Below are 56,101 nucleotides of genomic sequence, written 5' to 3'. Positions count from 1 at the left end.
AGCCGAGATTGATGCGGCCTGCCTCGATATGGCGGATGATGTCATCGGTGGTGCCGCTTTCGATATGCATGCGGATATCGGGATACTTCCTGCCGATGCGCGACAGAAAGGATGGCAGCACGCCGATCGTTGCCGGGTAGACCGTACCGATCGCGATCCTGCGAGACGTCTTGCCGGCGATCGAGCGGACGATCTCCTTCGACAGCTCCAGCTCGCTGATCATCCTGACCGAGCGCTCGTAGAAGGAGGCCCCTGCCCGCGTCAGTTCCACCCGCCTGGTCGTGCGCAGCAACAGCTGCACGCCGAGCTCCTTCTCCAGGGCCAGGATCGCATCCGATAGGCCTGACTGTGTGATGTTCACCTTGGCTGCCGCACGACCGAAATGCAGCTCCTCGGCCACGGCGACGAAGTAGGATAGCTGGCGTAGTTCCATGACGAAGATCCCTACACTGCCACCGCACAATTCATTACAGCCAACGTGACGGCAGACAAAGTTCTGCTATTGTCGGAATCAGCCATGATCCGAGCTCCTGACAGCTTAGGTTGTGGTCAGGCCGCATTTGGTGGCTCAAACACCGATGCGGCCGACTTGAACAAAAATATTGCATATGAACCAAAAAGTTTCAATGAGAAATCGAAAATTATGAGTGAAATCACCGGGGCTCAAATTCGGGCGGCGAGGGCTTTGCTCCGATGGACGGCGGAGGATCTTGCTGAGGCAGCCTGCGTTGGCCTGTCAACGATACGGCGAGCAGAGGCGGACGACGGCCCGCCAACAATTACGGTCGCAAATTTAAAATTGATCCAGATGACCTTACAGGGCGCCGGAATTGAATTTATCACTCGAAATGGCGGTGGAGTAGGCGTACGGTTTAAAGAACCGAGTTGACGTGCAAAGTGCTGGACGCCTCGAGGTCCTGTGGCCTGCGGTTGGATATCTGCCTGAAATTGAACGGTTTAGAACTGAGTGGCTCACACTGCTAGGTTCGGGCAAACCGTTTATGCCATGGTGTCGGCCCCTAACAATTCACCTGCAACCTGACGGGAAACGATATCTTATGGTATCTGATCCGCCAAAAACCTCATCATCCTTGGCCTTCCGATCGAGATTTCGGGCTCCCTATTGCCAATCATCCTCGAAACAGGCCTCTCGCCGAATATCTCCGAAAAAGATGCCGGGGATATGATCGATGGACGCGATATTTGGCGGCCAAAAAATCGATACGCGCTCCAGCCAAGTATTCGGTCAACAGTGCAATGCGGCGGTCATGCGAAAGCGAAACGCGTGGCATATGATAAGAATGTCCTGCGATGTCGTTGAGCGCTAAACTGGCCGATGCCGCGATCGAGATCAACCCCTAGCGCGCACCATCGGTGGTGAGCTCGTTTTCGACGCGACCTTAATAACATATAGTGTATCCACTCAGCCGCCGAACGACAGCCGACTCTGGTTCATGGTCGGGCACTTTCGTGAACGATGCGAAACAGAGTTTCGTCAACATAAGGGTCATCGAGCAGCGAGGGCTGCTCAGATAAGCTCTGTAGCGCTTTTTGGATGTTGTGAACCAAGTCGGTTTCGTCCGCCCTAAGCAACAAATCTCGCTCTCTCGGCTTCAAGAGGGTGCCGGATCCAAACTTGTGGCGGGCGGATTGAGAGTGGAGTCGCTGGTCGCCAGAGGTAAGGAACCGGCGCGACATTCTGCAAAGGCGAGCCTTGTTCTCGCAAGTAGCCATTTTGGCTTACCTACTCCTCGCTGGCGCACGCCAAGGGCCCGCCCTCTCAGAAGACGGCGGGCCCCCTTTCAGGATGCTGCTGCCCATTCAGATTAGAAAAATCGCCCGAACGCGACTACTCGCTAAAAAGGGCTAGCCCGCGGCTATCCTAACTCGCAATGTGTCCGTTCCTTACAACTCATCAGCTCATCAGCGCCGTCGCAGTGGAAACCTGCCCCTAGCGGCGCATCGAGTGCAGCCGAGCAGATGTAGTAGACTATCGCCCAGCTATGCGGCGGCAAACTCGCCCTTTTAGAAAGAGCATTGAGCACGTCATCGAGCCATTTCAACTGGATGCGCTTAGGTTGTTTGCTTCGGGGCGTCATCCTGGCTGCAGAAAACGCGGGCAGTTCCGCTGCGCCGTTGCAGGGGCTACCTTCGAAGCCGTGGAAGGATGAGGAAAGTGAGTGCCCAAGTTTTTGGTCTATGCCAGAGGGTTTTGCCGGCGCGGCAAGCAATGTTACACGTTGCGCTGGTCGAGACTTCACATTAGAGGGTGTCGGAGACCCTCCACTGCTGAACCCACGTCAGCAATAAGTGGCGACACCTACGCTGATCGCTCTCTACCCCGAGGGCGAAAGGGGAGTGCGGTCATCTGCGCACACTTTTGACGGCACTCCCCACCATCTCCACCGCCTATGGCATGTCGTTGCTATGTTAGGGCGATAATCAAGTCCCTTGCCCGATTAACCGTCCAGCCGGTGAGGAAACCTAGAACGGCGCCAGCGGCTTTCACTACCGCATCGTCAAAATGAGCATGTCGAGATGGCGACAAGAGTTGAAGCAGCTCAAAGGCTCCGGCAGCAGCTATGATCAGTGTTCCGCAAGAAAAGGCATATCCCGGGTAAGCGACGACGAAAAGTGCTGCCATAAGAGCGAAAGCCAACGCCCGATCCCAGTTTACTGGTAATAAATCGGCGGGGCGCAAACCGATCGGACCGACCGTGACGAAGATGATAAAGGCGAGGCAGGCCCAAGCAGCCAGGCGCGCTATTGTTTGTGTCAGCATCCGATCATGATAAACAATTGCTGCAGGGCAGCAATATGGCTTAGGACACAGCGCCTCATAATTATTTGCTCTGCGAAATGGCAAATCGCAATGGTTTTGCGATGATATGCCCCCAGATTGAAGCGGTCCTCGCCTCGTACAGGCCGCTTAAGTTACTCACACGTGGCAGTATTTTCTCTTTTCGAGTTTGCAATCGTCCATGCGCTAATAAGGCCACGGATTTCGAGTGAGACGGCCCTCGCCGGATTATTGGAACAGGTGCCGTTTGGTAAGTCTAACCTTGTCACCGGCAAACCATCGTCCAGTTGCGAAGCGTTTCGAAGTAGGCGCTCAGAACGGCACACGACCAACCCCTAATCCCGTGCATCAATCGAATTGGTCGGTCTTTACCCGCTTCGGATCCTCTATATTGGTTCGCTCCTGCCCTCTCGGCTTCTTGTCTTCGGGTTTGGGCTCGACCATGCGCCATTCGCGTTCCAGGCGCTCAGCAACCTGCATCGGTATCAATTCCGCCATCACGTCCTCCTGAAACTATGGCCGGAAAATGCCATTCATTTTCGCGACTGCAACATTAACTTGCGTGGAAGGTTAGCAGGTAAGGTTACCTAGCCCATGCCCGATAGCAAGCGATGATGCTGCCGGCCTTTTTAAATCGCCCCCGCAAGAAGTCGACTCAGACCAAAGTCCGTGTCGCGTCCCCCGCGACGACGTTAGAACGCAACTGACTACAGACCTGTCTGCTGGGAGGCGCTTTTGTACGTTAAAGCAGGGCAAGGAGCCAATCCGTTTCCCGATCGTTCGAGAAAAGCACCATTTCCTCTGGCCTGGTGAAAGTTTGGAATGCTCTGCAATTCTGATCAAGCTGACGCATCTTATTCGCATCGGCCGCTGGTGTCGGTGATCATCCCGGCCTTCAATGCTTCGGTCTATATTGAACGGACCCTCCGATCCGCCGCGCGCCAGACCTACGAAACATTAGAGATCATCGTCGTCAATGATGGTTCTACAGATAGTACGGCAAAACTGGTCGAGCAAATGGCTCAGGGGGATCGACGGATCCGGCTCCTATCGACATCAAACCGTGGCGTTTCCGCCGCAAGAAACACCGGGATTGCTGCATCATCGGGGCAATTTGTGGCATTCCTTGACGCGGACGATCTTTGGCATCCGACGAAAATCGAGAAGCAGGTGAACGCACTCATTTGCCTGTCCCCGCAATGGGCCGCGGTCTATGCGCTGCATTACGTCATCAATTCTGACGATGAGATCATCGCTCCTGGGCGATCCAACACCGCAAGAGGGTATATTTTCGCACGTCATCTGACCTTCAAATATGTCGGCAATGGTAGCACGCTTCTTGTCCGCCGGGAGGTCGCGCTTGAGATCGGTGGGTTTGATGGCTCCTTTGCAGCAGCAGGAATTGGAGGGTGCGAAGATTTCGACTTCGAACTGAGGCTGGCCGCGCACTACTGTATAGAAGTCATCCCTGAACGCCTGATTGGATATAGGCGGTACCGCGGCAACATGTCTTCAAATCACGCTCAAATGGCTCGTGGTGCTTTGGAGGTAATCAGGCGTTCATTGGCCGCCAATCCGCAGCTTCCCCGATACGCAGCCAAGAGCGCGACCGGCGCGACGCAAAAGTACGCATTTCAGGAGTTCAAGCGAGCCGGAAATACATATCTGTCACTTATGACCCTATGGGCAATTTTTCGAAACGACCCTCGATTTTTGCTCGGACTTGCATTTCAAGTGGGTCGACGTCGCATACAATTGTGTCTTCCTCTCGGAGCAAGCGCGGCCCATGCTGCAGATGCCTCGATATTGAACCGACCCAAGTTCGATGAGCAAATCATCTCTTCACGCGTAGAGTGTCCCAAGCAGGACGAAAGGTCACGACGCCGGTTGACGCGGCTGACCGCGATCGATGCTGGGCTGGGTTCAATTCTGGAGCGCACCGGACGAATGGGCAAGATGTCAACTGCAGAGGTCCAGGTTCGCGTCGACGATCGCAATGGCTGACTGCTAATTCACGGGCTTCTTCTTTTCGACAACGGTCCGCCGGTGATGATCACGGCGTAGTCGCGGGCGCTTTCGGAAAACGGCCACGTCGACGGGCGGCTTGGGCACGGTGCGAGATCTCGTTGCAAGGAGCACGCAGATAGACCTGTGTCACTGCGAAAAAGACTTACAGCCGTCGCAACATGGTTGCGACCGTTCGTTGTCTCGTCAAGTCGGCACTAGGTTTATGAGCGTGACTTCTTCTCCAAAGAAGTCAGCAATTCACCGCCTCCCCCAACGCCTTTCTGGTTGCGGTGCGCCAGATTCGGAACTCGCTTCAGCCATCGTCATCATCACCGAAGATGTCGTGATGATTGGTGTCAAAGACCAGCGAGGGCGCGCATTGAGCCGCTCGGCGTTGCTATACCAGACCACACGCCGGTTCAGGCCCGTAACCTCTGAGCCTTAGCGAAAACCTTCCGTCGGATGCGCGCCAGTTCCGGTCCTATGACAGTTCCGGGCAACAGGATGAATATTGCCGTCAACACGCCTCCCTCCGTCGTACAGAAGAGGAGTTCTTGCCACACATGAACATCGGAGGGGATGGCTCGTTCAAGCGTCAGATGTGTGACAAGCGCGGCGATGGGAAAGATTATTGCACGCATATGCAACTTCAGGATGTCGATGAACCCGCACGCCAAAAGCTGTGCCGCGAAGAATAAAGTGAGACAATAGAATACCAATATGGCGATGGAGGCGCCCCAAGCGATCCCGATCACACCGTACCTTGAGCCCGCCCATGTACCGGTAACCATGGTTAAACCGTAAATCGTTTGGAGAGTTGCTGAGACGCGGGCTTTTCCAAATCCGACTATCACTCCTTCACAGAGTTTATAGGACAGTCTGGCAAATAGGACCGAAAAGAGAACACTTACAACGTTTACCGCCTGCAGCCAGTCCTTCCCGAGAAGGACTATCACGATGAAGTTTGAATGTAGGGCCACAAGGGTTCCGATGATCGCGAACGATGGCAATAGCGTGCCCATCGCGCTAAGAAACTCAATTCTTGCCCTATCCTGATCATGTCGGAGGCTGGCAAACACCGGCATAAACACCTTTTGCATCGGCGTTCCTGTCGCTGAGACTACGACATCGAGCAGCTTCCAAGACCGTGAGTAAAGGCCAAGTGCTGTCGCGCCCAATGTATATCCGGCAACGATATTAGACCCCGACAACGATGCCCAGCTGAGCAGTTGGGTCAGTCCAAAAAGCCCGCCACCATCACGAAACTCATCGAGCGAGGATCTATCGAATCTTAGACTTAATCCTACCCTGGCGTAATAGTTTGAGAGCGATGCCTCGATGGCGCCAGTTGCTAGCAGGCCCGTCACCAGTGCCCAGTAGTCAAAACCTGCGATCGCTAACGGCACGGATATCAGTAATTGTCCACCCACATTTGAAACGAGCGCTATCATTCCGATCCGCTTATACTGCCGCTCTCTTTGCAGGATCGCGTCGGATACCGCGAAGATTGCTTTGAATACTACGAGCGCCGAGGAAAATTGTATAACCTTTCCTAGTCCGGCGAAGCGGTAAAAGCCCTCTATTGTCGGAGCAAAAACGTTCAGCAGTCCGACTATCAGTAGAGCCAAAGCGATCGCAGCACCAAGTGTTGAACTGATGTGGCTCCTATCGACGTTCACCCTGCGAACAAGTCCTATACCGAACGCGCCGTCGAAGAGGGCATTGGCAAGTCCCAAAGTTATAGTTGTCGACGCGAGATATCCAAAGCCTTCTGGGCTCACAAAGCGCGCGAGGATAGCAATAGACAGTATTGAAACGACTATTGTCGCAAGCCGCGACGCAATCAAGACGATCAAGTTGCTAAATACTCTATCGCTCAATTTTTCTATTCCAAAAAAAGTATTCAAGAATACTTTTATATGGATTCTAGAAGGCACTCAACCGGAAATTTTTGATTTGCAACCAAAAATTTTTTTAGATATTAGTAAAACACATGGAGAGGCAGCATCAGGGGTGCGGCGTCGGTCGGTGATATGTGCCCTGAATGCCTAAATCTGTGTCATGATTGACAGAGCTGAAAGCTTACCGTGATGCTCACCGCCGGCCCAAAAATAAAGTTTGGGCAGGATTTCCGATATTTGCAGTAAACACCTCTTGCTACGGCAATACAAACTCGTCTCACCTGTGGGTCGCGATTGACTTCTAAACTGATGCTGATTTCGTCGCCTAGGTAGTCCGCCTTGCATTCGCTCTACTCCCTACAAATTATGTGTCTCGTGATGGTAATTGTATTCGAAATCGCAAAATCTCCAGTGTGGGGTGACGGCTGGAATTCTTGCATTCGATTGATCAACCTGATTCACACACGCTGTATTGAAGTGGCGCTGTGGCAGTACCTTAAGTTAGAAGGCGGCACTATCATGACCTTATCAATCTCTGATTGAGGGAAGAAACAGTGAGATCACAAGAAGCGGAGTGGGTGGGGAAAGTACTATCAAGTCAAAAAGCTGATGAAATCTCTCCGGTATTGGAATTGGGAACTACATCCAGAACTTTTAGAGAGATAACTAAGCCCCACATCGCCAAGTATATCCATCAGCGCTTGGAGCACCGCGGAGTTACTATCGTAACTTCCGACCTTTTCGGCGCCGACGGCGTGGACATTGCGGGGGATATTTTTGACAAAGACGTACAACGGCGCTTAGGCGCCGTAGGCGCCAAGACAGTTATGGTCTGCAATATTTTCGAGCATGTTGTGGACGTAGCCGGCTTCGCCCAAATTTGCGATAGTCTCCTTGCTCCGGGCGGCCTCATGATTGTTACGGTGCCTTTTGATTACCCTTATCATCTTGATCCAATTGACACGCTTTATCGCCCCACACCGGAGGAGGTGATAACGCTGTTCCCAGGTTATAATGTTTTGAACGCGGAGATTATCGCTTCCGATACACATGCTGACGACATCCGAAAGTCGAACCAAAACGTAGCGTTATCTGCCACAAGGGATCTAGTACGCTCGTTCCTGTTAAGAGGTGGCAAGCAACGATCGCTTGCAAGGCTCGATCGGCTCCGCTGGTTGTTCAGACGATATAGAGTGACCTGCATCGCAATGTCCAAGCCGTGATTCGCGACGATATTCAACGTTGTACAACGTGCACGGCTCCGGAAGATTTGGTGGCGCCGCGCCAAGTGGTTCCAACACTTGCCTTCCTGATGGGAGCATTATTCTGCGACAGCCGGCTGAAGCGGAAAGGGAATGTGCCTTTGACGCGGATGACCGCGCTTGGTGAGTAGTGATGAGTCGCCGGGAATCCGGATGGCAATAAGGGAGGCGCTATGCCCTGATTTCCGTGAGTGAGATGCGATAACACGCCCTACCGCGCGCACCACGAAGTTTTTCTGCAACAGATCCAGATCGCCCCAGACCGAATATTTGCGAGCGGTGCACTCCACTTCCTGCTCTGCCTTGTCTCGACGATGAACGGCTTAGCTTGGCGCTGAGCCTTTCGCGCGAATCGCAAGGCGAGCGATATCCGTTACGTTGAGGCAGGGGCCTGCGGCGACGCAGGCGTCGATCGGCCTAGCGGCGTTCTCCAGCGCCCTGAAAGGACTGTCGTGACAACTTCTGCTTAGTGGTCGCGTCCGGCCGAACCGTTTGCGACTGGGTCATGGTGCGTTGAGTTGCAGGAGCCATCGCCGTGGCCGTTCTGCACTTTTTCGGTCGGCATTGTCTGCAGGCAACAAAGCCGTGCTGTTCGCTTGCTATCATCACTGTGCGCTAGCAGTGAGCTCCATTCTGCTTGACTCACCGCCCTGACCACGCTCCGTGATCGCCATCCGTTTCCGGCCACAGCATCAGACTTTGGTCCCTGTTTTTCTCAACATCCGCTGTCCTATCTCACATTTGCCGAGTTTGAAGATGGGTGAAACATGTTCTGGTGGATCTTCTGCGCCTACTTGTCCCTACAGGGCTTCATTGCATCCGGGATATTGCTATTGTTGCTGAGAGAAAGACTGAAAGCATCCAGGACACCCGCACCGGATACAAGTCAGCTCAGGCCGCAAAATAGCATGCAGCCCCAGGATCAGCGGCACGCTTAGGAATGATCGCGCGCAAAGCTGCTCGTCTCCGATGCCTCGTTATCATGAGGAGACCGGCGACACTTCGATTGTCGAGCGGATATAGGCATCGTCACATGTGCTGACCAAAACAGGCGAGACGCCGAATGACGCGGGCAGCGACCATTCATAGCGTCAGCCATCCATATTCCAGGCGAATCCTTTGTCGAGGTCTTTAACACTCGCAAGGATGTCAACAATAATGAAATTGATCTCGACCCGGTGCTTGTCTACCAGATCCCTCGAAAAATATCGGCCCATATATTCTTCAATACTTCGGCGCGTTATCGGAATACCTGCAGCCGTTAAAGCCGAGGCAGCTCGCAGAACCAACAGATTCGCCTCGATGCCATACATGGTGTCTTCGAAATTTGTCGTTGCAACAACCATGCCGTCCCTCTTTTTTTGCTCATATCGTGCCAAACGCAAACTTGGACCGCTGCACCCGCACGGCAGATGAGGGTTCGTTCAGGGCTCTTAAGTGGCGTCCCCGTTCGCGCATCTTGACAGGATGCCAGTTATTTGGAGCTGTTCCTGAGCAAGCTCGTGAACCAGCGCAACCATTGCCCTGTTACGTCGCGCCCATCGAGGAGCGAAGGATTATCGGAGAGGACCTGGAGCGCGCGTTCGGCAAGCCGCTCCGTCCCCTGGTCTGCTGTCACATAACGTCGGGCCAATTCTTGAAATGCTTGAGCAGAACGATTTCGGAAGTGAAGCACGATATACCCGTTCATTTTCGGGTCGAGGGGTGCACCCACAAACACTTAGCCTTCAGCGCCTACGATCTCCGTATGCTGATGATGACGACATTTCTACGCGATAGGGCAGCTTTTAGGAAGGTCGCACGCATTTGAGTACGCTGGCGCACCGAGCCCTTGATTGCTCAATCAGGAGCGATGACCAGCTGCGATGAAGAACACGGCTTATCTCAGCGTAGGTACGCGCTCGGAAGAATCAGCTAGTCGTCTCGGAACCGAGCCATGAGATCCATCGGGGCTACGTCGGAGCAGAAACATTCTGAACAGATGCCGAAACCATCCTCGTCGAAGTCGCACATGCTCTTTCTTTGACGGCAGCAATCGCAGAGGACGGTTCCGCGGTTCGAGAGTCTCGCCGGGGGCAGGATCTCGGCAAGAGGACTTTCTTCCAGACGATCGATGGGTTCTGGCATGATGACGTCCCTTAGTTCCTATGGAGCATGAGATAGGAGCGACCGTCGACGCTTTCCAGATCGCGGGCGTGGGCGCCATTTTTTTGGGCGGCGAGGTCGACGGCTCAACTGAGGAAGGGCGGGTTATAAGTTTCGATCAGATGTAATTTATACTTGGTCAGGTATTCGCGATTTATGCCGAGACATTTCAACCTAGCGTTTTTGGATCAGCAGGAGCGACGAGCGTCTCTCCTGGTCAGAAGTCAGATCCCCAGCAATGGCTGTATGAGCCGCAACAATCTGCTCTTGAATCGGAGCGGGGCATCGGTGACGGCGAGACAAATGCAGTCTCTCCCAGGGTTGGCTCTCGGCTGATGCGTTAGATTGCCGTCAGCGATCTCTATGTCCCCTCTTCCAAAAGTCGAGATTTCGTCGCTAAAGCTCCCATCGAGGACAAGCGTGAGTTCCAGCCCGCCGTGCGAATGCTCCGGGACCGGCTGACCGGCGGGGATCTTAAGCAATCTAACTGACGTCGTTTTGTCCCCGATCGGAATTATCATTTGCGCGGCACCCCGGCCGAGTGAGCGCCACCTTAAGCCACCTGCAGCGTCGATATAGGTTCTGAGCGGTTCCGGGTAGGTAAGATCGGACGAGGAACGCTTTTTCATTCGAACGGCTTTTTCCATGTGTCCTGCCTCGATCTTGTCCTTGACACGACGCCAGCTTTCAGTGACATCGTCTCTTTCCGCATTTTCGCGTTCAAGAAAGTACCCCCCCACGCTTTCGAGCGTCCGCATTTCTGATCGGCATGCGGGGCATAAGGCGAGATGGGTAGCGACGGCAACACTCCATCCCTCGGCAAGGGTGCCCGCGCAGTATTGCATCAGCATGTCACCATCGAGATGATGTGCAATCATTTGGCTTGTTCCTGAAGCGCTAGGCGTAGTTTCTCGCATGCAAGTCGGATCCTCGATTTCACTGTTCCAATAGGGAGGTTTAGTCTGTCAGCTATCATCGAATGCGTGAGACCGTCGAAGAACGACATCCGCAAAACCTCCATGTGCTTACCGCTCAGGGCAATCATTGCGCGGTTCAATGCTGCCGCGTCCTGCTCTCGCTCGATCTTCGCGTCTGCCGTTTCAAGCTCATCCGGCACGAGAGCTGGATCGTTCTCGTCGAACGCCGGTCGCGTGCCTCTACGAACAGAGTCAATCATCTGGTTTCTTGCAATCGTGTAGATCCACGTCGACGCCTGCGCCTTGGCGGCATCGAAGAGCGCAGCCTTGTGCCAAACGCGCATCATAGTCTCCTGAGCCAATTCCTCGGCCAGAACGCGATCACCCTTCGTCATCCGCATCATGTAAGAACGCACTCGCGGATAGAAATGCCCGTATAGGATTTCGAATGCGCCAACATCACGCGAGTTCGCTATCGCCGACATCAAACCAATCATCTGGTCCGCGCCGAGAGCAAGCCTCTCATCCTCCAAAGCTCTGGCCTTTCGCTCCCTGCCCAGCTTTGGCCGCACGATTGCCTTGGCGCAGTAAGCTCGACGGGATCCAATCCGCAGATATGTGTTCATGCGAATGTTACGCAGCCCAGGAAAACCAGATCACAAAAAAGAGGGGCACTTTGTCATGGTCGCCGACACGTTTGGCTGCCGGCGGTGATTTAGTGCCCCTGATTTCCGCCACAGGGCTGATCTGCTCCGCCCATTCGGTCAAGCATGACGAGATCGCCTGTCACGGCACGCTGAATGCCTGGGCAAACAGGTCGGTCTGAAGGGCGCCGTTCCGCTGCGCAAAGCCAACTTGACGAAGAGGAAGCAACAGACAAGAAACTCACGCGCTCGTCGAGACGGCCGCCGACGCCAGCGGCAACGCTAAAAGCGCCTGATACCAAGGGGCTTTTCAGGCGATGGCAGACCTGTTGACGCACGACGGCCAATAGTGGTCGGTCATATAATCGGGCCGGTAGTGGCGACAACTGCGACAGAGAAATGGATTGCAATACCGATCTGAAGTTTGAAGAACCCCACGGATGAGGGGATAGCAATGCCCGTCACACGTTCGCGAGCCTCGAAGCCTTCGAGATCGGCTTGTTGCAAACGCCTTTGCCCTTCCACACGAAGCTTCGAAACTTGGTCGGCCCCGGCATAAAGTGCCGCCGCGCCATAAAGTCCGCCCTCAATCACCTTGAACAAACTTACGGCCTCTTTTTCTAACCCCAGCAACCCATAGGCTTTCGTTCAAGACCGCTGCGGAAGGCGATTTGAGATGCCGGACGTGGGACAAAGCGGCGACAGTGACGAAGACCCGCGCGGGCACCAGGTATGTCTATCAGGTCCAATATGTGCAGCAGCAGAGCACGCGCCTGGAACAAGCACGGCCGACGGCGATTTCTCTAGTCGAGCAAGCAAAAAAGGAAGACCGTTATGCGCAGGTTCATCGCAGCTATCTCGATCATTCTCACCGCCTCCGGGGCCGTTCCCGCGCTCGCCCAGACGTTCGGCGACATGGACTCCAGTGGCCGCTTCGGTGGCATGCCGCCAGGCACCGACCGCTACCGGCAGGATTATGATCAGGGTGGGATCTCAATCCCGATCGACCCAGTCGAAACAGGTAGCGTCACTGTCGTGCGCCCCCCAAAGGCAGAATGCCCGCAGCAGGGAACGCGAGAGTGGCGTGAACGGAAGGCCGATGGCACGTTGGAGGAGGAATGCCGATAACCAAGTTCCAGCATTCTCTGGTCAGCGGAGCGCACGGCTAGACTTCGATCAAACCGCGGGGGTACTTTCCCGCGGGGCCGGCCGGCTTAGGGTTGGTTTAAGAACACGAAGGCTCGTTCTTCTGCCGACTTGGAAGACGCGGCGTCGATCATCGTGGCCTTCTCTTGCATCTTCCTCCCTGACCGCGCAAACCTGGGATTCTCCGTGCGACCGATCACGTCGCGGGGGCGGAACAATCAAGAAGCTGTTCCATTACGCCCCCAATAAACTGTGGAGTTTTGAATGACCGTGGCGACGACATCCGAGCGCAAGCGCCCTGTGCGCGGCCAGCCCTATTCCCTCGAAGAATTTGAACAAAAATATGCTCTCGACCGAGAGAGCGCCAAGGCCATTTTTGAGCGTTTCGGCCCGTCGTCGATCGAACTCGACCTCTTGATGGCGGCGAAGAAACGCACGCCTTCCATCCATGCGATAACGGAAGACCTCCGCTTCTGAGTTGCGGCGTTGAAAAGCGCTGGATGCTGTTGCCGCATAGTGCAACATCATTTGGAGGGAGCTCGGCGCCAGGGCATCGCTTTTTTCGGTGCAGGAGCGAAGGCCACTTGTCATGGCCTTGATTGCGCTTGCCTACGCAGAACGGTGACGCTGCCAACCGGAACAGGGGCCGTGAGGGGCGAAAGGAGCTATCTTGCCAATGTCGACTTCGGCGAACGAGAACCGGCGGTGGCTGATGGTAGGTCTTATTCACAGCCTGCGGGGGTAGGTCCCGCCCCCCCAAAAGGGTAGGGATTAGGGTGATTCAACCTGACCGAAAGTCGGCTAACCTCCCCTCCGTGACACAGTAGGGGCGAGGCGCTATGCTGATCGAGATTTTCAGGCAAGGGGCAGATGCGCCCGAAATCTTCGACGTGCTGGTCAGTGAAGAAGGGCAGATGTCCTATGTAACGGACCGGCCGAGGAAAGCACATCTTCGCATCGTCGTGCACACGCCGCAAAAGCACATCAATACCAATGCGGCGAGCGGCCTCTTTCGCATCATTCATTCCTATGGAGAATGCACGGTGCGCTTCATCGGTTTTGAATAACCTTCGTCCGGCTGCCGACAAGATGGCGGCGCCGTGGCCGAGCGTACTAGTGGAGGAGCCGCCCGTTGGCGACCGATCAAGGCGCACCGCCATGGCCGATGGATCAGTTCGTCATTCCACCGAAGTGGAGGATCGATCTGCATCCTTTCGCTTGTTCCTTAAGATTCGATCCGTCTTGGCAGCCGTCTATTTCGAGGGCGAAGAACGGCGCTTAAGAAGGGCGGCCCTGATGAGCTCGTTCTTGGTTGGTTGTGGGGGCTCAGGGTCTGGCGTTTTCTCGACCGCAAGCCCGCCCTGTTTCATTTCGAGAAAGCGGCGTTGCGCTTCTAGGCGATCAGCCTCGGACACTGCTTCAACGACGGCGCCTTCCAGATCATGTCGCATCGCGTCGGGCTGGGCGCTCGCAAAATAGTAGCGCTTCAGCCGGACATAGACTGCGGTTGCCCGTCTCAGCTTCGTCACGCCGACCTCTGGCTTCAGTAGAGGCCGGATGTTCTCGAAGATACCCCGCGCAAAGGGTCGGATGGGATCACCAGCCTTCTGCGGCAAGACGTTGATCGGTCGAACGAGAAGCGCGTTGATCGCCCCCGCTTTATCGACATCACGCTGCGTGGCGGCAATCGGGCTACAGCTTTCGGTCCAGCGCCTTGTCATTGGTTCCCCCGTCATATCGGTCCTCGCTCGCTTGTCACAGGAATTTAACGAACCGATGAAAATTGGCACGCTCGTATTCTGGAGGCAGCTTTTTTTCTTCAATCGGAGCGCCACCGTACGCCAGCGGACAAATGCTGGCGCGCGACCCGAATCGTGGTCTCCTCTTGACAGAGGTCGAACCATCATCTTGGCCTCTCTCACACAACGGATCGCTTTTGGCCGATCAATAAATGAGGACCAATAAAATGATTGGGTTGGAACCCGGCGCCTATTACTGGGCTGTCGCCAGACAACCGGAGGCGCAACCAGTTGTCGTTCAGGTTTCGACCGTCTTTGGCGAGGATCGCGAATATTGGACGCTTGCATTGGTCGGATCAGACCAACACAAGATGCCCGAGGAATTTTCGATCCTTGCGCGCATAGAGGAATGTCAGACCACAATGTCCCGGTCCACTGCGAAAGCGGCCAGGCCTTGAAAGGATCGAACGCGGTAAGCCTCCTCGACAGCGGATCGGCCTCGCCCCAGCAATAGATCTCGGAGCGAAGATATGCTGCTGCTCTTCGAGCCTGGCTTCTGCAAGATCGATCCACCAGGCCTTCGGCTTCTGTCATTGCCACCGGCTCAACGGTAGCCGCGTGCCTTGAGCTGATCCTCCAAGCTCGCAGCCGAAACTTCGCGAAAAGCGTGCTCTTAGGCGGCTAGATCAGTTGACGAAATTGGCCTTATGATCAGCGTTTGTGACGGCTGGCGTGAGAGATAGTGACAGGCGGTGCTGCCACCTGGTCACGCCCAGCCAAAGTTCACGTGCACGTTCATCAGTTCGCGGTTTTCGAAGCGTGGTTGGCACCACCTGAGAAGCTTCAGGCTGAAACCTATGACGCACGAGATAGACCGTATTGCCTCAGCATTTGATCTGAAAATTGCGGTTTTGCGAAGAAATAGCCTTGCCCTGTTCTACATCCGAGTTGACGAAGCACATCCAGCTCGTTCTTCCCTTCAATTCCTTCGGCGATGATATCCAGACCCAAGCCATGCGCCATCGACATGATCGCCTTGACGATTTCCAGGACCCCAGCCTCCGCGGTCATTCTTCGGACAAAGGACTGATCGATCTTCAGCTTGTCGAGCGGCAGGTCGGCGAGATAGCGCATGGAGGAATAGCCGGTTCCGAAATCGTCAAGCGCGATCCGCACACCGGTCTGCCGGATGGCGGCCATCTTCGTCCTGGAGCGCCCGCCATCGCCAATAAAGGCTGACTCCGTCAGTTCCACACAGAGGCGCGATGCCGGTAGACCGCTCGACGTCAGTGCCGCCTCGATCTCCGCGGCCATGTCTGAACGCTCGAATTGGATCGATGAGGCGTTGACCGAAATAATTCCGGCCGACCATCTCGCCGCCTCTGCACAAGCTTCCATCAGAACCCAGCGGCCGATCTCGCAGATCAGACCAGAGGATTCGGCAATGGGAATGAATTCCGCAGGCGAGATCGCTCCAAGTTCTGGATGCTGCCACCGAAGCAGCGCTTCTGCGCCGACGAACTCTCCGCTTGCCAGGTCGACCTGCGACTGGAAGAGCAGGAAAAATTCTCGTTTCCTCAGCGCATCGCGCATCTCGATCTCCAGCCGACGTGAACGCAGCTGTCGCAAGGCGGTTGCCGGGTCAAATTCGGACCAACGACCGGCTGCTTGCTTTGTTGCGTGCAGCGCGGATTCTGCTGCATGCAATGCCGCCACCGGATCGTCGGCTATCGATCGGGCCAGCCCGAGCCTGACCGCAACCGTCAGGGACAGGGCGTCAAGTACGATCGCTTCTTCGAACAGGCCGAGAACGCATTCGACTTGCGCGGCCGGTGTCTCCGTTCCTGCAAGAAAAACGGCAAAGAGATCGCCATCGATCCGCGCCAGCGGAGCCTCCCGGAAAGTTGACGCAAGCCTGGAGGCAACGGCGTTCAGAAGGGCATCACCGACATTGCGCCCAAGGGTTGCGCAGATCGTCGAGAAGCGTTCGACGTCGATGACCGCAATAGTTCCGTCAGCACCTGTCAGGCGCGCCAGAAATTCGCGACGGTTCAGGAGCCCCGTCAGCTCGTCGCGCTCAGCAAGCCTCTTCAGATTATCTTCGTAGCGCTTCCTGGCGGTGATGTCGCGAATGATTGCGCATCCGGCAAAGGACGATGCTCGCTTCGTAGGAGACATGTCGATGGGAGAAACGGTTATCGAAGCCTCGAAAAACGCATCTCCATCGCCCGTGTGTCGGCGAAATTCGACGCCTGCGGATTGGACCTTGTCTGGCTCCTTGTCGCGCCGCAGAAGCAAATCTCCAAGCGCGGCGGCCGTGACAGGATCGAGGCTGTCGGGAAGAAACGCGTGTTTTTCTATACCGAGGCATGAATTCGCAGATTGGTTGATTTCCACAACCCTAAGCGCGCTGTCGAAAGCGATAACGCCGTCCGAACTGCCGGCAATGATGGACCGCATCAGCGATCGGGCATTCCTGCTTTCGCTGTTTGCCAGCAGGGCAAGCATCCGGCTGAGGTCGACCCGCTCGTTGAGGGCCAGCACCCAAGCCAGCCCGACAAGTACCCAGCACTCTGCCGTCCCCACGAGCAAGCCGGCATCGGTCTGGAGGCGGAATGCGACGACTTCTGTTGAAACGAGCACGATACCGGCGAGGCCTGTGATGACGATCATGGACACAAAGCGCGTCGCCAAGATAACGGCGATCAAAACCGCAGCGAGCAGAAGCTCCAAAGGCATTGCGTCAGGATGGGCCAGGATCCGGTTCTGCAGCAGCGTTTCGGCAGCGAGAACATGAATGAGCGGACCGGGAAGCGTCCCGTATACCGGTACGGAGAAAAAATCCTTGAGTTCGGCGGCAGAAGCGCCAACGATGACGGCTCGCCCTTTGAGCTGCGCTTCCGCGACCCTGCCATTGAGCACGTCCGAAAGAGAGTAGCTCGGAATGGTATCAGGTGCGATCGAATAATCGATCGGCAGGGTTCCGGACGTGTCCGAGCGACCCGCCAAAGCGACAGCGCCTGATGAAGTTGGACTGCCGTCCAGCTGCCCACCAAGGTCGAACCCACGGACCGAGCCGTCGGCATCAAGGTAAACGTTGGCGAGTACGGGCCACGCGGCCTGAAGGAAATCGGGGATCGGCTTGGAGAATGTCGTCTGTGCTGAGCCCGCTGCGAGCTGCTGGCGGAAAACCGGCAATAGGACCCCGCCCGCATTGGAGAGTGCCAATGCGAGGGCCCGATCCTCCTCCCCGACCGAGGGGCTCGAGAAGTCGATGTCCAAGAAGATGTCTTTGGCCTGAGCAGCGGCCAAGTTGTCGAGCAGCTTTGCGTAGGTGCTTCGCGGCCAAGGCCAGACGCCGACTGCGTCGAGGCTGCGCTTATCGATAGCAATGAAGACGATCTTTCCGCTCGCGTGACGCGGTGCCCAGCGAAAACGCTCGGCAATGAGATTGTCATTGATCTGTTTAAGCGGCGTGATGCTGGGAGCGGCCAGCGGCAGGGCCAGCATCATGAGCACGACGGCGGCCCGCAAGACAGACGTACCGGAGATAGGCAAGACGTTTAGCCACCGCAAGCACGCGATCGCTCTCACTTGTTCTTGCCCTGCCCATTTCCGTTGCCGTTGTTTCCCTTTCCACTGTTGCCGCCGCCCTGGCCATGTCCATTGTTGCCGCTGCCGTTGTTGCCGCTCGCTCCCTTGCCGCCGTTGGCTTGGCCGCCGCCATTGCCATTGCCGGAATTGCCGCCGCTGCCGCCGCTATTTCCGTTGCCGCTGCTGGAACTGCCGCTGCCGCCGCTATGTCCGTTGCCATTGCCGGAATTGCCGCTGCCACCGCGATGACCGCTGCCATTGCCGCCGCTATTGCTGTTGCCGCCTCCATTGCCGCTGCTGGAACTGCGGCCGTCATTTCCGCTGGCACGACTATCACCTTTGCCTTTGCCATTGCCGGCGGGTGCCTCGGACGTCGCATCCGCGCTGGACACGCTGTTTTTTGCTTCCTTTGCCGCCTTACCGGAGAGCTTTGCAGCTCCGACAGCCGGGACCAGGGCGACAGACGGTGCAACCGAAGTCACCGACGGAGCGGAAGCCTGACCTGCTACCGTCATACCGCGTGCTCTGTCGACTGTTGCACTCTGGCGAGGCCCGACGTTCGATCGCTGGCCGCTGGCAAAAGACGTGACCTGCACAAGCCCTCGATCCACGGATACCGAAGCCTTCGTCTTGCCAACGCTGACATGGAATATTGTGCCCTTCACCACTGCCGCAAGAAAGGGGGTTTGCACCATGGTATGAGGCTGGCTGCGCTTTTCAATCTCCAGATCCAGCGCGCCAACCTGCTGGACGACCTGTGTCTTCCTGGAGAAGAAGCCCGAGGTCGTGGTGATCGAAGCCATCGTGCCCGGTTGGAAACCTATGCTTTCAACGCCACGGACGAGCTGCGCGCGGCCCCGAGGCCCCGTCAGTATCCACGCCGCGTTGGGAACGGCGTCGCCAGCATGCAGATCAACCCAGGTCGCGCGGTCGAGCGTGTACCTGACTTGGCCCGAGGTTTTGGCGACACGCCAATCCTCGTCCGCCGCGATCGCTGCAACAGGCACAAAAAAAACGAGGATCAAGAAACGAAGGATTGCCAGCATATTGCTCCCCATGAATTTAGGGGAAATAGACCATGGCAGTATTGACGAAAGATTATGAAGTGTTCCGGGATTTCGCCGTTTGAATGTTCTGTACGGTAGCAGACAACATGCTCAAGAAATCTTTATTTAAGATCTAAGATTTGATCGCGACCGCCGTGACGCTGCAGCATCGCTCAAGGCTTTCGCGATAGCGCCTGGATCCGGCGATTTCGTCACGACGGATATGCGAAGGTCGGTTGGAACCAGTTCCGGATTACCAGTCAGGAAGACCACACCAACACCGTAGCGGCTGACTAGCTCCTGCGCAATTTGTGGACCTGACAAGCCGTCGGCGAGGCGGACGTCAACGACTGCGATATCCGCATCGCCCGCCATCTGAATGGCCTCGGCTGCATTTTTCGCAAGTCCAATCACGTCGAACCCGAGCTTAAGGGCAACGTCCTCGATCACAACGGCAATTTCCAGCTCATCCTCGACGATCAGCACGCGCATCCTTGACACCCCGCTTTGATCTTGAAAACGCAGAACGGACCCGAGAGTTCTGCGGAAGACTAATCTTATCGTCATGATTGCCGGTCAATCGACGAAATCGTGTGCGCCGTTCCATGGAACGGGGGGTCACGCTTGCTACAAACAGGCACAATGATCTTGACCATGCCAAGGACGGCGTTTGCCGGTTCGTTTCCTGCAAATACCGCTAAGGCATGTTGCCGGACACCTGATGCTTCTTGTTCGAACCAGGGAATCGAACCAGGCCAGTCGATCCCGTTGGTGTACTCGGGTTGGAGGTAGCGCGTTGACGCGCCTCGCCCAGCGTCCAATAAAGTCCCCGATCAGCATCGTGATCAGCGCCTCACCGTTGGCGCCAGCTCGGCTGCCCAATAGACAAAAGATGGGAGGGTGTTTGCGACACGCGGTGAGTTCTTGCAGAGCGGAGGGGAACCAGTTGAGGTGTCTGCCGTTTTGCAGGCAAGGAGCCGAAAATGCTGTTTTTCTTCAATATTCGATCAAAAAACATCGAGGATGTTGATCAAGATGGCATGGACCTGCCCTCGCTCGAGGCCGCGCGATCGGAAGCGCGTCGCTCGGCCAGAGAAATGGTAGCCGAAATGATACTGCAGGAAGAACATATTGACGGAATGCGCTTCGAGATCACGGACGAAGCCGGTAGGCTCGTCGCTACGATCCGGTTCCGGGACGTCATCCGGCTAACGTGATGGTTTCTAGCCCGACGCGCCTACGCCGCCTGGCGAGGCTAGCCACTCCGGCCGGCTGGGCCCATCGGCGTGTCGGAGCCGAAAGTCACGGGCTTCTCCATCGTTGCCCTCCGCTGACTTGCCGCGGGTTCAAGATGGGGCCGGGCGCAACGCCATAGACACGGATGAGCGGCCGATCCTCTTTCGCTTTGTCTTCATGAGACCACGGGTCTCGGGGGTTTCAGAAGTTCATTTGAGGCGCGTAAAAGCAACGTACGACATCTTCATTGAGAAAGAGGCAGAGGTGATAGAAGCCATCCACAGACATCATCGCCTTCGCTTGGGGAACGGAAAATAGGTGCAGGCGGGTCGCCATTCGATGGTCTCCTGGTTTGAGTGCGATCTCATAGTTGGCACCGTTGATCTTGACATCCTCCGACGGGATCGGCTGGCAATCCCCGCTCTCGCCGTCGCCATTGCAGCAGTAGGGGGCGTATTGGAAGCCGGACGGTGCTTGATGGGCATATGTCGCACAGGAAAGGCCGGTCAGAATGCCTACAATGAAAACTCGTCGCATTAATCACCTCCAGTGGGCTCACTCACGCAATCATGCCCCCCGGATAGACCGCCCCCCAAACAGCACCATGCCCGCAAGGTTCCCCTCACAGCGATCGATTTTCCAACAAGGCTTGAAGCGGCCCCCCCGGCAACAGCATCTCCGATCAACACTCGCCCCTTGATGTCTGCCAGTGCGCAATGCCAACGCGCCTCTAGAGCCGTTCCGGCTATCGGTCGAAGGCACCTCCCCTGGCCGTCACGGGTGCCCCTAAGTTCGGCGCCCCCGCACATCGCTGCCACCATCCTCCGTAAGCGTCCGGATTGACCGGCCTGGCCGACTGGAGAAGCACGGTAGCTTTATGATCTTTGTGGACGATAATTCTATCGGGAAGCGCTTCGGTGTGATCCACTCGGAGGAGAGCGGATCGTTTTTGCAACCGGCAATCGGGGCCTAGCAGTGACGAAAGGGGCCCCAAGAGCCCCAATCAATACGTGCAGAATTACGGAACTTCCTCGCCTTTGCGACCGTTTATTTCGGGAGCAGCTGCGCCGGCTGGCGGTCGGCAAGCGTTGTAGGCGCCACCATCAACTTGGACCGAGTGCGAGATGGAACAGCCACAGATCCTTTCCGGCAAACGTGTTCTGATTGTCGAGGACGATTATTATATCGCCTCCGATCTCGCTTCGCGTCTTGGCACGATGGGCATCGATGTGATCGGGCCGGTCGCCGACGTAAGGAGCGCCTTGAGGGAAATCCAGGACGCCGAGCTTCTTGCCGGGGCAATACTCGATATCAATCTTGGCGGAGAGATGGTTTTTCCGGTAGCGGACGAGCTGGAGAGGCTCGCGCTGCCGTTTATTTTCGCAACCGGCTACGACCCTCAAGTCGTTCCGGCCAGGCACGGAGACAAGATTCTTCTTCGAAAACCGCTTGAAGATGATGCCCTGGCATCCGCATTGCTGAATGCAACTTATCGAGAGTCGGTCAGTCAAAAGGAGGCGCGCGAAAATCGCCTTCTTAGCGCCTTGTCCGCTGACCAACTGAACACGCTGGCACCGCTGATGCAAAAGGTGTTTGTCCCGCGCGGATCACTGATGGAGCTCCAGAACCAGGCGGTTTCACGTGTCTATTTTCCTTTGGATTGCATCGCTTCGGTCATTGTTATTGCGCCGGACGGAACGCGGATCGAGAGCGGCCTTATCGGTCATGAAGGCATGACCGGTTACGGACTTGCCGTGGGTGATCCCCAGACGCCCTACGAATTGCTCATGCAGATTGAGGGCTATGCGGTGGTGATGGCGGCGGAGGATTTTCGTCAGGCCGCGGCACAGATGCCAGACCTCCGCCTTCTGGCCTCACGCTTCGCGCGAGCCTTGGCTGTCCAGGTCAGTTATACTGCTCTTGCGAACGGCAAGTTTGAACTTCGCCAGCGTCTGGCGCGCTGGCTGCTCATGGTGCACGATCGCGTTCGCGGCTTCAGTTTCAACCTGACCCACGAGTACCTCGCAACGATGCTCGGCGTCAGAAGATCGTCTGTGACGGACGCCCTTCACATCCTGGAGGGTGACGGCATGATAAGATCAACTCGAAATCAGATCGTCATCCGCGATCGCAACAAGCTCGCCGTTCTTGCGGGTCCAGCCTATGGTGTCCCGGAAGCTGAATATTGGCGACTGATGGCACGGCCTCTTCATGGAGAGACGGCGGAGACGTCTTCCATTCCTTCCATCTCGGCGAAGTTATTGGGTGGGGTTCATACAAACTGACTGGGGTCCGCAACCATCATCGCTTTACCAGCGACGATGTCTCGGTCGCGCAGACCTGTTGAAAGCTGGAGCGAATCCGGCCGCAGACGCTTGTCGGCGCCCACAGCTGGCGACCCTGTCGCACCCGATTCGTCAATTGGCTGCGTGGACTGCCCGGTGCCAGTGCGGCAATTGCACAGGTCCGCGCGGAAAAACAGCGTGCCAGGGATGAGCGTGCTGACGCGCGAGCCGGAACATCGCGCTTCAGCACACTGTCGCACCCTATCGAGCGGCATCCTTGTTTTTCAGAGCATTGATCTCCTCGCCAACGCGGTCCTTTGCGGCATCGTGAACGTCGGCCGTCAGCGATACAGCTTTGTCGACCATATCCGAAGCAACCTCTTTGCCTCGGTCTACGGCTTGATCAATCTGGGTCGCAGCTTTCGCCTTGATTGCGTCTGCCGCCTCGCCGAGAACCTCGTCCTCCTGCTGTGAGTGTGGCAGCGCCGCCCCGATTGCGGCGCCGACCGCAAATGCCAGAGCGCCACCGACGAGAGGCTGATCGCGGAAGTGGGAGAGGATGGCATCGTTCAATCGGCCCGATTGCTCTCGCAGCGCCGTTCCCGTGGATGTTGCGGTACTCGATATCGATCCCGCGGCGTCGCCAATTGACTGCGCGGCGCCGCCAACGGCGTCCTTGACGGTGCTCCACGTATCGGACGCCCAGCCGAGAGAGGCATCGAGTATCGAGCCGGCTTCATCGCGAATGGCTGACACGCGTTCGCCAGCGGCATCTGAGAAGCCGCGATAAGCCTTTCCGGTCGAATCGAGAAAATCGCCGGCGCGCCGGCCCGTTTCATCCGTCAATGCCTTGAACCGCTCTCCGGCCTCGTCGGTAAAATGGCTGTAGCGTACCCCGCCAATCTCCTCCGGCGGCCCCACCCGCCTGATCGTTCCGCGGGCGGGATAGAGAGGCAGGTCGACGGCTGCTGGGGTCTGTTGCGACGCCGTTCCCTGCTTGGCTACGAGCCAGGCCAGGCTGACGCCCATCAAGGCGACAGGCAAGGGATTGGCCTTAACCGCTTTTCCAAGATTGGTGATATAGTCGGCGCCGCCACTGCCCTTTGCATAGGCGATCACCTCGTCAACGAGCTGTCCGGGCGACATGCGCTCCTGGATCGCGTCGATACGGGCTTCGATCCGTTGGCGATCGGTGTCGATCTCGCGTTGCAGATCGGCCGAAGATTTGTCGGAAGAATGCGCCATTACACTTTCTCCTTAACGATTTCGGCATCGCGACGAAGAGATGCCGTGGTGCGGTCGAGCGTGAGCTGCGTGCCTCGCAAGGCGGTGATGCCCCTGGAGATGAGAAGCCAGGCGATTGCACCGATGACCAAGCCGACGGTGACGGCTGCAAGCGCGTTGGCGCTCACCTCACTGATACCGTATCGCGAGATTACGACTGCCAGCCCGCTTACCAGCGCGCTGAGAAGCACGCCGACGGCACCAATAGCCAGAACGAGACCGATCATCAGGAACTCTGCGCCACTCAGGGCCTTCTTGACCTTTTCAGAAACCTCGGTCTTTGCCAGATCGATTTCCTTTCGCAGCAGTCCCGTGACATCGGAGAGAAGACCGCCAATCAATTCCGATAGCGGCGTGTTCTCATTTGCCTTAGCCATTGTTGCTTCCTCCTGATTGACCGGATGCAGTCGGCGTCCTCGACCGTTTTGCCGAGGCGGTTAGAAACCGGCTTGCGACGAGACCGACTAAAGCTGCAGCGCCTAGAAAGGCGACCGGTTCTCTTCGACCGAAATCTTCCGCCATGCCGGCGATCTCACCGAGATCCCTTCCTTCCATGTCGGTGGCGATTGCCTGAATGTCGCGACCGATACGCTTGGCAAAGCGCCCGACATCGCGTTGATCGCCGCTCTCCAGCTCGTTGCCAACTTTCTCGAGCGCACTTGCGATGCCCCCGACCTGCCGTGCTGCAAAGTTTTTTTGATCGACGACCGTCTCCTCGACTTTGCCCATGACGGTCGCCTTGCTTTCCGAGACGGCGTCCCTGGCCTGGTTCAGATCTTCAGATACCTTCTGTTTCAGATCGTCGAGCGTCGGCGCCGGCTGTGCGGAGCCTGGCGCATCAGGGCCTCCCGTGGTGCTACGGGTTGTTGGATGATCCTGCGGAAATTTGACATCTTCCGGCATGGTCTTGCTCCCTTTTGTCTGCTGTTTGGATGTCTACCAACCTCGATCGGACAGGATTGTTCCGGCTTTTCCCGTTTGCGCGGGACCGGTGACGAATGTCGTGCCGCCGTGCGTCGACCGATCCAGGGAATGCTGAAGAGACCGTCTTGCGACTCCAGACCCAAAAAGGTCTCGACTGGGTGGCAAAGTCCTTGTCAGCGGGGACCCGCCATGCTGTGCGATTGTCCCAAAACCTATCTCGAGAGGCGATCAGCTCCCCGCCACAGTTCGCCACACCACATTGTGTGGAAACCTTTTGCGCGCGCCTGCGCTTAACCCTGCACCGGTGCCTCCGCCGCGATGGCATTCTTCAGCGGCCACAAAGCAGCAGATCAATAAGGAACCCCTTATGAGTAAGACCGACTGGCCGAAAGAGCCGCTGACGAACGAGATACTGCAGCAACTGGACCGCATCCTCGACGATTGGTGTACTGAACGTGATTGCGATACCTCGAGTGATCGTGGACAGGCAGCAGCGAGGGCACTCTTTAACTGGTTTGAGTTCGGCGTTCGCGATAACGCCGAACTGTCCAAGCTTTTGCGGGAGGAGCGGCTCTAGCCAACGATAAAGCCAAGCTCAGAGGCTCGCTCTGCTTCACCTACCCGCCTTGGCCATTCGCTGCACTTCGCGCCACCATCACGGCGGAAGCCGTCCCGCAGAGAACCGCTCTCGCGTCTAGACCAGGCTGAATGTTTCGCGCCCCGCTCACGCGGAGAACGGCGTTCGCGATCTACGCAGTCCAAACGCCGTCTTCCGAAGCGCGTGGCCGGAGGTGGCCAATCCCTTATGACCCGACCACCATGCAAACGCCCGCGCGGAACCTCGTTCTCAGCGGCCACTGGAAATAGCGGTCAGCTGCGGCGGCGGGCGACCTCCAAACATCGGAGCGCAAGCTGCAACGTTCCGAATTCGCCACCTTTGAGCACCTGCTGTCCCGCGACCAGTTTCTCATGGAGGTCCGCGTCAACGGACCTTCTCGGTCCCGCTCGGTGGTGTCACCATTGTCGGGCCGCCGCCATTTCCCGTGGGGGTGGGGTCGCGGTCGCCGGCCTGCGGTGGCCTGGCTGCGCCGACTGCTGGGTTGTCGTCAAAGGCGTTGGGGCCACTCGGCTGGGAATTGATAGGATCAGGTTTTGTCGAGGCGGTTGCCTGTGGATCTTTATCGATGCTTTCGCCCCAGAACTCCGAGACGCTCCACGCTACAGCCGAAGGGCAAGGGCGCTCACGAGCACGACGAGAACCGGACGGCCTCGATGACCCTGTCTTGCCTGCGTTGCACTTTCGGTAATCTGCTCTGCGTCCTTCTGTCGTTCGCCCAAATCCATCACGTGGTCTCCTTGCTTGATGACCTCCTTGAACCCTCGTCGCCCCTGCATGTTCCCCACTCAACCGCATCGACCTTCATGCGACAGGTCGGGAACTTCTGGCCCGCGCCCATGTTAGCGACAGGTCCCATTGATTGAGAGCACCATGAAGATCTTATTCGCTTCGACACTGATCATCATCTCGGCGATCCCGGTAATGGCTGCCGACGACGCAGCGACCGAGCACGCCGCCGATTTCGCTATGAAGGCTGCGCTTTCGAACCAGTTCGAGATCGAAGCTGCCAAGATCGAGATCGCCAAAGGCAAAGCCACCGACGCCAGGCAGTTCGCTCAGGACATGCTGGTGGATCATGGCAAAGCCGGGCCATTGTTAGCCGAGGCAGCTAGAAAGGACGGCATTGCGCTACCGTCGGAACTCGATAGCGAACATCGTCAGAAAATCGAAGCTCTGCAAAGTGCCGATCCGCAGAACCTGGATCAGGCCTATCTGTCGACACAGGTCACGGCCCATCAGCAGGCGGTTGAACTCTTCGATCGCTTCTCAAAAGACGGTCCGGATGGCGAGCTCAAGAAAACAGCGAACAAAATCTTGCCAGACCTTCACATGCATCTGACGCGCGTTGAGGCTATTGCGTCGAAATAGGTCAACGCGTCCCGGACGAGGGATCGAGAAGCCTTCGTATCGCCGGAGGGGGACTACGACGCGGGATGATCGGGCTTCGAGTCCGCGCCGTTGGCGCCCACATGCAGACCGGTATAATGAGGGTGTCTGCAAAGCGGATTTCCCAGGCGGTAGAAGTTGGTGATTCCAAAGGTCACAGCCGAGTCGGGAATACCAGTCTTTTCAGGCAGTTAAGTGACTTCCCTATCCGCCTGAATGGCCATATAGGAAGGGGCGGGTGAGTAGTAACCCGAGGTGTCCTTTCGCCGCCCCACAGCAGCGCCCAGGTCATTCCGACCCGTCCTTGCCTCTGGCGATTTCTTGTGAGTTGGAGCCATCTCATGGTTCGATTTACAAGCGAGATCCTGTCATCGAACATCGGCCCGCCGCTTATCATCGCTGCTTTGGCTGCGATCGCCGGTCACCACCTTGGGCGGCAAGCTCCTCTGGTCTGTGTCGCACCCTCACCACAGCAGCGTAGTTCCCTGCGCCGGCTTCTTTTCGCCCTTTGGTGCGCCACCGTACGCAACAGCCTTCGCTAGCGGCCTGATATAGACACAACTACCTATGGAGCATAGCGTCACAAAACCGACAGCCATCTATCTGCAGGCGCTGACGGCTGAGGGTTCCTACGCGCTCTCGCTTGCTAAAAAAGGAGGGCGACCATGCTTCAGGAACGCCCGTTCCCAATCAACGACGAACTGATGAAAATCGGACGACGCTATTTCAAAAGCAACGCCGACGCGAAGCAGGTAGCCGAACAAGCCCTGGAAATGATTTCTTCAGATCCTTGGTGCATCGACGGCGGCGACATAAGAAAGTCATTGGCCGTAATCGTTCACAGACTAGCCCAAGATAGGTTGAGCAGTCGCTAGTCGGGCGGGGTTCAGCCTCCATCGTTTGAGCGCAAACGCTCAAGCCGGTCCAGTCGCTCGCCATCGTTCAAACCACATCCCGAGGGCTGTAGACGCTTCCTTGGGCGCGTTCCAGTTCGTCCATCTGGCGCTGCTGATCTATGTACCGTTGATCGTACCTGTCAAACACGCGATCGCGCTCCTTCCGCGGTGCCTCTGCATCGCGAAGGCCGTTCACATTTGGACCGGCTCGGGCCCGATTCGCCGCCGATCGAGCGGTTCGCCGCTCCAATTCCTGCTGGTAACCATCTTGTCACCAGGATATTGAGGGAAGCCTCAGCTCGGCGGTCTCCTCGCGGATCGGCAGTTGCGCCAGGCCGCCGAGCCTAGGAGTGAACATCAATGCCACTGCAGCGCCCGCCATTGCGGCTTGTTGCGCTCGGCAAGGTTCGTCGATAGGCCGCGATCGAGGCTTGCGTTTCGCTCGCGTGAAGCCGGATCGCCCCTCTGTCTTAAGATCGGTTTTGCCGGCGGCCAAGATTCGTGACCCGCTCACCAAGCTGGGCGGTGATAGACCCTATGGGCGTCATTTTTGTTGCTCATGTCGTCTGACATCCTCTGCCTTGCCCAGCCCTTCCAATGCCGCTTCGACCGGCCAGCGCTTACAAAATGTGCACAAAGAGAGCGAATGGGAACAATCTTTGCCTAGCTTGGTTCGAAGATCGGATCGTGGGGCGCGGATTCCTCTCGGATCAATCTTGCACAACATGACGCGCCCCGCGGCCCACCATCCCTCTATTGAGCGAATAGGTCTATGACGGACAAGAATAGAGACGCTTCAAGTGATTCCGAGCGAAGTGACCCAAAGGTCGCCGATGCGAACCGCGAGAAACTCAAGAAAGATGCTGACCAAGAAATGCAAAAGATCCGAAAGGATCTGCGGGAAGAGGACCCGGACAAGAAACAGGGATGAAATAGTTTCCAGCGGATGAATTGTTGTTGAAGAGGAGAATGCTCCTGAGCATTCTCCTCTTAATGTATGGCTATCACATAGAAACGACCATCTTGCAGAGCTCAGTCAAGCTTGCATCGTAGCCGCCCGAACGCAGGACGTCCTTGCAACGAAGTTTCGCCTTGGCTCGTTCACCCGGTGACATGTCGTTGAAGGCGCGTGCCGCGGTCGGATTTACCGAGCCGATGGATCGACCGACGGCATTCGGGGCTTGACCGACACGGCCTGCACCGTCCGCGTCAGTGTCCGAAGCGCCTCCTAAGAGGATGTCGGCCAGGGTGGTCCCGCCGGCGCCGATGCTGGCCCGTGCAGTTCCAAGTCTGGATCCCCCTGCCTTGACATCCACGTCAGCGGCAACCCCATCAACACCGCCCACCGTGGCATTAGCGTTTGCGGTAGCAAGGTTCGAACCGCCGACCCTGGCACCGACATTCGCATTGACCCCGCTGGCGCCACCGACGCTGGCTCTGGTCCCCACGCCGAGCCCGCTACCCCCGCCGACCGTTGTGTTGCTGTTGACGCCCCTTGCCCCGCCAACCGAAGCGTCGACACCGAGTCCGCCTGTGGAACGGCCTCCCACGCCAGCGTTTACGCCGCTACTTCCGCCGACCGAAACGCCCAGACCACCACTTCCATTGCGTCCGACACTGACGCCATTCCGTCCGCCGATATCTAAAGCCATCGCCGGCTCTGACGCAATTACGCCTACGCAACCCAGCGCCATGGCAACCATGGCCCTTCTGTAACTCTGCATGGAATTCTCCTACCTTTGACCGAAAAACCTCGATGACAAAAATGAGGAGGGCGCGCACTCCAGGACTGGCGTTTTTTCATTACCCTAGGGAGGGGACTGCCAAAGCCAATCGGGAATTCAACTTATTAGCAATATCAAATGTTCCGGCACTCCACGCGTATAAAGTTAATTTTTCTGTAACTCGCGTAGAGAGTTCTATGCTCAGGATCATAGGCCAGTCGGTTCAGGAGCTGAGACCTAACGAGCAACTTCAGCAAGTGTAAAAGATCCGAAAGGATCTGCGGGAATAGAGTTCGCACGAGGAACAAGAAGAAAGTTGGCACAGCCAGTGCCCTTCCTTGACGACCGGGTTCTGTGCGATATCGCACGATTTATTGACGGAATTCGTGTGTGTAGTAGCTTATCCACCATGAGCGAAGAGGAATTTTGCGAGCGGTTCATTGAACGCTTGAAGCTGCATTGCCGAGCCGGTCGCGACCCGTTCGGGAAGGAGCCCGAAACGTACGGGGAGATGGTTGCTCCTGTTTATTGGCACGAGATGGGACAAGAGTTAGGTCCCGAGAAATGCGCTGATCAAGATGCTGACTACTGGCCGTGAACTGTACGCCAGCATACCAAACCTCCAGCGACCTTTCCATAAGCCGCGCTCGGTCATATGATGTGGTTATCACCAGCAAACTTATCGTTGGCGCTGATGACTGAGTGTTCATACGTGCACCCGCTGACCGGACAGGAAGGGTGTCTCGTGCGTACTGAACATCTACCCTCTGCATTCCAGACATTGCATCGGCATGCGAGGCGCTACGCGAAGACAGAGGCTGATGCTGCTCGTCTTGCAGAGCGTACGCTACAAACAGTTGCAAGCGATCCGACCCTTCTGGATGATCCGGATTTCGAGAAAGTATTGTTTGCTCTTGTTCAACGAATTGCTCAGCAACGTGAATGATTTCGCCTGTCACAGGGCGCACGCACGTCGTTGATGATAGGGCGGATGGAGACTTCGAGTATCAGCCGCATCGACGCGCTAGCGCACGCGCCGATGGTCTGTTGCCAGACAGTGACAGCTTCACCATCCCTTCACCGCAGTTCGCGTATTTCTCATTTCTCAAACATCGCAACTTTGCAGAAGTCGATGAAAAAGGTCGGTGCCGACAGCGCGATCCTTTTTCGTAAATTGCCTGTTCGAATAACTCATCCATGAATCTCTCTCCGCCTCCCGCTTCCGCAGATCTGGCCGGCATCGCAAAGGTCTACTGCCAAGACGAGGCGAATGCAGCTCAGCTTGCCCGTGTTGCTTCTGAGCTTATTTCAGAGAACCCCGCGTTGATCATAGGCGTTGACATCATGCTTTCCATCGAGGAATTCATCAGTTACCTCGCACAAGGGAAGAAGCGTTCGGAGCTTGCGACCTGGCGCGCCTCGCGCCCGGCGAAAAATCCCTCGTGATTCATTGCTTTTCCAGTACCTGGGGCAGAAAGGTTACGCCCGGTGGCGACTTGTCCGACGCGGTTCGGGCTAACGATAATCTGGAGCCGGCTCCAACTTAGGACCAGTCGACGCCACACCCAACCGTCGCTGGTGCGCGAGGCCGGAGCCTCGATCATCAGGCGGTGCGCATGGCGTTAACCTAGCCAAAACTTTTCATCCGAGGGCGCTGGAAAAGCTCTGCTCGTTCCATAAATCTCATTCTGCTGAAGAGCCATCAGCTGGAGAGCGGCCGTTCGCCTGACCCTGATACGCTGCTCTTCTGAAAACCCGCCGCAAACCCCGGCGGGTTTTCTTTTCTCGCTATGCCGCCAGCTGCCAGGCTGTCGGTGGACTTGCGATCTTCCGAATATATGGCGCCCCGATCTTCGCAACTCCGGCCCGTACAGGCTGCCTGAGATGCAGCTCAACTTGCTCGATTTGCTTAACCGATAGCGCGGGATCCCGTAATGATCATCGGCAAATGACATCATGTTTTTGCTTGAGGAATTCGTTGATGAATTTCGCGAGAGATGCAGCCACTCCCTGAAAGACGTCTGGAACATTTTTGTTGCTCCCCGGTTAAAGGCTTGGATCGTGCGGCAAGTCACCCAGGCTCTGTGTCCCAGCAGCGTCGCGCGATCCGCTCCCTGTTGTTCCCCCAAAAAACTAGCCCGCTTCGGCGGGCACCTTTTCGCCCACTGTTCGCGGTTGGACGATATGGCAGGGGTGCTTTTCTCTCAAAAGAACAGAGCGATGGAATTGTTCTATCGGAAGCGCAACGAGGTGGGCTTCTTACTTTCGGTCGCGAGAAGGAGTTATCCGGCGGCTGTAACTAGACGGTTCTACAGAGCTAGTGATAGGTCGAGGGGGACCGACAATCGAGCAAGTCTTAAGGAACTTTTACCGGTGGGTTGCGTTAACGACGCGGGAAACAATGCGCTGTTTCTCGCTTTTCCATATGCACTCGACTTGCCCCGCCTCGCGGGGTTTTTCTCGTTGAGGGCGCCAAATCAATGGATCAATATGTCAATTAATGGTTATGACAGAACGTTATTCAACCGTGTTTGGGCGGTCGGCGCCAAAGCAATCAAAGAGAACCGGATTTCTGCACTCATTCACGTTGCACAGGAGACACCAACGTTAGGCGAATATCAGGACGCTTTCGGCCAACGTATGACCGATATGGTCAAGGTCGTGCAACTCGGGATCTCGCAGCTCCAGGCCAACAGTCAGATTGTAGAGAACGCCGTTGCCCTCCCGCGATCGACGGTTCGTAGCGCCAGCTCGCGATGATGAGGCGATGGCGATAGACATCGTCACTGAGAAAACAAGATAAGGGTTTAGCTGTTTTGTCACCGCCAGGTCCGCCGGATAGTGATCGGTACGAAGGTGGCGGTCGAAGGCAGGGCGTCATCTGGCTGCTCAGGGAAGACGCCTGAGACTGCCGGCGATCCTTTCCAAGGACGGGAGTTCAATCGTCAGGCGCAGACCGTCTGGACACCACTGCCGTCGAATCTTGCCCCCGAGCTGGTTTTCGACGACGGCGGCAAGTAAAATATTGCCAAAGCCTCGACCCGATCTCTTTGACGGGACGGGTGGTCCTTCTTCCCTCCACTCCAGCGAAATGCCCTCGCCCACGCAGTTCCAACTGACCCGGAGCGCGCCCCTTTCGCGGGCCAGCGATCCATGAACGGCTGCATTGACCGCCAATTCGTGAATGGCAAGCCCAAGCGGCTGGACGGATGCTGCTGCCACCATCACATCGGGGCCAAGGACTTCGATCTTTTCCGCGCCGAAGGCTTCGATCTGTGTGTGCACGATATCGGCGAGCGATACCCTTTTCCAACCATTGTCGGCGAGAAGCATGTGGATGCGCGAAAGCGCTTGTATCCGTCGTTGCACGGCCGTGGAATAGACCTTTACATCGTCGGCCTTCGATAGCCGGACGATGCTGTCGACAATGGCCAGAACGTTTTTCGTGCGGTGATCGATCTCCAGCAGGAGGCGGCGTTCGGCTTCTTCAAAAGCCTGCACGCGCCGATAATTTGTGACGTCAACCTGGGAGGCGAAGACATAGGTCAGTTGCCCTTGCTCGTCGTGAAGCGGGCTCAGGTGGAGCTCATTCCAGAAGGGTGTCCCATCCTTCTTGTAGTTGAGGATTTCGACGATGGCTTCCCTCTCTGTCATGATCGCATCGCGAATTTCGGCAACTGCCGCACGCGCAGTTCCTTCCCCCTGGAGGAACCGACAATTTCGTCCCAGAACCTCCTCCGAACCATAGCCCGTAAGCTCCAGGAATGCATCATTGACGAGAACGAGCGGTAAATCGTCTTGTCTGGCGTCTGCCACCACCATCGGCAAGCGGGTACGCTGGAAGGCGAATGCCGACAGCTCCAACTTATCGGTGAAGCCCGTATGGGATGGGGCGGCGGAATGGTCGCCGCTGATGTGGGACGAATGCGGATCGGACACGCTCACCTCTAGATTTTCTTCAACAGCAAACGTGTCGTCTCGAAAATGGTTTCGGTAGGCGGGGCAGGTTGGCATGGGCATCGGGCGACGCCGTCTAATCCGAGAAACCGGATTGCTTCTCATCGGCGAGAGTGGAACCGAGGCGGGCCAGCCGAGTTGTTAATTGCAAAGGAGAACCGACGATGTCGAACAACCCCATCCCCGCTTCAGCCAAGTTGCCGCCCAAGTCCCTGAACGAGGACAGTCAAGACGATGAGCTGCCCGAGACCAATGTCGATGATCAGCGCGCGCCGCCCGTGAACATGGGCAACAGCCGGCAGCGCAATGGGGGCGTCACGCAAGCCGATCCGCAAACGGGCCGCACCAACGCCAATGGTCGCATGCCTGCGCCGCAGTTCTCGAACCGAAAGTGACGCCATGGACGACAAGGATCGTTTTGCCGAGCCCGCAGAATTACAAGCGGACGATACTATCTCACCGCGTCCCGCCGACGGCAAGCGCGTTGGCCAAGCCGAAGCTCATCGTTCCAGCCGCAGCAGCCCCGGGTTAAGCAGATTGCGGACATAAGCCTGCCATGCCCGGAACATTAAAATCAATCAGTATCTTCGCCTTCGATTTGAATGAGCACGGTCACCCCGTTCAGGCCTGGGAAACAGTCAGCGACGGCTCGGAGATTGATGCCATCAAAGAGGCCAAGTCAATTGCCCGCGCTTATGCCGGGGTCCTCGTCGCGCGCCGCGACGTTATTCCAGCCATCGGTCAGGAAGGAGATCCTGTTATCATCTACCGCACGGGCAAGACGGACGGTTTCGACTGAGGGATGAATAAGGGGCGCGGCCTTTTGCGTGGGGCCGTAGCTGACAAAGCCGGGGACGATTTCTCGCCGCCTTCAATGACATCAGCCTGGGGCGACGCCAAATTGCGCGCCATGCCGATGACCATGGGCTCCGCTATGGCAATGTCGCGATAATCGAAGAGCCCCTCCCCCAGATCCTATCCCTCCGTTGCAAGCGAAAGTGAAACCTGTCGTCCACTATGTATAAGTTGATGGGGCGCCAGCCTCGCGTCGCATGGCACAGGCCGCTTGGCGCAACCACTCCTTCAAGCACTCGTTTCAACTCCCTAAGATCAATCCGGCCCCGGCTCGCCACTTTCGTCATTGAGTGAAGGAAGGAACGAGATCACATCTCGTCTGTCACGTTCGGGCAGCGACGCAATACGCTCGCGCCAGAAAGTCGCGGCTTGTGAAGGGTCGCCATCCCAGTCTCGTGTCGAGGCGAGATTGTCGTCCATCACCGCGATGCGGCGGCCGCCAAGACGCCGATACTGATCGGCAAGCGCTTTCGATTCATTTTCCATTACATCCTCATGTCGGCATGAGATCGGTGGATTTACAAAACGATAAACCCGCCGATGCACGGCGGGTTCTTTTGGTCGACGAGCTCGGCCAGATCAGGCCCGGTCAACGACGTTTTTGACAGCGTCCTTGGCTTTGCCCTTGGCCTGCTGGGCATCGCCTTTTGCTTCCTGCGCCAGGCCTTTGGCCTGCATATCCTTGTCGTTCATGGCGTCGCCCACGCCCTGGCGGACCTTGCCGGCCAGTTCGTTTGCCTTGCCGCCTACCTTGTCAGCTGTGCTGCCCATGTCGAAATCTCCATTGATAACCTGCAACACGATTCAAACGGCCAATCCAGCAAATCGTTCCTGAGCGATCGCGCCACGATAAACCGATGCTGTGGACGGAGCCCAAGCATGCCAGGAGCAGGTATGGTTGAACCATCGGCCCATTGTTTGCCCTTTTGCCAGACCTCGGTTGCGATCAAGCAAGCGTGATGCGCCTCGACATCCGGCTCGCGCCTTCTATCTCATCGGGTTCACTTGGAGGAGTTGCATGCGGGTTTTGATAGTTGAAGACGAGTCCATCATTGCGCTGGAGCTCGAACGCATCGTGGCCGATGCCGGATACCGTCCGGTCGGCCCGGTCGCCACGGTCGAACAGGCGCTTGCACATGCGCCGAGAGCGGATGTGGCGCTGGTCGATCTTGGACTTGCGGACGGATCGAGCGGCGGCGCGCTTGCTCGCCGTTTGATCGATCGATTTCATATGAAGGTCGTTTTCGTAACCGCAAGTCCAACCGAAGTCGGCAACGGATTGGCCGGATCGGTTGCGGTCATTGCCAAGCCCTTCACGGACGAAAGCATCCTTGCGGGCCTTGCGATGGCTGCGCGTCAAGCCGATCCCGCTCATTGAACCTGCACCGTCCGGAACAATCCTTCCTTCAGCGTGTTTTCTTGCTGGCGCGGCAGCCATGCTCTCCAGCAAGGGTTTGACCGCTCTCCAGCGGTCGCCGCGTCCACACTACATATCGGCATCCCCGGGCTGCACCCAAGACCGGGGATGTTCTACTCGTTTGTCTCAATAGCCTGTCATTTCCAGGTACCCTCTGCCCGATCGTGAGCCCTTCACCGTGATCGGACCTTCCCAATAGGGAATGGACGTCGCCATCCACGCCTGGTCGTTAAGTGGCTCAGTCAGGACATCGAGGCCTTTTTCGGCGACACGAACGCGCCAGGCAACCGGTACCTGCCGCCCTTGGACAAAGGCCTGGCGTATCGGATCCAATCTGATCGCGCTTGGCGGGAGTGGTTCAGGTCGGCCGTCGGGCGAAATCCACGTCGCGGACATGAAGCCTGCTTTCCCGTCGCGCAAACGGAAGGCCATGACCTTCTCGCCGCTGTCGAGATGCAGTGAAAACCAGTCCCAGCCTGTCTGGCTGGCGGAAAGCGGCTGCGATGACCATTCCCTGTCCAGCCAGGCTTTGCCCGTCACGTTGATCTTGGAGCCCGCAATCATAATGGCGCCATCGACATCGAAGAAAGGCTGTGAGTAATAGTAGCTTGCCTGACCTTCGCCAGATTTGACAGAATATCCGTGGTCGCCCTGGAGGATCGGCGCCTTGTCCGTCTTAAGGCCTAAGCTGAAGCTGAAGCCATCTCCGGCCGCGCTCAGCGAAAGTGTGCTCAGCAAATCGGCGTCGGGCGCTGACTTGGTGCCTTTCATCTGCCAATCGTCGATCCATGCTCGAAATGGTGCGAGCGTCACACCCGCCTGTCCGACACCACCACGGGCAATTTTTTCGGCAACGAATTGGCCCGTGTTCGAGGTTACCGCGGCATGGCCAATCCAGACTTGCGGGTCAGCGAAACCTTCCCGCTCGACGGGGGCGAGCGCCGAGCGAAACAGGGTCCATTGCGCGCCGTACTGTTTCCCATCCTCGCCCTGCAGATTGGCTGTCACGTACCACCACTCTATGCGGTAGTCCGGATGCGGGCCATGGTCGGCTGGAAAGCTTAGCTCATGACCAGGCTGAGGGACCGAAAAGCCGCGAGCGTCGGATCCAAGACCTGCAAATCCCTGCGGCCACGCGGCCGGCGCCGGCCATCCCGCCCCCAATACGAAAAGAAGGATGGCGTAGCTTCTAGCGCTCATTGGTAAATATCCTCAACAGGTCGGCCGGATCGGTCACGGCCAGCCGACGCACCGGCGCCAGGACGGAGACCAGCGCAGCAAGCAGCGCAGTGGCGCCGAGCCAGGCCCAGTCGAGCGGAAAGACCGACATGGGAAGCCGCCAGCCAAAGGCTTGGACGTTAACGATTGCAAGCAAAACCCACGCCAGCGCGAGACCGACCGGAATGGCAGCGACGAAGGTCGCCAGCCAAAGCGCCAGCGTTCTAAGAATTTCATATCGGGCGAGATCGCGCCGGCGCAAGCCGAGCGCCCATACCGGCGCCAGCTGTGGCAGCCGGATGGCGGAGAGCGTCAATAGGCTTGAGAACATCGCAAAGCCCGCCACGGCAAGCGTCAGGACGTTCAGTGCGCCGGTCACCTTGAACGTTTGTTCGAAAATTGCTCTCGACTGCTGCTTGAGGCTTGCCTGGTCAACGATCGCGTCTGGTGGCAGGCCGAATTCATCGACGAGCTGGCGCTTCAGATTGACCGCTGCGTCAGGTGGAACGCGGATCCCGTAGCGAAGTTTCGCCACCTGCGGATAATGATCGACCAGAGCATCCAGACCGACGATTACCTGCCCTTTCGGATTGCCGTAGTCGGAATAGATCCCGACGACGGGGACGTGCCATCCGCCGGGCAGGGCAAGGGTCTGTCCGATCGCCGCCATGCCGCGGCGCCACATCTGTTCATTGACGATCGCGCCTTGTCCGCCTGCAACCTTATCCCAAGTGTCACTGGCCGCGGCGATGAGCGGCCAGTGGTCACGGTAAGTTGGATCGTCCGCGACGCCGAAAATCTGCATCTCCTCGCCCGCAACCATTCCGTCGACGTTCCAGATGGGCAACACGGCTTTGGATCGGGAAGCCAGCCACTCCCGCAGCCGCCTGGCTTCATCCTCGTTGCCGGCTGTCACGTAGAGTTCGGCGGCAAGCCTTTGGTCCAGCCAGCCGATGAAGGTGAGCCGAAAGCTAGCGACCATCGTGCCGACGCCGATATTGGCGGAGAGAGCCAGAAGCAGCGCCATCAAGGCAAGCGACAATCCGGGTAGTTGCTGGCGCGTATCTGCCCAAAACCACTCACTGAGCGCACCGCGCGCTTGTGCCTGCGCGAAAGCGAGCGCAAGGGCCAGAAGCGGGGGAAAGATGAGAGCCGCAGCGAGTAGCAGGCAGCCGAGAACGGCAAATCCGCTTAGCAATCCCGAGCCCGTCCATGCAAGAAAGAACGCCGAGGTCAGAAGAATAGCCGCGGCCCCAGCCTGGTACATCTGTCCGGTCGAGGAAGCGCGCGCCCAGGCTCGCGGCCGGGCGGCAGCCAGGACGGGAAGTCTCCAGACACGCCACAGGCTCTGGGCCGACGAGATGGCGGTGCCTCCCAGCGCGATCGCCATGCCGGCAAGCCACCATTCCGGGCGCAGCGTAAGCGAGCCAGGGACCGAGGCGCCGTAAAGACCTCGCAGTGTCGCGGCCACGCCCGGCATCAGGGCAGAGGCGATGAAGTAGCCGAAGACGACACCGATCAGGCCAGACACCAACGCGAAAGCTGCAAGCTCGAGCACGAGCATGACGGTCAGCGCGCGGAGCGAAATGCCGAGCGAGCGCAGCGTGCGAAATGTTCCCCGCCGCTGTTCGAAAGCCAGGCCCGTTGCCGAATAGACGATAAATAGCCCGACGGTGAAGGACAGGAAACCGAAGGCCGTCAGGTTCAGATGAAAGCTGTCGGTCAGCCGCGCCACATCTGTCTGTTCGCTCTGGCGAATGCTGAGATCGGGAGCGAGTGCGCCAAGCGGCGCCAGATCGGTTTTTTGATCGGGCGCGATCACCAGGCGGCTGATGGCGCCTCGCGCACCAAGCAATGTGTCGGCTGCCGAGATATCCAGAAAAGCCGCTCCCTCCGGAACCTGATCTGCGATCTTGACCATCATTTCGGTCTCGCCCCGCAGCTTCTCGGCGGTGGCTGGCGAGACGACCAGCCGCTCGCCTGACAAAAATGCGGACAGATCGGGTTTGCCGACGATCGAGGACGCCAGGCCGGTCTGCGGCATCGTCAGGGGATCGATGCCGATAAGCCGCAGGCGCACCTTGCCGAGCGTCGCCATTCCTTCGATGACCGGCGAGACGTTCCACCCTGCCTGTCGCAGTCGGCCATATGTGGCAATGGAAATCCCCTCGCCTCTCGTCGAAACGAGCTGCGACAGACCATCCTGCTCCAGCATCGCGGCAGCGTGGGCATAGCTTGCGCGGGCCTCGGCGTTGATTGCCTGAACGCCCGACCAGAGCGCGGTCGCCAGTGCGATTCCCAAGATGAGGGTTAGAAACTGGATCGGTCTGCGTCGCCAATGCGACAGAAGCGCCAGGATGCCCCAGAGCATCACGATACGATCCTTCCGCCGCGCAGAACGACCTTTCGGTCAAGGCGATCGGCCAGCCTCGTCGAGTGCGTGACGAAGAGCAGCGCCGAGCCGGCGGATCGAGCCAGCGCCAGCATCAGCTCGAGAACACGATCGCCGGTTTCTTCATCGAGATTGCCGGTCGGTTCGTCGGCCAGGATCAGCGGCGGCCTAGCGGCAAGCGTCCGGCCGATGGCGACGCGCTGCTGCTGGCCTCCAGACAGTTGCTCGGGGTAACGCCCCAGGAAGTCTTGGAGCCCAAGTGCGGAAATGAGTTGCTCCTCCCAGGCACGATCATGTCGGCCGGCAAGTCTGGCGTGAAAGGAGATATTGGCCGATACGCTGAGCGACGGAATGAGGTTGAACTGCTGAAACACGAGGCCGACCCCGGTTCGACGGTAGTTCGCCCTATCAGCATCGCCGAAGACGCCGATATCTTCGCCGTTCATGGTGATAAGACCGGCATCGGGCCGGTCGAGTCCGCCGGCAAGGTGCAGAAGCGTGCTCTTGCCGCTGCCAGACTCGCCGGTCAGCGCGACCGCCTCTCCGGCTGCAACGTCAAGGTCGACCCCCTTGAGGATATCGACCCGCCCCTCGGCGGTCGGGTAGGACTTTGTGACGCCCTTCAGCGTTAGGATCATTCTGGTCTCTGCATTGGAGGACAGACAGCAAGCGTCCTACCGCCTCTGAGTGCAAACGCAAGCACCTACGGTTCGGGGAGTGCTTGCGCATTTGTCATTTCGGCAGCCCGGTGGAGGTCGGGCCGTTCGCATATCGGCGAGGCGAGCCAGTTCAGCTGATCGGCGCCACAGCCTGCTGTCGCTCGCCATGCGACCCCCAAGTTGGCCCGTTGTCCGCTTCGGGACATTGTTGCCCTCCTCTGTCCGCTCGAACCGCGCGAAGGCCTCTTTGTTCCACTGCGCATCTTTCGCCTCTGCCAAGTCCGCATGGCTGGATTCCATCCGCCTCATCGACATCACCCAGTGAGGTGACCGCCTCCTCGTCGCTGCAAGCACGAAAACAGCGATGCCATATCGCCGTTACCGTGCTCGTACGACAAGGAGAGGGAGCGGGCGTGTATAGTGTTTTGGCGAATGCCTCAACGTTCACAGTGACGCTCAAAGCCGTCAACCCTCACCGGCACACGTCAATTTCCTTCCGATCAACCCCAGCCCGCCAGTGTTGCCTGGTTGGAAGTCGCCTCCGCCTCATCGGCGTGGTTCGCATCGCCACATCGAAATCCTGATCCGCCGGGAACATGTGCTGCCATCGCTTGTTGGACGGCAACCGGAGGCTCCAATGCAAGAAACAATGCAAGTGCAGTTTACATCCCTGCTTGATCACCTTTCTGCCAATCGGGCTGAAGCGGTCCTCGCAACACAGTTTCGGTTGAACGAGTTGACCCTGATCACAGATGCCGATCATGTCGTCGAGTTGCTTGGATCGTTGCGGGACGATCCGCAGTGCCGCTTCATCTGCCTCCTCGACATTTGCGGCGTCGACTGGCCGGCCAGGGCCGCCCGCTTCGACGTCGTCTACCATCTTCTATCACCCAGTCTCAATCTCAGGCTTCGCGTCAAGCTTGCAACCGACGAGGACACGCCGGTCCCATCGGCTTGCGCGGTCTTTGCGTGCGCGGACTGGTACGAACGCGAGGCCTGGACCTGTACGGCATCATGTTTAAAGATCATCCCGACCTGCGCCGGATCCTTACCGACTACGGTTTCGAAGGCCACCCGCTTCGCAAGGATTTCCCGCTTACCGGTTTCGTCGAGGTCCGTTACGACGACGCAGCGAAACGCGTGATCTATGAACCGGTCGAGCTGAAGCAGGAATACCGGGATTTTGACTTCCTCTCGCCCTGGGAGGGAACAGATTACGTGTTGCCGGGCGACGAAAAGACCAGCGCATGAAGGCGAACAGACGGAGATCGTCGTGAGGGAACACAGCATTCGCAACTTCAACATCAACTTCGGGCCGCAACATCCTGCTGCCCATGGTGTGCTGCGGCTCGTGCTCGAGCTTGACGGCGAAATCGTCGAGCGGGTCGATCCGCATATCGGCCTGCTGCATCGCGGCACGGAAAAATTGATCGAGAAGAAGACATATCTTCAGGCCCTGCCCTATTTCGATCGGCTCGATTATGTCGCGCCCATGATCCAGGAACATGCCTATTGCCTGGCGGTCGAGAGGCTCCTCGAACTGGATGTGCCGATCAGAGGGCAGCTGATCCGGGTACTTTACGCCGAGATCAGCCGAATTCTGTCTCATCTCTTGAATGTTACCACTCAGGCTATGGATGTCGGAGCGCTCACGCCGCCGCTCTGGGGATTTGAAGAACGTGAAAAGCTGATGGTCTTTTACGAGCGCGCCTCGGGCTCACGCATGCACGCGGCCTATTTCAGGCCAGGGGGCGTTCATCAGGATCTGCCAGTCGACCTTATTGAAGATATCGGCCGCTGGTGCGAGACCTTCCCGGCTACGCTTGACGATATTGACGATTTGCTGACCGGCAACCGCATCTTCAAGCAGCGCAACGTCGATATCGGCGTCATCAGTCTCCAGGACGCTTGGGCCTGGGGCTTCACGGGCGTCCTGATAAGAGGCTCGGGCGCGGCCTGGGACCTACGTCGCGCTCAGCCCTACGAATGTTATTCGGCCCTCGAGTTCGATATTCCGATCGGCAAGAATGGTGACTGTTACGACCGGTACCTGATCCGCATGCAGGAGATGCGGGAATCTGTGCGCATCATGTCGCAATGCGTGGAGCGATTGTTGTCGCAACAGGCGACCGGTCCCGTCTCATCAAGGGACGGAAAGATCGTGCCGCCAAAGCGCGGGGAAATGAAGCGCTCGATGGAGGCGCTCATTCATCATTTCAAGCTCTATACAGAGGGTTTCAGGGTGCCTGCCGGCGAGGTGTACGCGGCCGTCGAGGCGCCGAAGGGGGAGTTCGGCGTCTACCTGATCGCCGATGGAACCAACGCGCCCTATCGATGCAAGATCCGCGCGCCCGGTTTCACCCATCTCCAGGCGATGGACTTCCTGTGCAGAGGCCATCAGCTCGCAGACATATCGGCGGTTTTAGGTTCGCTCGACATCGTATTCGGGGAAGTCGACCGCTAGCAACACGCGCTTGAACCGACAAGGGACACGGGCGCCACAGCAACGAGGAATTGATCTTGACCGTCCAGCTTCCGCTCGAAGACAGCGATCTTGCCCCGACCACTGAGACCGGATCGGGCATATCCGCAATCCTGCCAGACCTTGCCTTTCGTCGCATGTCGATCGTCAACGTCATATTTTATGGGGACCCCGCAACCGACGCGGACTGGGTGTTGATCGATACCGGGCTTCCGACCTCCCGCCAGGCTATCATCGAGGCCGCCGAACACAGGTTCGGAGTCATGAGGCCACCATCGGCGATCCTCCTGACCCACGGCCATTTCGATCACGTCGGCTCGCTGGAAACGCTTGCGCAACACTGGAATGTGCCGGTCTACGCTCATTGGCTGGAATTCCCATACCTTAACGGCCAGGCATCCTATCCACCCGCCGATCCCTTGGTGGGAGGCGGCGCAATGGCGCTATTGTCACCGCTCTATCCGCGCTCGCCGGTCAATGTCGAGCAACGGCTGCAGCCCCTGCCCCAGGACCGGAGCGTCCCCTTCATGCCGGGTTGGACCTGGCTGCATACGCCCGGTCACGCGCCGGGTCATGTATCCTTATGGCGCGCGGCGGATAGGTGCTTGATCGCCGGCGATGCAATCGTCACCACCGGGCAGGAATCTGTCTATGAGGTGATGACGCAGCGCCCCGAAATGCACGGGCCACCGCGCTACCTGACGCCCGACTGGGGCGAGGCGCAGTACTCCGTCGTTGAACTCGCCGGGCTCAAACCAGAGCTCATCATAACGGGCCACGGCCAGCCCGTGCGCGGTGCCAACATGCGCGCGCGCCTGCAGCAGCTGGCGGATAAGTTTAAAGAGATCGCAGTCCCCGAGGGCCGACCCTATGCGCTAGATCCGGCGAAACCGGGCAAGCGCGGCAATGACACCTATCGCTGATGCTGAGGGCCCTCAAGGCTGCGTCGGGCAACGATGCTGAACGGCGATCTGCCATGGCTCGGAACGTCGACCAGGTCAGGCGTCAAAGTGGACATAGAAACGGCACTGCGTGGTCTCAAGATCGCATACTGCCCGAGCCCGGGAACGAGCGCGAAGGTTTACGTGCCTCGTTGTTTCGAACAACTCGTGAAAACTCGATCGTGCGGGTGCAGTCGGGCGCGCGGCGTGACGGCAAAGTCGCCGGCGCGCGAGACAACACTATCCTGCCTTGGTCAGTCCATAGATTGCAATGAAGGCATAAATGCAAAAGGCAATCACGGCGACGGTGATGATAATCGTCAGCCCGACACGCCCGGCATTGAGACGACGGCGCTTGCCCGACGCGGAGGTCGCCGGTGCCTGCACAGGATCCTTGTCTGAGGGGTCGGGCATGGTTAAGCCTCCTTGGGGGGTGTAACCGCGGATTGGCGGATGTCATCCGAGCGCCAGGCACCGGCTTCGCTTTCGTTGCTTTTCATTGCCTCGTCGCTGCCTCTGCTGGCCGCGACGCTGGATGTCGCTTCAGCCCATACGGGAGGCTCGACTGCGTAATGACGTTCGCCTCGGCGGCAGAGGTAGACCTCTCGTTCGGGGTTTTCTTCGATGACGAAACCGGCGCTGCGCAACATCGCCTCGACCGCCGCCTTGTTGGGAATGAACCAGTTGGTCGGATCCGATGCATAGCGCTCCTCCACGAAGAAGAGCTTGGGATAGTCGGGACGGTCAAAGATTGCCCATTCCTCAAACGGATAGTCCTCCTGTAGCATCGGCAGGCGTTCATCGCCGCGCTGCAGGCATTGAAAGAGCAAGCTGTCCCCGACTGCGTGCTCGTAGAGCAGGTCAAGAGCCAGGAGCGGATGGCGCAGGTGGTAGAGCACGCCCATGAAGATGACGAGGTCGAAGCGCTCGGCAAGCTTGCCGACCTCATAGACCGACATCTGCCGGAAGTCGACGTCCAGGCCTGCCTGCTCTGCGGCGAAGCGCGCCTGTCTCAGATAGCGCGCATCCGCATCAATGCCGAGCACCCGGCCGGCATTTCGCCGTTTCATTTCGAGACTGTAAAAGCCGGCATTGCAGCCAACATCGAGGACGCTTCGGCCCTGAAGATCCTCAGGAATGACATTGCAAAATCGCCGCCACTTGAAGGTCGGGTAATCGCCGAGGAAATGGTCGGGCGCGGTCCTGACGCCGTTGATGTCAAGATTGTGGAACCAAGGACCCAACTCGGCGATCTTCGCCTTCAAGTCCGTCTGATCAGTCAGCCGGCGATCTTCCATGTCCTAGACCCCGATCGAGACGTTCGAGCGCCGTGTTCGTGCCGACGGCGGCGCTCGCCTCTTGCCGGAGACGGGTTGCGTGCCAAGCGTTGCGATGAACCAGGCCGCGGTCTGGCGCAGTCCCTCGGCAAGAGGGACCCGCGGCTCCCAGCCAAGGAGATCCTTCGCCTTGGAAATGTCCGGCCGACGGCGCTGCGGATCGTCCTGCGGCAAGGGGTGATAGGCGATCCTGGCCGCGGTGGGGACCATTGCGTGAACCATTTCGGCGAGCTGATTGATGGTGAATTCTCCCGGATTGCCGAGATTGACGGGCCCTTGCGGGTTGGGAGTGACATTCATCAAGGCCATGAGACCTGCCACGAGATCGCTGACGAAGCAAAAGGAGCGGGTTTGCTGACCACTGCCGTAGATCGTCAGAGGTTTGCCGGTGATCGCCTGCACCAGCAGATTGGAAATGATGCGGCCGTCATGAGGCTGCATGCGCGGTCCATAGGTATTGAAGATGCGCGCGACGCGTGCATCGACGCGTCCGGCGCGGACAAGATCGAAGCATAGTGCCTCGGCGGCGCGCTTTCCTTCGTCGTAGCATGCGCGTGGCCCGGTGCAGCTGACATTGCCACGGTAATCCTCGCGCTGCGGATGTTCGGCGGGATCACCATAGACTTCGCTCGTGGATGCCTGAAGAAACGATGCATTATGATATTCGGCAAGTGCCAGAAGGTTTCCCGTTCCGGCCACGCAGGTCATCATGGTGTGGACCGGGTCGGCTTGATATTGCGGAGGCGAGGCCGCGCAAGCCAGGTTGTAGATCTGGTCGACCGGCTCGTCGATGCTGCGTAGATCGCAGATATCCGCCTCGATGAGACGGAACTGGGGGTGATTGGCGAGCGGTTGAACGTTGGTGACGGATCCGGTGATGAAACTGTCAACGCAGAGCACACGGTCCCCACGCGAAAGCAAAGCATCGCAAAGATGCGAGCCGACAAAGCCGGCACCGCCGGCAACAAGAACGCTTCTTCCTTTGCCGTTTCGGCTCTTCTGCAGCATTACGATCTCCTTACGCTGTCAATCTGCGGATCAAGGGTCATTGTTGCGGATGGCGTCTGCTCGAGTGCGGCAAGTGCCTCTGCCATTTGTCGGGCGCGCGCGAGGCCGGTGTGGCTGGCGAGCACTTCGCTTCGCGCCGCCTCTGCGATCATTCGGCGCGTCGCGTCGTCCATGCGGGTCAGCACGGCAACGACATCCTCGCTGGTGCGGGCAATGACCAGCGCCTGCCCGTCCGGCAGGAGTTCGTCAAGACCGCGCCACTCGTCGCTGATGATCGGCGCCGAGCAGGCGGCTGCCTCGAAGAGGCGCACGCTTGGCGACCAGCCTGCCGCGATCATGTCGGCACGCGTCACATTCAGCGTGAAACGCTGGCGGCTATAAAAGCTGGCGTGTTCGCGCGGCGGCAAATGGTCGATCCGCTCGACGTTTTCGGGCCATTCGATTTCGCCGGGATATTGGGGCCCGGCGACGACGAAGCGCAGGTCGGGCAGGCGTCGTGCCGGTTCGAGCAACAGTCTTTCAAGCGTCGGCTGGCGATCGGCACTATAGGTTCCAAGATAACCAAGATCCCACCGCAAGGGCTCGCGCGTATTGACGTATCGCTCGGCATCGACGGAGCAGTAGAGCGCCGCCGCCTTCCTGGCTTGGAAGCGATGCTCCAAGATGTCGAGAACCGCACCGCCCGAAAACGAGAAATAAATGTCGAAGAGCGGGATCTGCCGCCTGGCGAGATAGGGTTCCTCGCCGCGTTCGAGAGCGGCAAGCGTCACCGGCGTGTCGATGTCGTAGAAACACAGATGCCTGGGTGCAAGATGCGCCAGCCGATCGATCAGCTCGCACCCATCCGGGACGTAGGAACCGACAATTACCGCATCGGCCTCCTTCAAGCGGGCGCCGTGGGTCGCAAGGACGGCATCGATCGTGTCATAGTAGGCAAGCGTGCAGAAGTCCGGTGAGGGCAGATCGCGATGGCCCGCGTACCATGGCACGTCTCTTTCCAGAAAAAGGACATTATGGCCCGATGCGGCCAGCCCCCGCAGAAGTGCCCGGAAGGTCGTGGCGTGGCCATTGCCCCAGGACGAGGACAGTGACAGGCCGAAGACCACGAGATTGAGAGGGTCCCTCATGCTGCTGCCTCCCCGTGGCGTCGCAGCTTTTGACGGAAGAGCGCATCGACGATTTCGGCGCGCTGCGCGTAGGTGTGATCGGCAAGGACGCGCGCCATGGCTCTTTTACCGATCGCTGCAGCCCGTTGCGGCGTCAGATCCGCCATGAGATCGATGACGTCCTGTGCATCCCGCGCGACAAGAACCTCCTCGTTCGGCTTTAGAAAGAGTTCGATACCTTCCCAGTTGTCGGTGACGAGACAGGCCCCCGCGCCAGCCGCCTCAAAGACGCGGGTGGCCGGTGAAAAGCCGTTCCGGGCCATGCTTTCCCGAGAGATATTAAGAACGGCCTTGGGCGTGACGTTGAAGGCGTTGTGGTCGTGGGTGGCAACGTGTCCCACCCGCCTGACATTGCCGGTCATGGGCTTGTCCTGCCATCCGGAGCCACCAAGGAGGAAGCGGGCCTGCGGAAGGCGTGCGGCGGGCTCGAGGAAAAAATGCTCGACGCGCGCCTCACGGTCGGGAAGCCGGTTGCCTAGGAAGCCGAGATCGGCGCTGAAATGCTCATCCGGCGCCACCGGATGATGGGTGTCGGGATCGAGAGCGTTATAGATCGGGATGCACGCGCGTGCGCCGAACTCACGATAGGCCTCAACCACAGGGTCGCCACCACCATAGGTCAGGACAAGGTCGAGCTTCTGGAGCGCAAGGCGCACGGCATGGCCGGGGATGTCGCGCAACTCCGAGAGCGTTGCCGGTGCATCGACATCCCAGAAGATTTTCAGGGCCTCGGGCCGCGCATGACGAAGCACCTCCTCCATCAGGCGATCGTCCTCGAAACCGACGCCGCTGGCCTTGACAACGATCTCGGCTTCGCCCGCCTTGACCGCGACCGCCCGCAGGTCATCGGCCGTTGCCTCGTAGACGACCACCTTGCACCAGTGCGGGGGATCGATATCCCTGTTCTTCTGGCGCTCGTAGACGTCGGGCTCATAGAAGGTGATATCGTAGCCGCGCTCGGCAAGCGCCCGCAGCAGGCCGCGGTAATAGGTAGCCGCGCCATTCCAATAGGCCGATAGGAGGCTTGACCCGTAAAAAGCGATCTTCATTGTGCTGCCTCCTTCGATGCGAGCTGGTCGAGGACGGAGCGGCTGCCGACGGTGGCCAGGATGGCCAAGAGTTCATCGATGCGGTGACGGCATGTGTGACGCGCCTGGATCGTCTGAAGCCCGCTCTCGGCGAGCTCGGCCGAAAGATCAGGATTGGAAAGCACCTCCCCCAGATGACGGCGCATGGCCGATCCATCCTCGGCCAGGAGGTAGTCCCGGCCGGGCCTGAACAAGCCTTCGGCATCATCCCACGGTGCCGAGATCAAGGGGATGCCGCAGGCAAGCGCCTCGAAGACGCGGATGGTCGGGATGCCCGGCAGGTGGCTGACATAGGGCCTGCGCGGAATATGAACGGTCACCCGGTTGCGGGCGAAAGCAAGCGGCGCGGCAGCATTGGCGATCCAGCCGCCATAGGCGATGCCCGCATCTTTGAGCGCAGACAGCGCCTCGTCGGGATAGCGAACTCCACGCACGCTTGTGCGAAGGCCAAGGCTTTTGGCAGGGCGCACGAGATACTCGAGGATTTCCTCGGAGCGCTCATCGTCGCCCCAATTGCCGATCCAGATGAGATCGCCGGTTTTTTCGACCATCGGCATCGGCCGGAACAAGGCATCGTCAGCCGCCTCGTGGAAAGTGAACACTGACTTGGCCCAGCCGGCTTTGAGGTAACGCTGCCGCAGCGTCTCGCCGAAGGCGAGGACGCCGTCATAGCCATCGAGCGAGAGGCCGGAAATATCGGTTTGCGCCGATACGGCGCGATGATGGGTGTCGTGAAAGAGCAGCGTGAAACGGGCACCATTGGCGCGTGCCCTGCCGAGCCGTGCTACGAGCGCGGGATCCGTCCACTCGTGGACGATAACCACATCGGCATCTCCGAGTGCTGCCTCATGGTCGAAACTATCCATGTAGATCTGCGCGCGCAGGCCCGGAAAGGCTTCGGCAAAACCCGCGATCGCAGCTTTCCCCTGGTCGGCGACGAGATTTCGCCGGCTCCATGAGTCTTCCGGCTCGAGCGCCAGCGCGTCGTGGCCGCGGCGAACGAGGTCGCGCATGAGGCCACGCAAAAAATGCGCGTTGCCGTGGTTCCAATCGGACAGGAGCGACTGCGTATAAAAGACGAATTTCATGATCTACTCCGCTAACTTGATCTTGCGCCCATGTTCGAGAAGGCTGGCATAGACGCGTGCCATGGAGGCTGCCTGCGCCTGTAGCGAAAAGCGTTTGGAGCGAAGCCGCGCCTTGTCCGCAAGCGCCTGGCGCGAGACGACATCGCTTGCCAGATGATTGACCGCGTCGGCGAAGGCCACTGGACGATGCGGATTGGCAAAAACCGCCGCGCCGTCCCAGAGTTCCCGATAGGTCGCGATGTCGGCTAGGACGAGGCCAGCGCCGGAGCGCGCCGCCTCCAGGGCGGCAAGCCCGAAAGGCTCGTAGAGCGACGGCGAGACGAAGATGGCCGCGCGACGCATCAGCGTCATCGCTTCGGCGTGCGGAAGGATGCCGAAGTGGCGTGTCTTCGACATCGTCATGCCCTGCCCGTCCGGTCCATGATCGGCTCCGACGGTCAGGAGCGGCCAGGTCATCTGCGCGGCGGCGGCGTCAAGGACGGCAGCATTCTTGCCCTCGTCCCACCAGCGTCCGGCCGCAAAAGCAAAGTCTTCCTTGGGTTCGGCGGCGGCTCTGACACCACTTGCATTGTAGGTCACCGTCAGATGCGGGATCGGGCCATAGGCCGCGCGCAGCATCGCGGCATGGCTATGGCTTGGCGCCACCACGGCCGCGGCCCGTTCGAATCCGCGGGCGTTCAGCGACTGCTGCCAGCGCCAGCCGTCGGGGACCGCAGCTTGGCGTACAGCCGCAAACCAGGTAACGACACAGGAATGGGAGACGGCGACAACCGGCATGTCGATGTCAAGCTCTGCCGCCTGCGAGGGCAGGTTAAGATGCAGGAGGTCAACCTGCCTTCGTTTGGCGAGCGCTGCGATCGCATGTGGTACCTTCTTAAGGGCGCCCTCGTCCTGAACCATCCAGTCGAGCGGTTCGTCGAGCCAGTCTATTTCGCCGATTTCCATTGCCTCGGCTTTTTCCTGTCGGGACGGAGGCGGGCCAAGTCCAACGAAACAGGTGGTGATTCCTTCCCTGCGCAATCCCGCGGCGAGATCCATGGCATAGCGCCAGACGCCTCCGACCGCATCGACGGTCATCATGATGCGAGGCGGGGCAGCCATGTCTAGGGCCTGCCTCATGCCGACACCTTGCGCCGTTCACCCATCAGAGCCTGACCTTCGAACCGATTGTCGACGAGCCAATTGCCGAGGGCTCGCAATCCGTCTTTCCAGCCCATGCGGGCTCGCCAGCCGACATTGGTTTCGAGCTTCCTGGTGTCGGCGACGAAATAAAGCTGGTCACCGGCACGCCAATCGCCGAAGGAGGTTTCGAGCCGCTGCCCGGTCAGCGTTTCAATTGCCTGCAGCACGTCCAGGAGACTGACGGCATTGCCGGGGCCCCCTCCCAGGTTGAAGGCCTGCCCGCTGACGCGGTCGATATTGTCGAGAACGGCACGATAGGCCGCGACAGCGTCGTCGACGAAGAGGATGTCACGGACCTGTCTGCCGTCCCCATAGATCGAGATTGGCGCGCCGTTGAGCGCGCGGATGAGGAAATGGGCGACCCAGCCCTGGTCTTCCGTGCCGAACTGGCGCGGTCCATAGATGCAGCTCATCCGCAGCACGGCCGTCGGGATGGAGAAGGATTTGAGATAATCGAGCATATATTGATCGGCGACGCCTTTGGAGCAGCCGTACGGGGTGCAGAAGTCGAGAGGCCGATCCTCGCCAATGCCGCGCAGCCTTATCGCGTCGACGGCGGGGGCGTAGCAACGGTCTCGCTCCAGCATTTTCAGATCATCGAGCGCTCCATAGACCTTGTTCGTGCTGGCGAAGATGACGGGCGCTTGGCGGCCGGCCTTGCGGACCGCCTCCAGCACGTTGATCGTGCCACGCGCATTGGTTTCGAAATCGTCGAGCGGTCGCTCGAGGCTGGTGGTGACGGCGGTCTGGGCGGCGAAGTGGAAGACCGCTTCGGCATCGGTAAAACCCGCCTCGATGCTGCGCAGATCGCGGATGTCGGCGAGCAGCGGATGAACACGCCGCCCATGGCGCGCCGTCAGCCAGGCGAGGTTCTGGTCGACGCCCGGCCTCGAAAGATTATCGAGGATGACGACATCCTTGCCGTCCTTGAGGAAACTATCGGCAAGGTTGGATCCGATGAAGCCGCTGCCTCCGGTAATGACGATCGGCGCCGCGCCCGTTGCAAGGTTCGGGCTGGCAAGGCGGCTAACTTCGTCGAGGCGGGCCACGCCCCCTTCCATCAGAAGGCGGGCCAGGAGCTTTGGCTGGTTGTCGTCGGTCACGGCGCCGAGGTGGTAGTGACGAGGATCGAACCATAACCCTTCCTGAACCGGCACGTCCGCCGGCACGTCACGCCAGGAATACCAGTACATCCGGTCGGCGGGTACGCTCAACGCCTTGATGAAGCGGCGCGCCTGTTCCATCTCGTCGTTGCGCCAGGTCGAATAGCCGGTTTCGGTGATCCAGATCTCGGCGGCCGGATTGAAGCGGCCGACGATCTTTCGCATCTCGCCGAGATGCATGTCCCAGCCGCCCCAGGCGCCCTCCTCGCTGTCCCATGTGCCAGGGAAGCCGTGGAAGCCGACCGCGTCGACAACGTTGAGCACGCCTCGCTCGCCCATCAGGTTCAGCCAGTAGGGATCAAAGGGACAGGGGCCGCCCAACACCGGCTTGAAGCCACGTTTCCTGGCCCAGTAGGCTGCCCCACCGACCATCTGGCAAAACAGCATGAAATCGCCGTCTTCGCGCCAGTCCCAGTCGAGGAGGTTGTTGGGCTCGTTCCACAATTCCACATGGGTGAAGTGCTGCCCATACCGATCGAGAACATGATCGACGAAGTCAGCGTATGACTTCAGGTCGATCGGTGCGCCGGAGGATCGTCCGGTGCGCGACAGGGATGGCGGCGTGTAATGGAGGCAAGGCAGCAGATCGATGCTCCTGCCAAGCTTCGGGATCAGCCAGTCAAACCAGTCCTGGCCCCCGGGCGCCAGGTATTCGGCCCAGGACAGATGCGTGCGCAGGAAGCTTGCGCCACTCGACAGGATGTCGGGCAGGATTTCCTCCGTGCGTGCAAATTCGCCGGGCCGGAACCATTCTACGAAGCCGAAGCGCCTCGGCTGGATCCCCGCAAGGGTTGATTGCGCGGTCATGACACGAGCCCCCTTGCTTCCAGCTGCCGCTTCATCTCCGCGCCACGGTCGATCGCGCCGGTGAGCTTGACCCATTCGACGAATGGGCCGAGCGCCTGTTCAAGGCGAAATTCCGGCTCGAATCCGAGGAGATCGCGCGCCTTGGAGATGTCGGCAAAACAGTTGCGGATGTCCCCCGAGCGCGCCTTGTTCATGATATCGGGGGCAATTTCCGGCACACCCATGGACTCCGCGAGAAGCGTCGCCACCTCGGTGATCGTATAGGCGTTGCCACTGCCGATATTGATGACATGGCCGGCAGCGGCCTTCTGCTCGAAGGCGAGCCGAAAGGCACGAGCCACGTCACGGACATGGACGAAATCGCGTCGCTGCTCGCCATCTTCGAAAATCATCGGCGACTGATGATTGGCGAGCCTGGAGGCAAAGTTGGCCAGCACCCCCGTATAGGGATTGGACAGCGCTTGGCCAGCTCCGAAAACGTTGAAGAGGCGCAGCGCCACGGCGTCGACGCCATATGCTTCCCCGAAAATCAGGACCTGCCGCTCCTGGCCATATTTCGTCAATGCATAGATCGATGCGAGATCGACGGGCTTTTCCTCGTCGGTTGCCACGGGGACGAGATCCTCGCCGTCTGGACCGCGCAGGTTCCACGAGCCGGCCTTGATACGCTCGCTCCTGCGACGGGCCAGGCCGACCTGCTCGCCCGTTGACGTCAGGTACCGGCCTTCGCCATAAACGCTCATGGAGGAGGCGACAACGATCCGTCTGATCGGCTTGCCGATCATGGCCTCAAGAAGAACTGCCGTGCCAAGGTCGTTTCCTCCCACATATCGGGCGATCTCGTACATGGACTGGCCAACGCCGACTTCCGCGGCCAGGTGGATGACGCCGTCGACATCGTCAAGAGCTTCGACGACCGCGACGCGGTCGCAGACATTGCCGCGCAGGATTTCGGCGGCCTGCGGCATGTCAGTTTCAACATCCCCATGCACCTGATCGATCAGGGCATCCAGGATACGAACCTCGTAGTTTGCCTTCAAAAGCTCTTCGGTGACATGCCGGCCGATAAAGCCGCAGCCGCCGGTAACGAGTATTCTTGTCATGGCTTCCTCTGCACATTTCTCATCTGTGACAGGGCGCCGAACAACGCTTGGCTGCGAATGTTCCTCATCAATGACATCTTTGTCATCTATAACTTCATCAATCCTCCTGCGTGCCGGAAACGCTCCGCGAACCACCGCGGCACCGGCGCAGCCGAGCGAAATCGCCGGTTTTTTTGCCTCCGCACAGTTCGCCCGCCCATGAGCCGTGGCGGCAATAAGAAACTCGTGCGCAGACCGCCCCTTGGGCTCGAGCATCTTCTATTTCATGAACTTCAACTTCTGCCGGAACAGTTTGACCACTTCTCGGTTCGGGGCGTGAGCATCGGGGACGAGCACGCCGCAGCCCTTCAAAGGTCTACGCCAGTGCGAGCTGCCTCGGCATGACGATGACCTCGGCTCGTGCGGCCGGCTCGTGCGGCCGGCACGGCCGGACTGAAACCAGGAGAGACGAATGGACGTGAGCGCAGCAAAACCATCCGTATTAACGGCAGCGATCGTGACGGCCCCCGGCCGCATCGAGCTGGTCGAAGGCGACTTACCGCGGCCGACGGCGCGCCAGGTCCGCATTCGGCTGGAGGGCTGTGGCGTGTGCGCTTCCAACTTGACGCCCTGGTCTGGACCCGACTGGATGCAGTTTCCGACGGAGCCAGGCGGGCTCGGACACGAGGGCTGGGGCCTTGTCGACGCGATCGGGCCGGAGGTCTGCGATATCCGTGTCGGAGACCGGGTAGCTGCGCTCAGCTACCACGCCTATGCCAGCCACGACCTTGCCGACGAAGACATGGTCGTCCGGCTCCCTGCCTCCCTTGATGGCCAACCGTTCCCCGGAGAACCGCTTGGCTGCGCGATGAATATTTTCAATCGCGCCGACATCAGAGCCGGCCAGACAGTTGCCATCGTCGGCATCGGCTTCCTGGGTGCGCTCTTGACCCAGCTTGCAGTCAACGCCGGAGCCCGGGTGATTGCAGTTTCGCGACGTCAGGCATCGCTCGACGTCGCCGAGCGCATGGGGGCGACCCACGGGATTGTCATGGACGATCATTGGCGCATCATCGAGGAGGTTCGTTCGCTGACAAGCGGGCGCTTCTGCGACCGGGTCATCGAAGCGGTCGGCAAGCAATGGCCTCTCGACCTTGCGGGGGAACTGACAATGGAGCGCGGGCGCCTCGTCGTTGCCGGCTATCACCAGGACGGCCCGCGCCAAGTCAACATGCAGATGTGGAACTGGCGCGGCCTGGACGTCATCAATGCTCATGAGCGCGATCCCCAAATCTATGTGGAGGGCATGCGCCGAGCCATCGAGGCGATTGCGGCAGGCCAGCTCGATCCGCGCCCGCTCTATACCCATTCTTATCAGCTCGCAAATCTCGACAAGGCGCTCGACGATACGAGAGACCGGCCAGGTGAATTCCTCAAAGCGCTGGTGATCTACCGATGAACAGGATGCTCTCGCACCAAGCTGACACGCGTGTCAGGCCGCTGCGGCTCGGTTTTGTCGGAGTGGGCTGGATCGGCCGCAATCGCATGCAGGCTCTGATCCAGAGCGGACTTGCCGAGGCCACCACGATTGTCGATCCATCGCCGCGCATGATCGAGGAGGCGATGGCGCTCAGTCCCAAGGCACGCCATGCCGAAGGGCTCGACGATCTTCTTGCCGACGAACTGGACGGCGTTGTCATCGCCACGCCAAGTGCCGACCACGCCGCCCAATCCATCCGTGCCCTTAAAGCCGGGAAGGCGGTCTTCTGCCAGAAACCGCTTGGCCGCACCGCCGGCGAGGCGCAAGCCGTCGTGACGGCCGCAAGAGCGGCCGACCGGCTGCTCGGCGTCGACTTGTCCTATCGCCACACAAGCGCCATGCAGGCGATCCGTGCGCTCATCGAGAGCGGCGAACTCGGGAAGATCTTCTCCGTCGATCTGACATTCCACAACGCCTACGGGCCGGACAAATCCTGGTTCTACGACAGACGCCTGTCCGGAGGCGGATGCCTTATCGATCTCGGCGTCCATTTGATCGATCTTGTCCTGTGGTGCCTTGGTGACCCGGCCGTTTCCAATGTTTCGAGCCGGCTGCTGCGTGACGGCAAGATGCTGACGCCGGCGGCGGAGGAGGTCGAGGATTTCGCCTCGGCGACGTTCGATCTCGATGACGGCACAACGGTGCGGCTTGCCTGTTCATGGCGACTGCAGGCCGGCCGTGATGCGGTGATCGAAGCAAAATTCTTCGGAACGAACGGCGGGTGCGGGCTTAGAAACATCGACGGGTCCTTCTACGACCTGACGGCGGAGCGTTATTGCGGCACGCACATGCACACGCTCGTTTCGCCGCCGGACGACTGGGGCGGCAGGGCAGCGCTTGCCTGGGCAAGAAAGCTGACGGCGGACAAGGGCTTCGACGAGGATTGCGAGACCATCGTCGGCGTCGCCGAAACCATTGATCGCATCTATGGGGCGGGATCTTGAGGATGAGATCGGCGCAGCGTCCAACAGGCCTGCTTGCGCCGCCCTTCGTTAAACATTGAAGAACGCCAGGTCCCCATGCCCGAACAGTTTCATTCGAAAGGAACAAAAAAAGCCGCCCCAAGCGATCGCGTCGCAAGAAGCAGCCTGCCCCGCTGGGTCGTCAGCGCGTTGCGGACAAGCGGGATCAGGCGCTTCAGCACGCTCGCCAGACTAGATGACA

55 protein-coding genes and 3 pseudogenes (2 of these 58 running past the window's edge) are annotated in these 56,101 nt (G+C 58.6%); 24 read left to right on the top strand and 34 right to left on the bottom strand.

The window, feature by feature from the left end; translation table 11 throughout:
- Positions 1–433, bottom strand: partial view of a LysR family transcriptional regulator gene (locus tag FHX06_RS32515; RefSeq protein WP_183882331.1) — the start only. 458 nt of this gene lie to the left of the window's left edge; only the first 433 of its 891 coding nucleotides appear in the window; its start codon is at positions 431–433; the stop codon falls past the left edge of the window.
- Positions 434–643: 210 nt separating this feature from the next.
- Between FHX06_RS32515 and FHX06_RS32510 the strand changes: the two genes are divergently transcribed.
- Positions 644–889: a multiprotein-bridging factor 1 family protein gene (locus tag FHX06_RS32510; RefSeq protein WP_112971136.1), complete on the top strand. Its 246-nt coding sequence runs from the start codon at positions 644–646 to the stop codon at positions 887–889.
- Positions 890–2,425: 1,536 nt separating this feature from the next.
- Here FHX06_RS32510 and FHX06_RS32505 read toward each other — a convergent pair.
- Together FHX06_RS32505 and FHX06_RS32500 are read right to left on the bottom strand one after the other, a co-directional pair.
- Entirely contained in the window at positions 2,426–2,782 is a 357-nt protein-coding gene (locus FHX06_RS32505) for a VanZ family protein (protein ID WP_112971132.1), read from the bottom strand.
- A 366-nt stretch (positions 2,783–3,148) separates the two neighbouring features.
- Positions 3,149–3,298: a hypothetical protein gene (locus tag FHX06_RS32500; protein ID WP_162728480.1), complete on the bottom strand. Its 150-nt coding sequence runs from the start codon at positions 3,296–3,298 to the stop codon at positions 3,149–3,151.
- A gap of 324 nt (positions 3,299–3,622) precedes the next feature.
- On the opposite strand from FHX06_RS32500, the gene FHX06_RS32495 reads away from it, so the two are divergent.
- Positions 3,623–4,804 (top strand): glycosyltransferase family 2 protein, encoded by a 1,182-nt coding sequence (locus tag FHX06_RS32495; protein ID WP_183882329.1) that lies wholly within the window; start codon positions 3,623–3,625, stop codon positions 4,802–4,804.
- A 422-nt stretch (positions 4,805–5,226) separates the two neighbouring features.
- Here FHX06_RS32495 and FHX06_RS32490 read toward each other — a convergent pair whose 3' ends face one another.
- A complete protein-coding gene (locus FHX06_RS32490; protein ID WP_183882327.1) occupies positions 5,227–6,687 on the bottom strand; it encodes an oligosaccharide flippase family protein in 1,461 nt (486 codons plus the stop codon).
- A gap of 575 nt (positions 6,688–7,262) precedes the next feature.
- Between FHX06_RS32490 and FHX06_RS32485 the strand changes: the two genes are divergently transcribed.
- Complete coding sequence (locus tag FHX06_RS32485) at positions 7,263–7,931, top strand: hypothetical protein (protein ID WP_162728482.1); 669 nt, start codon at positions 7,263–7,265, stop codon at positions 7,929–7,931.
- A gap of 1,130 nt (positions 7,932–9,061) precedes the next feature.
- On the opposite strand, the gene FHX06_RS32480 is transcribed toward FHX06_RS32485, so the two are convergent.
- The 4 genes from FHX06_RS32480 to FHX06_RS32465 form a co-directional block, all read right to left on the bottom strand.
- Positions 9,062–9,316: a hypothetical protein gene (locus FHX06_RS32480; protein WP_183849049.1), complete on the bottom strand. Its 255-nt coding sequence runs from the start codon at positions 9,314–9,316 to the stop codon at positions 9,062–9,064.
- Between the two features lie 1,023 nt (positions 9,317–10,339).
- On the bottom strand, positions 10,340–10,993 hold the full coding sequence (locus FHX06_RS32475) for a ChrR family anti-sigma-E factor (protein ID WP_112543307.1): 654 nt from the start codon (positions 10,991–10,993) through the stop codon (positions 10,340–10,342).
- On the bottom strand, positions 10,990–11,658 hold the full coding sequence (locus FHX06_RS32470) for a sigma-70 family RNA polymerase sigma factor (protein ID WP_312866621.1): 669 nt from the start codon (positions 11,656–11,658) through the stop codon (positions 10,990–10,992). Before FHX06_RS32470 ends, FHX06_RS32475 begins: the two co-directional genes overlap by 4 nt.
- A 375-nt stretch (positions 11,659–12,033) precedes the next feature.
- Positions 12,034–12,279, bottom strand: coding sequence for a hypothetical protein (locus FHX06_RS32465; protein WP_183882325.1), 246 nt, complete (start codon positions 12,277–12,279; stop codon positions 12,034–12,036).
- Between the two features lie 231 nt (positions 12,280–12,510).
- Here FHX06_RS32465 and FHX06_RS32460 point away from each other — a divergent pair, with 231 nt between their 5' ends.
- The 3 genes from FHX06_RS32460 to FHX06_RS32450 all read left to right on the top strand — a co-directional run bounded on the left by FHX06_RS32460 (position 12,511) and on the right by FHX06_RS32450 (position 13,889).
- Positions 12,511–12,804, top strand: coding sequence for a hypothetical protein (locus FHX06_RS32460; protein WP_183882323.1), 294 nt, complete (start codon positions 12,511–12,513; stop codon positions 12,802–12,804).
- A gap of 282 nt (positions 12,805–13,086) precedes the next feature.
- Entirely contained in the window at positions 13,087–13,299 is a 213-nt protein-coding gene (locus FHX06_RS32455; RefSeq protein ID WP_112543304.1) for a hypothetical protein, read from the top strand.
- Positions 13,300–13,661: 362 nt separating this feature from the next.
- Complete coding sequence (locus tag FHX06_RS32450) at positions 13,662–13,889, top strand: hypothetical protein (RefSeq protein WP_112543303.1); 228 nt, start codon at positions 13,662–13,664, stop codon at positions 13,887–13,889.
- 186 nt (positions 13,890–14,075) lie between these two features.
- Here FHX06_RS32450 and FHX06_RS32445 read toward each other — a convergent pair whose 3' ends face one another.
- The 4 genes from FHX06_RS32445 to FHX06_RS32430 form a co-directional block, all read right to left on the bottom strand.
- Entirely contained in the window at positions 14,076–14,543 is a 468-nt protein-coding gene (locus FHX06_RS32445; protein WP_183882385.1) for a ProQ/FINO family protein, read from the bottom strand.
- 873 nt (positions 14,544–15,416) lie between these two features.
- On the bottom strand, positions 15,417–18,119 hold the full coding sequence (locus FHX06_RS32440; RefSeq protein ID WP_312866620.1) for an EAL domain-containing protein: 2,703 nt from the start codon (positions 18,117–18,119) through the stop codon (positions 15,417–15,419).
- A 32-nt stretch (positions 18,120–18,151) separates the two neighbouring features.
- Positions 18,152–19,201 carry a FecR domain-containing protein gene (locus FHX06_RS32435; protein ID WP_183882321.1) on the bottom strand — a complete coding sequence of 350 codons (1,050 nt, stop codon included), beginning with the start codon at positions 19,199–19,201 and terminating at the stop codon, positions 18,152–18,154.
- A gap of 126 nt (positions 19,202–19,327) precedes the next feature.
- Positions 19,328–19,693 (bottom strand): response regulator, encoded by a 366-nt coding sequence (locus tag FHX06_RS32430; protein ID WP_162710048.1) that lies wholly within the window; start codon positions 19,691–19,693, stop codon positions 19,328–19,330.
- 491 nt (positions 19,694–20,184) lie between these two features.
- Between FHX06_RS32430 and FHX06_RS32425 the strand changes: the two genes are divergently transcribed.
- On the top strand, positions 20,185–20,418 hold the full coding sequence (locus tag FHX06_RS32425; RefSeq protein WP_112543299.1) for a DUF6894 family protein: 234 nt from the start codon (positions 20,185–20,187) through the stop codon (positions 20,416–20,418).
- Between the two features lie 220 nt (positions 20,419–20,638).
- Here FHX06_RS32425 and FHX06_RS32420 read toward each other — a convergent pair whose 3' ends face one another.
- A complete protein-coding gene (locus FHX06_RS32420; protein ID WP_183882319.1) occupies positions 20,639–20,974 on the bottom strand; it encodes a hypothetical protein in 336 nt (111 codons plus the stop codon).
- Between the two features lie 587 nt (positions 20,975–21,561).
- Between FHX06_RS32420 and FHX06_RS32415 the strand changes: the two genes are divergently transcribed.
- Positions 21,562–22,722, top strand: coding sequence for a helix-turn-helix domain-containing protein (locus FHX06_RS32415; protein ID WP_183882317.1), 1,161 nt, complete (start codon positions 21,562–21,564; stop codon positions 22,720–22,722).
- Positions 22,723–22,983: 261 nt separating this feature from the next.
- Here the strand turns inward: FHX06_RS32415 and FHX06_RS32410 are convergent, their stop codons facing one another.
- The 3 genes from FHX06_RS32410 to FHX06_RS32400 are packed head-to-tail and all read right to left on the bottom strand — an operon-like array spanning position 22,984 to position 24,909.
- Positions 22,984–23,967 (bottom strand): DUF3618 domain-containing protein, encoded by a 984-nt coding sequence (locus tag FHX06_RS32410; RefSeq protein WP_183882314.1) that lies wholly within the window; start codon positions 23,965–23,967, stop codon positions 22,984–22,986.
- Positions 23,967–24,383: a phage holin family protein gene (locus tag FHX06_RS32405; RefSeq protein WP_183882312.1), complete on the bottom strand. Its 417-nt coding sequence runs from the start codon at positions 24,381–24,383 to the stop codon at positions 23,967–23,969. Before FHX06_RS32405 ends, FHX06_RS32410 begins: the two co-directional genes overlap by 1 nt.
- Positions 24,376–24,909: a nutrient deprivation-induced protein gene (locus tag FHX06_RS32400; protein ID WP_246715734.1), complete on the bottom strand. Its 534-nt coding sequence runs from the start codon at positions 24,907–24,909 to the stop codon at positions 24,376–24,378. The genes FHX06_RS32405 and FHX06_RS32400 overlap by 8 nt, the downstream gene beginning before the upstream one ends.
- Positions 24,910–25,297: 388 nt before the next feature.
- Here FHX06_RS32400 and FHX06_RS32395 point away from each other — a divergent pair, with 388 nt between their 5' ends.
- Positions 25,298–25,507: a hypothetical protein gene (locus FHX06_RS32395; RefSeq protein ID WP_183882310.1), complete on the top strand. Its 210-nt coding sequence runs from the start codon at positions 25,298–25,300 to the stop codon at positions 25,505–25,507.
- 405 nt (positions 25,508–25,912) lie between these two features.
- Here FHX06_RS32395 and FHX06_RS35825 read toward each other — a convergent pair.
- Positions 25,913–26,107: pseudogene (locus tag FHX06_RS35825) on the bottom strand (hypothetical protein); the annotation flags it as partial.
- Between the two features lie 41 nt (positions 26,108–26,148).
- Positions 26,149–26,274: a hypothetical protein gene (locus FHX06_RS36130; RefSeq protein WP_281413477.1), complete on the bottom strand. Its 126-nt coding sequence runs from the start codon at positions 26,272–26,274 to the stop codon at positions 26,149–26,151.
- A gap of 196 nt (positions 26,275–26,470) precedes the next feature.
- Here FHX06_RS36130 and FHX06_RS32385 point away from each other — a divergent pair, with 196 nt between their 5' ends.
- The 3 genes from FHX06_RS32385 to FHX06_RS32375 all read left to right on the top strand — a co-directional run bounded on the left by FHX06_RS32385 (position 26,471) and on the right by FHX06_RS32375 (position 28,762).
- Positions 26,471–26,917 (top strand): DUF4142 domain-containing protein, encoded by a 447-nt coding sequence (locus FHX06_RS32385; protein ID WP_312866619.1) that lies wholly within the window; start codon positions 26,471–26,473, stop codon positions 26,915–26,917.
- Positions 26,918–27,600: 683 nt separating this feature from the next.
- Complete coding sequence (locus FHX06_RS32380; RefSeq protein ID WP_112543292.1) at positions 27,601–27,810, top strand: hypothetical protein; 210 nt, start codon at positions 27,601–27,603, stop codon at positions 27,808–27,810.
- A gap of 793 nt (positions 27,811–28,603) precedes the next feature.
- Complete coding sequence (locus FHX06_RS32375; protein ID WP_162738481.1) at positions 28,604–28,762, top strand: hypothetical protein; 159 nt, start codon at positions 28,604–28,606, stop codon at positions 28,760–28,762.
- A gap of 73 nt (positions 28,763–28,835) precedes the next feature.
- Here the strand turns inward: FHX06_RS32375 and FHX06_RS32370 are convergent, their stop codons facing one another.
- Positions 28,836–29,555, bottom strand: coding sequence for a hypothetical protein (locus FHX06_RS32370; protein ID WP_183882306.1), 720 nt, complete (start codon positions 29,553–29,555; stop codon positions 28,836–28,838).
- A 745-nt stretch (positions 29,556–30,300) separates the two neighbouring features.
- On the opposite strand from FHX06_RS32370, the gene FHX06_RS32365 reads away from it, so the two are divergent.
- The 3 genes from FHX06_RS32365 (at position 30,301) to FHX06_RS32355 (ending at position 32,315) form a co-directional block, all read left to right on the top strand.
- Positions 30,301–30,501 (top strand): hypothetical protein, encoded by a 201-nt coding sequence (locus tag FHX06_RS32365; RefSeq protein WP_183882304.1) that lies wholly within the window; start codon positions 30,301–30,303, stop codon positions 30,499–30,501.
- 251 nt (positions 30,502–30,752) lie between these two features.
- Positions 30,753–31,001 (top strand): hypothetical protein, encoded by a 249-nt coding sequence (locus FHX06_RS32360; RefSeq protein WP_183882302.1) that lies wholly within the window; start codon positions 30,753–30,755, stop codon positions 30,999–31,001.
- 510 nt (positions 31,002–31,511) lie between these two features.
- Positions 31,512–32,315 (top strand): hypothetical protein, encoded by an 804-nt coding sequence (locus FHX06_RS32355; RefSeq protein ID WP_183882300.1) that lies wholly within the window; start codon positions 31,512–31,514, stop codon positions 32,313–32,315.
- Positions 32,316–32,444: 129 nt separating this feature from the next.
- Here FHX06_RS32355 and FHX06_RS32350 read toward each other — a convergent pair whose 3' ends face one another.
- Complete coding sequence (locus FHX06_RS32350; protein WP_246715732.1) at positions 32,445–33,575, bottom strand: PAS domain-containing protein; 1,131 nt, start codon at positions 33,573–33,575, stop codon at positions 32,445–32,447.
- 101 nt (positions 33,576–33,676) lie between these two features.
- On the opposite strand from FHX06_RS32350, the gene FHX06_RS32345 reads away from it, so the two are divergent.
- Together FHX06_RS32345 and FHX06_RS32340 are read left to right on the top strand one after the other, a co-directional pair.
- A complete protein-coding gene (locus FHX06_RS32345) occupies positions 33,677–33,907 on the top strand; it encodes a hypothetical protein (RefSeq protein WP_183882298.1) in 231 nt (76 codons plus the stop codon).
- 161 nt (positions 33,908–34,068) lie between these two features.
- The gene (locus FHX06_RS32340; RefSeq protein ID WP_113116042.1) at positions 34,069–34,311 is read left to right on the top strand and encodes a hypothetical protein; all 243 of its coding nucleotides are present in this window, start codon (positions 34,069–34,071) and stop codon (positions 34,309–34,311) included.
- Positions 34,312–34,622: 311 nt separating this feature from the next.
- Here FHX06_RS32340 and FHX06_RS32335 read toward each other — a convergent pair whose 3' ends face one another.
- Positions 34,623–34,853, bottom strand: coding sequence for a hypothetical protein (locus FHX06_RS32335; RefSeq protein WP_113116130.1), 231 nt, complete (start codon positions 34,851–34,853; stop codon positions 34,623–34,625).
- A 93-nt stretch (positions 34,854–34,946) separates the two neighbouring features.
- A complete protein-coding gene (locus FHX06_RS32330; protein WP_183882296.1) occupies positions 34,947–35,138 on the bottom strand; it encodes a CsbD family protein in 192 nt (63 codons plus the stop codon).
- 247 nt (positions 35,139–35,385) lie between these two features.
- On the opposite strand from FHX06_RS32330, the gene FHX06_RS32325 reads away from it, so the two are divergent.
- The gene (locus tag FHX06_RS32325; RefSeq protein ID WP_183882294.1) at positions 35,386–35,745 is read left to right on the top strand and encodes a response regulator; all 360 of its coding nucleotides are present in this window, start codon (positions 35,386–35,388) and stop codon (positions 35,743–35,745) included.
- A 165-nt stretch (positions 35,746–35,910) separates the two neighbouring features.
- On the opposite strand, the gene FHX06_RS32320 is transcribed toward FHX06_RS32325, so the two are convergent.
- The 3 genes from FHX06_RS32320 to FHX06_RS32310 are packed head-to-tail and all read right to left on the bottom strand — an operon-like array spanning position 35,911 to position 40,032.
- Positions 35,911–36,984 (bottom strand): lipocalin-like domain-containing protein, encoded by a 1,074-nt coding sequence (locus FHX06_RS32320; RefSeq protein ID WP_183882292.1) that lies wholly within the window; start codon positions 36,982–36,984, stop codon positions 35,911–35,913.
- Positions 36,974–39,373, bottom strand: coding sequence for an ABC transporter permease (locus FHX06_RS32315; protein WP_183882377.1), 2,400 nt, complete (start codon positions 39,371–39,373; stop codon positions 36,974–36,976). The genes FHX06_RS32320 and FHX06_RS32315 overlap by 11 nt, the downstream gene beginning before the upstream one ends.
- Complete coding sequence (locus tag FHX06_RS32310; protein ID WP_112543280.1) at positions 39,373–40,032, bottom strand: ABC transporter ATP-binding protein; 660 nt, start codon at positions 40,030–40,032, stop codon at positions 39,373–39,375. Before FHX06_RS32310 ends, FHX06_RS32315 begins: the two co-directional genes overlap by 1 nt.
- A gap of 658 nt (positions 40,033–40,690) precedes the next feature.
- On the opposite strand from FHX06_RS32310, the pseudogene FHX06_RS32305 reads away from it, so the two are divergent.
- The 3 genes and pseudogenes from FHX06_RS32305 (at position 40,691) to FHX06_RS32295 (ending at position 43,458) form a co-directional block, all read left to right on the top strand.
- Positions 40,691–41,304: pseudogene (locus tag FHX06_RS32305) on the top strand (NADH-quinone oxidoreductase subunit C).
- Positions 41,305–41,326: 22 nt separating this feature from the next.
- Complete coding sequence (locus FHX06_RS32300; RefSeq protein WP_183882290.1) at positions 41,327–42,517, top strand: NADH-quinone oxidoreductase subunit D; 1,191 nt, start codon at positions 41,327–41,329, stop codon at positions 42,515–42,517.
- A gap of 56 nt (positions 42,518–42,573) precedes the next feature.
- Complete coding sequence (locus tag FHX06_RS32295) at positions 42,574–43,458, top strand: MBL fold metallo-hydrolase (RefSeq protein ID WP_183882287.1); 885 nt, start codon at positions 42,574–42,576, stop codon at positions 43,456–43,458.
- Positions 43,459–43,716: 258 nt separating this feature from the next.
- On the opposite strand, the gene FHX06_RS32290 is transcribed toward FHX06_RS32295, so the two are convergent.
- From FHX06_RS32290 to FHX06_RS32250, 9 genes and pseudogenes are all read right to left on the bottom strand, one after another.
- Positions 43,717–43,890, bottom strand: coding sequence for a hypothetical protein (locus tag FHX06_RS32290; RefSeq protein WP_183882285.1), 174 nt, complete (start codon positions 43,888–43,890; stop codon positions 43,717–43,719).
- A gap of 140 nt (positions 43,891–44,030) precedes the next feature.
- Positions 44,031–44,774, bottom strand: a pseudogene (locus FHX06_RS32285) (TIGR04290 family methyltransferase); the annotation flags it as partial.
- Positions 44,775–44,777: 3 nt separating this feature from the next.
- On the bottom strand, positions 44,778–45,821 hold the full coding sequence (locus FHX06_RS32280; RefSeq protein ID WP_183882281.1) for a UDP-glucuronic acid decarboxylase family protein: 1,044 nt from the start codon (positions 45,819–45,821) through the stop codon (positions 44,778–44,780).
- Positions 45,821–46,948, bottom strand: coding sequence for a glycosyltransferase (locus FHX06_RS32275; RefSeq protein WP_183882279.1), 1,128 nt, complete (start codon positions 46,946–46,948; stop codon positions 45,821–45,823). Before FHX06_RS32275 ends, FHX06_RS32280 begins: the two co-directional genes overlap by 1 nt.
- A complete protein-coding gene (locus FHX06_RS32270) occupies positions 46,945–48,036 on the bottom strand; it encodes a glycosyltransferase (RefSeq protein WP_183882277.1) in 1,092 nt (363 codons plus the stop codon). Before FHX06_RS32270 ends, FHX06_RS32275 begins: the two co-directional genes overlap by 4 nt.
- Positions 48,033–49,163, bottom strand: a complete 1,131-nt coding sequence (locus tag FHX06_RS32265) for a glycosyltransferase (RefSeq protein ID WP_183882275.1) — start codon at positions 49,161–49,163, stop codon at positions 48,033–48,035. Before FHX06_RS32265 ends, FHX06_RS32270 begins: the two co-directional genes overlap by 4 nt.
- A 3-nt stretch (positions 49,164–49,166) precedes the next feature.
- Complete coding sequence (locus FHX06_RS32260) at positions 49,167–50,282, bottom strand: glycosyltransferase family 4 protein (RefSeq protein ID WP_183882273.1); 1,116 nt, start codon at positions 50,280–50,282, stop codon at positions 49,167–49,169.
- Positions 50,279–52,315, bottom strand: a complete 2,037-nt coding sequence (locus tag FHX06_RS32255; RefSeq protein ID WP_183882271.1) for an NAD-dependent epimerase/dehydratase family protein — start codon at positions 52,313–52,315, stop codon at positions 50,279–50,281. Before FHX06_RS32255 ends, FHX06_RS32260 begins: the two co-directional genes overlap by 4 nt.
- Positions 52,312–53,418: an NAD-dependent epimerase/dehydratase family protein gene (locus tag FHX06_RS32250; RefSeq protein ID WP_183882269.1), complete on the bottom strand. Its 1,107-nt coding sequence runs from the start codon at positions 53,416–53,418 to the stop codon at positions 52,312–52,314. The genes FHX06_RS32255 and FHX06_RS32250 overlap by 4 nt, the downstream gene beginning before the upstream one ends.
- A gap of 451 nt (positions 53,419–53,869) precedes the next feature.
- On the opposite strand from FHX06_RS32250, the gene FHX06_RS32245 reads away from it, so the two are divergent.
- The 3 genes from FHX06_RS32245 to FHX06_RS32235 form a co-directional block, all read left to right on the top strand.
- Positions 53,870–54,856, top strand: coding sequence for an MDR/zinc-dependent alcohol dehydrogenase-like family protein (locus FHX06_RS32245; protein WP_183882267.1), 987 nt, complete (start codon positions 53,870–53,872; stop codon positions 54,854–54,856).
- Positions 54,853–55,881 (top strand): Gfo/Idh/MocA family protein, encoded by a 1,029-nt coding sequence (locus FHX06_RS32240; protein WP_183882265.1) that lies wholly within the window; start codon positions 54,853–54,855, stop codon positions 55,879–55,881. The genes FHX06_RS32245 and FHX06_RS32240 overlap by 4 nt, the downstream gene beginning before the upstream one ends.
- 75 nt (positions 55,882–55,956) lie before the next feature.
- Positions 55,957–56,101: the 5' portion of a helix-hairpin-helix domain-containing protein gene (locus FHX06_RS32235; RefSeq protein WP_183882263.1), read on the top strand. Its footprint extends 122 nt past the window's final position; the window shows 145 of its 267 coding nt (coding positions 1–145); the start codon lies at positions 55,957–55,959; its stop codon lies off the right edge, out of view.

This window comes from Rhizobium sp. BK512 (genome assembly GCF_014194915.1).
In the GTDB taxonomy this organism is placed as follows: Bacteria; Pseudomonadota; Alphaproteobacteria; order Rhizobiales; family Rhizobiaceae; genus Rhizobium.
The sequence above is the reverse complement of the archived record's forward strand: the minus strand, read 5'-3'. Positions and strand labels throughout refer to the sequence as shown.

Bases quoted from the DNA above. Each gene is read 5' to 3' on its own strand.
- FHX06_RS32510 (WP_112971136.1), top strand. From the start codon at position 644: ATGAGTGAAATCACCGGGGCTCAAATTCGGGCGGCGAGGGCTTTGCTC.
- FHX06_RS32505 (WP_112971132.1), bottom strand. From the start codon at position 2,782: ATGCTGACACAAACAATAGCGCGCCTGGCTGCTTGGGCCTGCCTCGCC.
- FHX06_RS32500 (WP_162728480.1), bottom strand. From the start codon at position 3,298: ATGGCGGAATTGATACCGATGCAGGTTGCTGAGCGCCTGGAACGCGAA.
- FHX06_RS32495 (WP_183882329.1), top strand. From the start codon at position 3,623: ATGCTCTGCAATTCTGATCAAGCTGACGCATCTTATTCGCATCGGCCG.
- FHX06_RS32480 (WP_183849049.1), bottom strand. From the start codon at position 9,316: ATGGTTGTTGCAACGACAAATTTCGAAGACACCATGTATGGCATCGAG.
- FHX06_RS32475 (WP_112543307.1), bottom strand. From the start codon at position 10,993: ATGATTGCACATCATCTCGATGGTGACATGCTGATGCAATACTGCGCG.
- FHX06_RS32470 (WP_312866621.1), bottom strand. From the start codon at position 11,658: ATGAACACATATCTGCGGATTGGATCCCGTCGAGCTTACTGCGCCAAG.
- FHX06_RS32460 (WP_183882323.1), top strand. From the start codon at position 12,511: ATGCGCAGGTTCATCGCAGCTATCTCGATCATTCTCACCGCCTCCGGG.
- FHX06_RS32455 (WP_112543304.1), top strand. From the start codon at position 13,087: ATGACCGTGGCGACGACATCCGAGCGCAAGCGCCCTGTGCGCGGCCAG.
- FHX06_RS32450 (WP_112543303.1), top strand. From the start codon at position 13,662: ATGCTGATCGAGATTTTCAGGCAAGGGGCAGATGCGCCCGAAATCTTC.
- FHX06_RS32445 (WP_183882385.1), bottom strand. From the start codon at position 14,543: ATGACAAGGCGCTGGACCGAAAGCTGTAGCCCGATTGCCGCCACGCAG.
- FHX06_RS32435 (WP_183882321.1), bottom strand. From the start codon at position 19,201: ATGCTGGCAATCCTTCGTTTCTTGATCCTCGTTTTTTTTGTGCCTGTT.
- FHX06_RS32430 (WP_162710048.1), bottom strand. From the start codon at position 19,693: ATGCGCGTGCTGATCGTCGAGGATGAGCTGGAAATTGCCGTTGTGATC.
- FHX06_RS32425 (WP_112543299.1), top strand. From the start codon at position 20,185: ATGCTGTTTTTCTTCAATATTCGATCAAAAAACATCGAGGATGTTGAT.
- FHX06_RS32420 (WP_183882319.1), bottom strand. From the start codon at position 20,974: ATGCGACGAGTTTTCATTGTAGGCATTCTGACCGGCCTTTCCTGTGCG.
- FHX06_RS32415 (WP_183882317.1), top strand. From the start codon at position 21,562: ATGGAACAGCCACAGATCCTTTCCGGCAAACGTGTTCTGATTGTCGAG.
- FHX06_RS32410 (WP_183882314.1), bottom strand. From the start codon at position 23,967: ATGGCGCATTCTTCCGACAAATCTTCGGCCGATCTGCAACGCGAGATC.
- FHX06_RS32405 (WP_183882312.1), bottom strand. From the start codon at position 24,383: ATGGCTAAGGCAAATGAGAACACGCCGCTATCGGAATTGATTGGCGGT.
- FHX06_RS32400 (WP_246715734.1), bottom strand. From the start codon at position 24,909: ATGCCGGAAGATGTCAAATTTCCGCAGGATCATCCAACAACCCGTAGC.
- FHX06_RS32395 (WP_183882310.1), top strand. From the start codon at position 25,298: ATGAGTAAGACCGACTGGCCGAAAGAGCCGCTGACGAACGAGATACTG.
- FHX06_RS36130 (WP_281413477.1), bottom strand. From the start codon at position 26,274: ATGGATTTGGGCGAACGACAGAAGGACGCAGAGCAGATTACCGAAAGT.
- FHX06_RS32385 (WP_312866619.1), top strand. From the start codon at position 26,471: ATGGCTGCCGACGACGCAGCGACCGAGCACGCCGCCGATTTCGCTATG.
- FHX06_RS32380 (WP_112543292.1), top strand. From the start codon at position 27,601: ATGCTTCAGGAACGCCCGTTCCCAATCAACGACGAACTGATGAAAATC.
- FHX06_RS32375 (WP_162738481.1), top strand. From the start codon at position 28,604: ATGACGGACAAGAATAGAGACGCTTCAAGTGATTCCGAGCGAAGTGAC.
- FHX06_RS32370 (WP_183882306.1), bottom strand. From the start codon at position 29,555: ATGCAGAGTTACAGAAGGGCCATGGTTGCCATGGCGCTGGGTTGCGTA.
- FHX06_RS32360 (WP_183882302.1), top strand. From the start codon at position 30,753: ATGAATCTCTCTCCGCCTCCCGCTTCCGCAGATCTGGCCGGCATCGCA.
- FHX06_RS32355 (WP_183882300.1), top strand. From the start codon at position 31,512: ATGTTTTTGCTTGAGGAATTCGTTGATGAATTTCGCGAGAGATGCAGC.
- FHX06_RS32350 (WP_246715732.1), bottom strand. From the start codon at position 33,575: ATGCCCATGCCAACCTGCCCCGCCTACCGAAACCATTTTCGAGACGAC.
- FHX06_RS32345 (WP_183882298.1), top strand. From the start codon at position 33,677: ATGTCGAACAACCCCATCCCCGCTTCAGCCAAGTTGCCGCCCAAGTCC.
- FHX06_RS32340 (WP_113116042.1), top strand. From the start codon at position 34,069: ATGCCCGGAACATTAAAATCAATCAGTATCTTCGCCTTCGATTTGAAT.
- FHX06_RS32335 (WP_113116130.1), bottom strand. From the start codon at position 34,853: ATGGAAAATGAATCGAAAGCGCTTGCCGATCAGTATCGGCGTCTTGGC.
- FHX06_RS32330 (WP_183882296.1), bottom strand. From the start codon at position 35,138: ATGGGCAGCACAGCTGACAAGGTAGGCGGCAAGGCAAACGAACTGGCC.
- FHX06_RS32325 (WP_183882294.1), top strand. From the start codon at position 35,386: ATGCGGGTTTTGATAGTTGAAGACGAGTCCATCATTGCGCTGGAGCTC.
- FHX06_RS32320 (WP_183882292.1), bottom strand. From the start codon at position 36,984: ATGAGCGCTAGAAGCTACGCCATCCTTCTTTTCGTATTGGGGGCGGGA.
- FHX06_RS32315 (WP_183882377.1), bottom strand. From the start codon at position 39,373: ATGCTCTGGGGCATCCTGGCGCTTCTGTCGCATTGGCGACGCAGACCG.
- FHX06_RS32310 (WP_112543280.1), bottom strand. From the start codon at position 40,032: ATGATCCTAACGCTGAAGGGCGTCACAAAGTCCTACCCGACCGCCGAG.
- FHX06_RS32290 (WP_183882285.1), bottom strand. From the start codon at position 43,890: ATGCCCGACCCCTCAGACAAGGATCCTGTGCAGGCACCGGCGACCTCC.
- FHX06_RS32280 (WP_183882281.1), bottom strand. From the start codon at position 45,821: ATGCTGCAGAAGAGCCGAAACGGCAAAGGAAGAAGCGTTCTTGTTGCC.
- FHX06_RS32275 (WP_183882279.1), bottom strand. From the start codon at position 46,948: ATGAGGGACCCTCTCAATCTCGTGGTCTTCGGCCTGTCACTGTCCTCG.
- FHX06_RS32270 (WP_183882277.1), bottom strand. From the start codon at position 48,036: ATGAAGATCGCTTTTTACGGGTCAAGCCTCCTATCGGCCTATTGGAAT.
- FHX06_RS32265 (WP_183882275.1), bottom strand. From the start codon at position 49,163: ATGAAATTCGTCTTTTATACGCAGTCGCTCCTGTCCGATTGGAACCAC.
- FHX06_RS32260 (WP_183882273.1), bottom strand. From the start codon at position 50,282: ATGAGGCAGGCCCTAGACATGGCTGCCCCGCCTCGCATCATGATGACC.
- FHX06_RS32255 (WP_183882271.1), bottom strand. From the start codon at position 52,315: ATGACCGCGCAATCAACCCTTGCGGGGATCCAGCCGAGGCGCTTCGGC.
- FHX06_RS32250 (WP_183882269.1), bottom strand. From the start codon at position 53,418: ATGACAAGAATACTCGTTACCGGCGGCTGCGGCTTTATCGGCCGGCAT.
- FHX06_RS32245 (WP_183882267.1), top strand. From the start codon at position 53,870: ATGGACGTGAGCGCAGCAAAACCATCCGTATTAACGGCAGCGATCGTG.
- FHX06_RS32240 (WP_183882265.1), top strand. From the start codon at position 54,853: ATGAACAGGATGCTCTCGCACCAAGCTGACACGCGTGTCAGGCCGCTG.